The sequence below is a fragment of the Salipiger sp. CCB-MM3 genome (assembly GCF_001687105.1).
In the GTDB taxonomy this organism is placed as follows: Bacteria; Pseudomonadota; Alphaproteobacteria; order Rhodobacterales; family Rhodobacteraceae; genus Salipiger.
Window position 1 is genome coordinate 114,703 of record NZ_CP014600.1, and the last position, 57,671, is coordinate 172,373.

44 protein-coding genes (2 of these 44 only partly in view) are annotated in these 57,671 nt (G+C 64.0%); 15 read left to right on the top strand and 29 right to left on the bottom strand.

The annotated features are described in order from the left end of the window. From AYJ57_RS24795 to AYJ57_RS24810, 4 genes are all read left to right on the top strand, one after another. Positions 1–54: the 3' end of an ABC transporter substrate-binding protein gene (locus AYJ57_RS24795; RefSeq protein WP_066112213.1), read on the top strand. 1,557 nt of this gene lie to the left of the window's left edge; only the last 54 of its 1,611 coding nucleotides appear in the window; its start codon lies off the left edge, out of view; it ends in the stop codon at positions 52–54. 84 nt (positions 55–138) lie between these two features. Beyond that, positions 139–1,098 (top strand): ABC transporter permease, encoded by a 960-nt coding sequence (locus tag AYJ57_RS24800; protein ID WP_066112216.1) that lies wholly within the window; start codon positions 139–141, stop codon positions 1,096–1,098. Then, complete coding sequence (locus AYJ57_RS24805) at positions 1,098–1,961, top strand: ABC transporter permease (RefSeq protein WP_157374411.1); 864 nt, start codon at positions 1,098–1,100, stop codon at positions 1,959–1,961. Before AYJ57_RS24800 ends, AYJ57_RS24805 begins: the two co-directional genes overlap by 1 nt. After that, entirely contained in the window at positions 1,961–3,625 is a 1,665-nt protein-coding gene (locus AYJ57_RS24810; RefSeq protein ID WP_066112221.1) for an ABC transporter ATP-binding protein, read from the top strand. The genes AYJ57_RS24805 and AYJ57_RS24810 overlap by 1 nt, the downstream gene beginning before the upstream one ends. Before the next feature lie 42 nt (positions 3,626–3,667). Here the strand turns inward: AYJ57_RS24810 and AYJ57_RS24815 are convergent, their stop codons facing one another. Then, entirely contained in the window at positions 3,668–4,162 is a 495-nt protein-coding gene (locus AYJ57_RS24815; protein ID WP_066112224.1) for an Lrp/AsnC family transcriptional regulator, read from the bottom strand. Positions 4,163–4,324: 162 nt separating this feature from the next. Here AYJ57_RS24815 and AYJ57_RS24820 point away from each other — a divergent pair, with 162 nt between their 5' ends. After that, entirely contained in the window at positions 4,325–5,650 is a 1,326-nt protein-coding gene (locus tag AYJ57_RS24820; RefSeq protein ID WP_066112227.1) for an NAD(P)/FAD-dependent oxidoreductase, read from the top strand. Between the two features lie 2 nt (positions 5,651–5,652). On the opposite strand, the gene AYJ57_RS24825 is transcribed toward AYJ57_RS24820, so the two are convergent. After that, positions 5,653–6,756 carry an NAD(P)/FAD-dependent oxidoreductase gene (locus tag AYJ57_RS24825; RefSeq protein ID WP_066112230.1) on the bottom strand — a complete coding sequence of 368 codons (1,104 nt, stop codon included), beginning with the start codon at positions 6,754–6,756 and terminating at the stop codon, positions 5,653–5,655. Positions 6,757–6,856: 100 nt separating this feature from the next. Here AYJ57_RS24825 and AYJ57_RS24830 point away from each other — a divergent pair, with 100 nt between their 5' ends. From AYJ57_RS24830 to AYJ57_RS24865, 8 genes are all read left to right on the top strand, one after another. Next, the gene (locus AYJ57_RS24830) at positions 6,857–7,750 is read left to right on the top strand and encodes a LysR family transcriptional regulator (RefSeq protein ID WP_066112474.1); all 894 of its coding nucleotides are present in this window, start codon (positions 6,857–6,859) and stop codon (positions 7,748–7,750) included. A gap of 90 nt (positions 7,751–7,840) precedes the next feature. Then, positions 7,841–9,883 (top strand): hydantoinase/oxoprolinase family protein, encoded by a 2,043-nt coding sequence (locus AYJ57_RS24835; protein WP_066112233.1) that lies wholly within the window; start codon positions 7,841–7,843, stop codon positions 9,881–9,883. Between the two features lie 3 nt (positions 9,884–9,886). Then, on the top strand, positions 9,887–11,875 hold the full coding sequence (locus AYJ57_RS24840) for a hydantoinase B/oxoprolinase family protein (protein ID WP_066112236.1): 1,989 nt from the start codon (positions 9,887–9,889) through the stop codon (positions 11,873–11,875). Continuing rightward, a complete protein-coding gene (locus AYJ57_RS24845; RefSeq protein ID WP_066112238.1) occupies positions 11,872–12,231 on the top strand; it encodes a (2Fe-2S)-binding protein in 360 nt (119 codons plus the stop codon). The genes AYJ57_RS24840 and AYJ57_RS24845 overlap by 4 nt, the downstream gene beginning before the upstream one ends. Further along, a complete protein-coding gene (locus tag AYJ57_RS24850) occupies positions 12,228–13,598 on the top strand; it encodes an NAD(P)/FAD-dependent oxidoreductase (RefSeq protein ID WP_066112241.1) in 1,371 nt (456 codons plus the stop codon). The genes AYJ57_RS24845 and AYJ57_RS24850 overlap by 4 nt, the downstream gene beginning before the upstream one ends. Before the next feature lie 108 nt (positions 13,599–13,706). Beyond that, positions 13,707–15,158 carry an aldehyde dehydrogenase family protein gene (locus AYJ57_RS24855; protein ID WP_066112244.1) on the top strand — a complete coding sequence of 484 codons (1,452 nt, stop codon included), beginning with the start codon at positions 13,707–13,709 and terminating at the stop codon, positions 15,156–15,158. A 15-nt stretch (positions 15,159–15,173) separates the two neighbouring features. After that, positions 15,174–16,217: a tartrate dehydrogenase gene (locus AYJ57_RS24860; RefSeq protein ID WP_066112247.1), complete on the top strand. Its 1,044-nt coding sequence runs from the start codon at positions 15,174–15,176 to the stop codon at positions 16,215–16,217. A gap of 3 nt (positions 16,218–16,220) precedes the next feature. Then, a complete protein-coding gene (locus AYJ57_RS24865) occupies positions 16,221–17,693 on the top strand; it encodes an NAD-dependent succinate-semialdehyde dehydrogenase (RefSeq protein WP_066112250.1) in 1,473 nt (490 codons plus the stop codon). 333 nt (positions 17,694–18,026) lie between these two features. Here the strand turns inward: AYJ57_RS24865 and AYJ57_RS24870 are convergent, their stop codons facing one another. From AYJ57_RS24870 to AYJ57_RS24905, 8 genes are read right to left on the bottom strand one after another with little or no spacing between them, the layout of a single operon-like run. Next, complete coding sequence (locus AYJ57_RS24870; protein ID WP_066112253.1) at positions 18,027–19,400, bottom strand: amidase; 1,374 nt, start codon at positions 19,398–19,400, stop codon at positions 18,027–18,029. Positions 19,401–19,442: 42 nt separating this feature from the next. Next, the gene (locus AYJ57_RS24875; RefSeq protein WP_083191541.1) at positions 19,443–20,516 is read right to left on the bottom strand and encodes an AbrB family transcriptional regulator; all 1,074 of its coding nucleotides are present in this window, start codon (positions 20,514–20,516) and stop codon (positions 19,443–19,445) included. A gap of 11 nt (positions 20,517–20,527) precedes the next feature. Continuing rightward, complete coding sequence (locus tag AYJ57_RS24880) at positions 20,528–21,940, bottom strand: amidase (protein ID WP_066112258.1); 1,413 nt, start codon at positions 21,938–21,940, stop codon at positions 20,528–20,530. Between the two features lie 30 nt (positions 21,941–21,970). After that, positions 21,971–22,858: an ABC transporter permease gene (locus AYJ57_RS24885; RefSeq protein ID WP_066112262.1), complete on the bottom strand. Its 888-nt coding sequence runs from the start codon at positions 22,856–22,858 to the stop codon at positions 21,971–21,973. 5 nt (positions 22,859–22,863) lie between these two features. Further along, complete coding sequence (locus tag AYJ57_RS24890; protein WP_066112265.1) at positions 22,864–23,781, bottom strand: ABC transporter permease; 918 nt, start codon at positions 23,779–23,781, stop codon at positions 22,864–22,866. 7 nt (positions 23,782–23,788) lie between these two features. Next, the gene (locus tag AYJ57_RS24895) at positions 23,789–25,330 is read right to left on the bottom strand and encodes an ABC transporter substrate-binding protein (RefSeq protein WP_083191542.1); all 1,542 of its coding nucleotides are present in this window, start codon (positions 25,328–25,330) and stop codon (positions 23,789–23,791) included. Positions 25,331–25,380: 50 nt separating this feature from the next. Further along, the gene (locus AYJ57_RS24900) at positions 25,381–26,190 is read right to left on the bottom strand and encodes an ABC transporter ATP-binding protein (RefSeq protein WP_066112267.1); all 810 of its coding nucleotides are present in this window, start codon (positions 26,188–26,190) and stop codon (positions 25,381–25,383) included. Then, complete coding sequence (locus AYJ57_RS24905; protein WP_066112270.1) at positions 26,183–27,172, bottom strand: ABC transporter ATP-binding protein; 990 nt, start codon at positions 27,170–27,172, stop codon at positions 26,183–26,185. The genes AYJ57_RS24900 and AYJ57_RS24905 overlap by 8 nt, the downstream gene beginning before the upstream one ends. Positions 27,173–27,312: 140 nt before the next feature. Here AYJ57_RS24905 and AYJ57_RS24910 point away from each other — a divergent pair, with 140 nt between their 5' ends. Next, on the top strand, positions 27,313–28,245 hold the full coding sequence (locus AYJ57_RS24910; RefSeq protein ID WP_066112273.1) for a LysR family transcriptional regulator: 933 nt from the start codon (positions 27,313–27,315) through the stop codon (positions 28,243–28,245). Positions 28,246–28,290: 45 nt separating this feature from the next. Here AYJ57_RS24910 and AYJ57_RS24915 read toward each other — a convergent pair whose 3' ends face one another. Both AYJ57_RS24915 and AYJ57_RS24920 read right to left on the bottom strand, forming a co-directional pair. Further along, positions 28,291–30,273, bottom strand: coding sequence for a TRAP transporter permease (locus AYJ57_RS24915; protein ID WP_083191544.1), 1,983 nt, complete (start codon positions 30,271–30,273; stop codon positions 28,291–28,293). Continuing rightward, positions 30,273–31,223 (bottom strand): TAXI family TRAP transporter solute-binding subunit, encoded by a 951-nt coding sequence (locus AYJ57_RS24920; RefSeq protein ID WP_193789576.1) that lies wholly within the window; start codon positions 31,221–31,223, stop codon positions 30,273–30,275. Before AYJ57_RS24920 ends, AYJ57_RS24915 begins: the two co-directional genes overlap by 1 nt. 389 nt (positions 31,224–31,612) lie before the next feature. On the opposite strand from AYJ57_RS24920, the gene AYJ57_RS24925 reads away from it, so the two are divergent. After that, positions 31,613–32,635 (top strand): IS30 family transposase, encoded by a 1,023-nt coding sequence (locus tag AYJ57_RS24925; protein ID WP_066112283.1) that lies wholly within the window; start codon positions 31,613–31,615, stop codon positions 32,633–32,635. A gap of 61 nt (positions 32,636–32,696) precedes the next feature. Here the strand turns inward: AYJ57_RS24925 and AYJ57_RS24930 are convergent, their stop codons facing one another. The 17 genes from AYJ57_RS24930 to AYJ57_RS26100 all read right to left on the bottom strand — a co-directional run. Continuing rightward, positions 32,697–33,806, bottom strand: coding sequence for an alginate lyase family protein (locus AYJ57_RS24930; protein WP_066112286.1), 1,110 nt, complete (start codon positions 33,804–33,806; stop codon positions 32,697–32,699). Next, positions 33,803–36,529, bottom strand: coding sequence for a tetratricopeptide repeat protein (locus AYJ57_RS24935; RefSeq protein ID WP_066112289.1), 2,727 nt, complete (start codon positions 36,527–36,529; stop codon positions 33,803–33,805). Before AYJ57_RS24935 ends, AYJ57_RS24930 begins: the two co-directional genes overlap by 4 nt. Before the next feature lie 18 nt (positions 36,530–36,547). Next, positions 36,548–37,192 (bottom strand): hypothetical protein, encoded by a 645-nt coding sequence (locus tag AYJ57_RS24940; RefSeq protein ID WP_066112293.1) that lies wholly within the window; start codon positions 37,190–37,192, stop codon positions 36,548–36,550. A 2-nt stretch (positions 37,193–37,194) separates the two neighbouring features. Beyond that, positions 37,195–38,562 (bottom strand): alginate O-acetyltransferase AlgX-related protein, encoded by a 1,368-nt coding sequence (locus AYJ57_RS24945; RefSeq protein WP_083191546.1) that lies wholly within the window; start codon positions 38,560–38,562, stop codon positions 37,195–37,197. Then, positions 38,559–39,377, bottom strand: a complete 819-nt coding sequence (locus tag AYJ57_RS24950) for a hypothetical protein (protein WP_157374401.1) — start codon at positions 39,375–39,377, stop codon at positions 38,559–38,561. Before AYJ57_RS24950 ends, AYJ57_RS24945 begins: the two co-directional genes overlap by 4 nt. Further along, positions 39,367–40,632, bottom strand: a complete 1,266-nt coding sequence (locus AYJ57_RS24955; RefSeq protein WP_083191547.1) for an alginate O-acetyltransferase AlgX-related protein — start codon at positions 40,630–40,632, stop codon at positions 39,367–39,369. Before AYJ57_RS24955 ends, AYJ57_RS24950 begins: the two co-directional genes overlap by 11 nt. 10 nt (positions 40,633–40,642) lie before the next feature. After that, complete coding sequence (locus AYJ57_RS24960) at positions 40,643–42,121, bottom strand: MBOAT family O-acyltransferase (protein ID WP_066112306.1); 1,479 nt, start codon at positions 42,119–42,121, stop codon at positions 40,643–40,645. Positions 42,122–42,123: 2 nt separating this feature from the next. Further along, positions 42,124–43,722 carry a right-handed parallel beta-helix repeat-containing protein gene (locus AYJ57_RS24965; protein ID WP_066112307.1) on the bottom strand — a complete coding sequence of 533 codons (1,599 nt, stop codon included), beginning with the start codon at positions 43,720–43,722 and terminating at the stop codon, positions 42,124–42,126. 99 nt (positions 43,723–43,821) lie between these two features. Then, positions 43,822–45,324 (bottom strand): mannose-1-phosphate guanylyltransferase, encoded by a 1,503-nt coding sequence (locus AYJ57_RS24970; RefSeq protein ID WP_083191549.1) that lies wholly within the window; start codon positions 45,322–45,324, stop codon positions 43,822–43,824. A gap of 3 nt (positions 45,325–45,327) precedes the next feature. Next, positions 45,328–46,362 carry a hypothetical protein gene (locus AYJ57_RS24975; RefSeq protein WP_066112313.1) on the bottom strand — a complete coding sequence of 345 codons (1,035 nt, stop codon included), beginning with the start codon at positions 46,360–46,362 and terminating at the stop codon, positions 45,328–45,330. A gap of 149 nt (positions 46,363–46,511) precedes the next feature. Next, positions 46,512–47,999: a glycosyltransferase gene (locus tag AYJ57_RS24980; RefSeq protein WP_066112315.1), complete on the bottom strand. Its 1,488-nt coding sequence runs from the start codon at positions 47,997–47,999 to the stop codon at positions 46,512–46,514. A gap of 1 nt (position 48,000) precedes the next feature. Continuing rightward, positions 48,001–49,320: a nucleotide sugar dehydrogenase gene (locus AYJ57_RS24985; RefSeq protein ID WP_066112317.1), complete on the bottom strand. Its 1,320-nt coding sequence runs from the start codon at positions 49,318–49,320 to the stop codon at positions 48,001–48,003. Between the two features lie 388 nt (positions 49,321–49,708). Beyond that, positions 49,709–50,386, bottom strand: a complete 678-nt coding sequence (locus AYJ57_RS24990) for a response regulator transcription factor (RefSeq protein WP_066112320.1) — start codon at positions 50,384–50,386, stop codon at positions 49,709–49,711. A gap of 460 nt (positions 50,387–50,846) precedes the next feature. After that, positions 50,847–53,615, bottom strand: a complete 2,769-nt coding sequence (locus tag AYJ57_RS24995; RefSeq protein WP_157374402.1) for a calcium-binding protein — start codon at positions 53,613–53,615, stop codon at positions 50,847–50,849. A gap of 1,223 nt (positions 53,616–54,838) precedes the next feature. Beyond that, positions 54,839–55,669: a class I SAM-dependent methyltransferase gene (locus AYJ57_RS25005; protein ID WP_066112324.1), complete on the bottom strand. Its 831-nt coding sequence runs from the start codon at positions 55,667–55,669 to the stop codon at positions 54,839–54,841. 237 nt (positions 55,670–55,906) lie between these two features. After that, on the bottom strand, positions 55,907–57,478 hold the full coding sequence (locus AYJ57_RS25010; protein WP_193789577.1) for a class III lanthionine synthetase LanKC N-terminal domain-containing protein: 1,572 nt from the start codon (positions 57,476–57,478) through the stop codon (positions 55,907–55,909). Positions 57,479–57,607: 129 nt separating this feature from the next. Next, a protein-coding gene (locus tag AYJ57_RS26100) for a hypothetical protein (RefSeq protein WP_157374403.1) crosses the window boundary here: on the bottom strand, positions 57,608–57,671 show its final stretch. Its footprint extends 212 nt past the window's final position; only the last 64 of its 276 coding nucleotides appear in the window; its start codon lies off the right edge, out of view; its stop codon occupies positions 57,608–57,610.

The window sequence follows — 57,671 nt, forward strand, 5'->3', positions numbered from 1 at the left end:
CTGGGTGGCATGATGGGCTATGCCTTCGCCGAATACGTCTGGCTCAACGCCTGATCTTCACGCACACTCCGGGCCCGCGCCAGACGCGGGCCCGGTCTTCGACTTTTCCGACACCCCCGGCCGAAAGAGGTGCCCCACTTGCCCCAATCGCTTCAGCCATGGTTCCTGGTGATACAGCGGCTTGGCATCGCCCTGCTGACGCTGGTCATCGTCTCCTTCGCCGTCTTCTTCGCCACCGAACTGCTGCCCGGTGACGTCGCCGAAATCCTGCTCGGGCAGGCCGCCACCCCCGAGGCCGTCGCCGGGCTGCGCGAGGCGATGGGCCTGAACGAGCCGGCGCTCAGCCGCTTCGTCGGATGGCTCTTAGGATTGGCAGGGGGCGATCTGGGGACGTCCTACGTGAACAACATGGAAGTAGCGGAGCTGATCTCGGGCCGGCTGGTGAATTCGCTGAAGCTCGCCGGGGTAACGACGCTGGTTTCGGTGCCGATCGCGCTGTCGCTGGGGATTGGCGCCGCCATGTGGCGTGGCTCGCTGTTCGATCGCATCGTGTCGATGCTGACCATCTCGGTGATCTCGGTGCCCGAGTTCATGGTGGCGACGCTGGCGGTGCTGATCTTTGCGGTCTGGCTTGGCTGGCTGCCAGCGCTGAGCTACGGCGCCGACGTCAGCTCGCTTTCCGCCATGCTCAAGGCCTACGCCATGCCGGTGATTACGCTGTCGTTCGTGGTCTCGGCGCAGATGATCCGCATGACCCGCGCCGCAGTGATCGAGACGATCAACACCCCCTACGTCGAGATGGCGCTCCTGAAGGGTGCCTCGCGCAAGCGCATGGTTCTGGGCCACGCGCTGCCCAATGCGCTGGGACCCATCGCCAACGCGGTGGCGCTGTCACTGAGCTACCTCGTCGGCGGGGTGATCATCGTCGAGACAATTTTCAACTACCCCGGTGTCGCCAAGCTGATGGTCGATGCGGTCAGCACCCGCGACCTGCCGCTGATCCAGTCCTGCGCGATGATCTTCTGCGTCAGCTACCTGTCGCTGATCACCCTGGCGGACATGCTTGCAATCCTTTCCAACCCGAGGCTGCGTCGATGATGGCTGACTATCCCACCACCACCGCCAAGGAAGCACCGAAACCCAAGGGCCCAAGCTGGAGCTTCAACTGGGTCGGCCGCATCGGTCTCGCGATCATTCTGTTCTGGGCGCTCGTCGCGCTGATCGGCCCTTGGCTGGCGCCGCACCCGCCGGGCGAGATCGTCGACTGGGACTACTTCGGCCCGGTGACCAAAGACTTCTGGATGGGCACCGACTACCTTGGGCGCGACATCTTCTCGCGCATCTTAATGGGCGCGCGCTACACCGTCGGCATCGCCCTCGCAGCGGTGACGCTGGCCTGCACACTAGGGGTGATCCTCGGCATGGTGGCGGCGGTCGCGGGCGGCTGGTTCGACATGATCCTGTCGCGGCTTCTGGACGCGTTCAACGGCATCCCTTCACTGCTCTTCGGTCTCGTCGTCGTGGCTGCCGTGGGCTCGTCGATCCCGGTGCTGATCCTCACCCTGACAGCGATCTACATGCCCGGCTCCTACCGTTTCGCACGGGCGCTGGCGGTCAACGTCAACACGATGGATTTCGTCACCGTCGCCCGCGCCCGCGGCGAGAGCACGCCCTACCTGATCCTGCGCGAGATTTTCCCCAATATCCTCGGCCCGGTGCTGGCCGATCTGGGCCTGCGCTTCGTGTTCATCGTGCTGGTGCTCTCGGGCCTGTCGTTCCTCGGCCTCGGGGTGCAGCCGCCCAATGCCGACTGGGGCGCGCTGGTGCGCGAGAACATCGAGGGGCTGAGCCTCGGCGCCCCGGCGGTGATCTTCCCCTCGGTGGCCATCGCCTCGCTGACCATCTCGGTGAACATGTTCATCGACAACCTGCCCACCAAGATCCGCGACAGGAGCGAATGATGTCCAACCCCCTCGTTTCCGTCGAAGACCTGCGCATCGGCGCGACCACAGATGCCGGCCGCAAAGTCGAAATCATCAAGGGCGTCAGTTTCGACATCGCCCCCGGCGAGATCGTCGCACTGATCGGCGAGAGCGGTTCGGGCAAGACCACCATCGCGCTCTCGCTGATGGGGCACACGCGCACCGGCTGCCGCATTGAGGGCGGGACGATCCGCCTGGACCAGTCCGAGATCACCGCCATGTCCGAGCGCGCCCGCGCAAAGGTGCGCGGTACCGAGGTCTCCTACGTGCCGCAATCGGCGGCGGCGGCCTTCAACCCCTCCAAGCGGATCATGGATCAGGTGATCGAGATCGCCGCGATCCATGAGCTGATGCCGCGCGCCGAGGCCGAGAAGAAGGCAGTCGAGCTCTTCCGCGCGCTCGCGCTGCCGGAGGCCGAGACCATCGGCGAGCGCTATCCGCACCAAGTGTCCGGCGGCCAGCTGCAGCGACTTTCGGCGGCGATGGCGCTGATCGGCGATCCCAAACTGGTGATCTTCGATGAGCCGACCACGGCGCTTGACGTGACCACCCAGATCGAGGTGCTGCGCGCCTTCAAGGGGGTCATGCAGAAGGGCGGTATGGCCGGCGTCTACGTCAGCCACGACCTCGCCGTGGTGGCGCAAATTGCAGACCGGATCATCGTGCTGAAAGGCGGCGAGATCCAAGAGGTGGGCGGCGCCGAGCAGATCCTGAACGCGCCGCGGCATCCCTACACCAAGCAGCTGCTCGCCGCCTTCGAGCCGGTGCCGCACGAACCGCTTGTGCAGCCGAAGCAAGTGGCCAAGCCCAAGCCGATCCTCGAGGTCTTCGACCTCTGCGCCGGCTACGGGCCAATGCGCGACGGTGTGCCCTTCGCTAAGATCCTCAAGAACGTGAACTTCAAGCTCGAGCGTGGCCGCAACCTCGGGGTGATCGGCGAATCCGGGTCGGGCAAGTCGACCTTGGCCCGGGCCATCGCGGGGATCCTGCCAGCCTATCGTGGCGGCGTGCTGCTCGACGGCACCGAGCTGCGTCCCGACCTGCGCAAGCGCTCGAAGGAAGAACTGCGCCGAGCGCAGATGGTGTTCCAGCTTGCCGACACCGCGCTCAATCCGGCGCATTCCATTGGTGCCATCCTTGCCCGCCCGCTGAGTTTCTACGACGGGCTCAGCGGCAAGGCACGCGAGACGCGGGTGATCGAGCTCTTGGATATGGTCAAGCTTCCCGCCGCACTGCGCCACCGGCTGCCGGGTGAGCTGTCGGGCGGGCAGAAACAGCGGGTGAACCTTGCCCGTGCGCTCGCGGCCAGCCCCGAGCTGATCCTCTGTGACGAAATCACCTCGGCGCTGGACACGGTGGTGGCGGCGGCGATCCTAGAGCTGCTCAAGGAGCTGCAGCGCGAGCTGGGGCTGAGCTATATGTTCATCAGCCACGACCTGTCGACGGTCGAGGCGATCTGTGACGACGTGCTGGTGATGTACAAGGGCGAGGTAGTCGAGGCGCTGCCCGCGGCGCGCATGTCGAGCGACGCGACACACCCCTATTCGCGGCTGCTGATCTCCTCGGTGCCGCAACTTGACACCGGCTGGCTGTCGGGGCTGGAGCAGGATCCCGAACTGGTGGCGCAATTCGCCAATCGCTGAGGGCAGCGCGGCGCGGGCGCCGGAGCGCCCGCGCCGCGTCCCTCAGACTTTGTCGGCGAAGAGGTGGGTCAGCGGCATCTGCGTCTTGGAGAACGGCGTCTTCATCACCACGAAGCTGAAGTACTTGTCGATCCCGACGTTGCGGTCGATCAGCCCCTCGATGATCGTCTGGTAATCCGAGATCGAGGCGGTCACGAATTTCGCCAGATAGTCGTAACCGCCCGACACGAGGTGGCATTCGACGCAGCATTCAACCTTCTCCAGCACTTCCTGAAAGCGGGCAAAGTCGATCTGGCGGTGGTTGCTGAGCGTGAACTCGGTGAAGACGGTCAGCGTCTCGCCGAGCTTTGCCATGTCGATCTGCGCCGCGTAGCCGGTGATGTAGCCGGCCTTCTGCAACTTCTTGACCCGCATCAGGCAGGGCGAGGGCGAGAGGTGAACGAGCTCGGCCAACTCGACATTGGTGATCCGACCGTTCCGCTGCAACTCGGCGAGAATCTTCAGGTCGATCCGGTCGAGCTTGTAACGGGTGGTCATGATGTTCTTTCCTCGGAGTCTGCGCGCCGTGCGCACCTTGTGAATGGCAGAGCCGTCCCCAAGTCAACAGCATTCGACATGAAATGCCGTGATGGGCCCATGATCCGGCAGATGCGTCTGGCTGCGCTGTCGTAGAAGATGCTGGGACTACAGGAGAAGATCATGACCGCCCCCTTGCTGCACATCGACACCCAGACCGAGCTGCCCGAAACCGCCGATTGCGTGGTGATCGGCGCGGGCATCGTCGGCACCAGCGCCGCCTATTGGCTGGCGCGTGCGGGGCAGAAAGTGGTGCTGCTGGAAAAGGGCCGCGTCGGCGCCGAGCAGTCGAGCCGCAACTGGGGCTGGTGCCGCCAGCAGAACCGCGACGCGCGCGAGCTGCCGCTTTCGACGAAGAGTCTCGGGCTCTGGGAAAACATGGCCGAAGACATCGGCGAGGACCTGGGCTTCCGCCGCTGCGGGCTGCTTTACCTGTCGGATGATCAGGCCGAGATCGATGGCTGGGCGCGCTGGGGCGCCTTTGCCCGTGGCGAGGGTGTGGACACCCGGATGCTCCCCCCAGCCGAGGCCACCGAGCGCGGAGCGGCGACCGGCAAGGCGTGGGAGGGTGGGGTTTGGTCGCCCACCGACGGCACCGCCGATCCCTCGCGCGCGGCGCCGCTCATTGCAAAGGGCATCGTCAAGCACGGCGGTTTGGTGATCCAGAGTTGCGCGGCACGGGGCATCGAGACGTCCGGCGGCGCGGTCTCGGCGGTGATCACCGAGAAGGGCACGATCCGCACGAAACAGGTAGTGCTCTCGGGCGGGGCCTGGGCGGCGAGCTTCCTGCACCAGTCGGGCATTTTCTTTCCGCAGGCCTCGGTGCGCAGCTCGATCCTGTCGGTGGCGCCCGGCGCCGAGGGGCTGCCGCCGGCGCTGCACACCGCCGCCGTCTCGATCACGCGGCGCGGCGACGGGGCGCATACGCTGGCGATCTCCGGGCGCAGCAACCTCGACCCTACGCCCGGGGCGATCCGCGGTGCCAAGCACTTCCTGCCGATGTTCGCCAAGCGCTGGCGCGCCCTCTCGCCGGGTGGTCTGCAGGCGTGGAAGGCGGGCTTTGAGACGCGAGAGATCTGGGCGCTGGACCGCGAGACCCCGATGGAGCGGATCCGCATCCTCGACCCCAAGCCCTCGGAAATCTTGATCAATGAAACCCTTGCCCGCGCTCGCCGCCTTCTGCCGTCGCTCGGAAACGTGCCGATGCAGGCCAAATGGGCGGGCTATATCGACAGCACTCCGGACGGCGTTCCGGTGATCGATAGCGACATCGGTATTCCGGGCCTGACACTTGCCGCGGGCCTCTCGGGCCATGGCTTCGGCATCGGACCGGGCGTCGGGCATCTGGTCGCGGACATGCTCACCGGGCGCGAACCGATCACCGAGACGGCGCAGTACAAGCTGAGCCGTTTCGAGACCTCGCAATGGGGAAAGGTGGCGAAATTCTGAGCTCACGCCGCGAACCTCTCGATCGACATCGCCGTGATGGGCGTCGTGCCGGTCCCGGTCGTGATGAGCTCGGCCATGGTATCGCCGACGCCGGGTCCGAGCTGGAAGCCGTGACCGCAGAAGCCGAAGGCATGGAAGAGCCCCGGCGTGCTGCCCGAGGCGCCCATGACCGGCAGCATGTCCGACAGATACCCCTCGCAGCCCGACCATTGCCGGAGGATCGCTACGTCAGCGAGGGCGGGGCAGAGCTGCACCAACTTGGCGAGCTGCACCGCCAGCCCAGAGGGATCGTATTGCGCAAAGCCCGTTTCCGGCACTGGCACGCGGGGCACGCCGCCGCCGAAGACCACATTGCCGCGCTCGACCTGCCGGAGGTAGGCGCCACTGTCCTGCGACCAGATGCCGACCACCGGCAGGATGCGGTGAGGCAGAGGCTCGGTCACCCCCATCTGCGGCCCGTGTGCGGCCAGCGGCACCGGCTCGCCGAAATGGCGGGCGATCTCGGCGCCCCATGCCCCGGCGCAATTGACCAGCACGTCGGCGCCAAAGGTGCCCTGCGCTGTGGTCACTTCGAAACCGGCCTCGGTCTTCGTGAGCTTCGGAACGCCGGCCTGGGCAGTGATATCGGCTCCAGCGCAGGCGGCGGCATCGGCAAAGGCCGGGCCGATCAGCCGTGGGTTGGCACTGCCGTCGCGGGGCGAGTAGCTGGCGCCGATCGCCGAGGGGCCGAGGCCGGGAAAGCGGCGGCGGATCTCGGAAGGCTCCAGATGCTCCAATTCCAGCCCCGACGGCCGCGCCGCCTCGGAGAAGCGCAGCATGTCGGCGCGCGAGGCCTCGTCGAAGATCAGCCGCAGGTGGCCGGTGGCGCGGAATTCGACGTCACGCCCCAGCAGTTCCTCGGCGCGGCTCCACAGGTCGAGCGAGCGCTGCGCCAACGGCAACTGCTCGAGCGCCCGCCCGGTGCGGCGGATATTGCCGAAGGAGGCGACGGTGGCTCCGGCGCCTATATGGCCGCGCTCGATCAGCCGCACGCGGACGCCGCGCCGCGCCAGAAAGAAGGCCGTCGCGCTGCCCATCAAGCCGCCGCCGAGTACGATCACCTGCATGACACATCCTTTCCGTCTCGCGGCAGGAAAGCCCGTCGCGGGGCTTGCGGTCAAAGACGGGATATGACGAGTGTCATAAGTCAGACCTATGGAGCGGCCCATGCGTGCACGTCAGCTTGAAGTCTTCACCGCGGTGATGCGGGCGGGCACGGTGACCGAGGCGGCGCGGATGCTAAACATCTCGCAGCCCGCGCTCAGCCAAGTGCTGCGCCACACCGAGGATGAGTTGGGCTTCGCGCTCTTCGACCGCGAGAAGGGGCGGCTGAAGCCCACGCCCGAAGCGCTCGAACTCTACCCCGAGGCCGAGCGGCTGTTCGGCGAATTGGAAGGGCTGCGCCGGATGACCGCGGATCTGCGGCAGGGTCGGGCCGGGCTGGTGCGGATCGGATGCTCGACCCCGCCGGCCATGTCGCTGCTGCCGAGGGTCATGGCGGCCTTCCGGACCCGGCACCCCGATATCGCGCTGCGCTGCAACGTGGCGCCGGTGCAATCGCTGCGCACTATGCTGCGCGAGGGCGACACGGCGCTTGCGCTAGCGCTCACCGACCGGATGCCCGAGGACATCGAGGTGGAGGTTCTGGGCCGCACAGGCTTCTGTTGTCTGCTGCCAAAAGGCCATTCGCTCGCCGCGCGGGAGGCCATCGCGCTCGGGGATCTCGGCGAGGAATTCGTTATCTCCTACCGCTCCGCAACGCGCCCCTTCGACGAGCTGGACAAGGCCGCGCGCCGCCTGGGCCATCGCTTCGAGCCGCGGCTGGAAATCGACACTTCCATTTCGGCGGTCGGATTCGTGCAGGCCGGGCTGGGGATTGCCGTGGTCGATTCCCTGCTGCCCTGGGAGCAGTTCGACGGCATCGAGATCCGCCCGCTGGATGGCGCCCCCGCGCTTCCGCTGTCACTGCTGACCCTGCGCGGCAAGTCCCTGTCGCGCGCCGAGGATCTCATGCGCGAACAGATCCGTGCGCTTCTGCCCGAGGGTCTCTCCAGCCCATAGGCTCGACTTATGGCATTTGGCCGTATCCGACTTGGACCGCCGCACCGTCCTCTGCTCGACTGGGGCAAACGGAACGAAAGGCGATGACCCATGGACGGCCAACTCCCCGCGGAAGACTGGAAAATCGGTGTCGATATCGGCGGCACCTTCATGGATTTCTGCGCGCTCGAAGCCCGCTCGGGGCGCATCGCCTCGCTCAAGGTGCTGACCACGCCCGATGATCCGGGCGCTGAGCTGCGCACCGGGCTCGATCTGCTGGCCGAGCGCGAGGGGCTGGACGTCGCGGCGGTCAGCCGCTTCGTGCATGGCACCACGGTGGGCATCAATACGATCATCCAGCGCAAGGGCGCGAAGCTCGCGATGTTCACCAATGCCGGATTCGAGGATGTGATCGAGCTGGCCCGACTGCGGATGCCTGACATGTACTCGCTGTTCTGCCAGCGCCCCGATCCGCTGGTGTCGCGCGACATGATCTTCGGCCTGCCGGTGCGGATGCGTGCCGACGGCCGCCGCACCGATGCCCCCGAGGACGCCGTGGCCGAGGCGGTCGCGAAGGCCAAGGCGGCGGGTGCCGAAGGGATCATCGTCGCGCTGCTGCATTCCTGGCGCGACAGCGCGCAGGAGGCCGATATTCGGCAGCAGATCGAAGCATTCGCGCCGGAACTTTTCGTCTTCACCTCCTCGGAGGTCTGGCCGGTGATCCGCGAATACGAACGCACCTCGACCGCGATCCTCAACGGTTACGTCCACCCGCGTGTTTCGGGCTACCTCGAGGCGCTGGAGGCGCGGCTGCAGGCGCAGGGCGTGCCCGCCCGCGCCATGCTGACCAAGTCGAACGGCGGCGTGATGAGCGCCGGCGAGGGGCGCCGCGACTGCGTGTCGATGCTGCTGTCGGGCACCGCCTCGGGGGTGATCGGCGCGGCTTGGCTGGCGCGGCAGGCAGGCGAGAGCCGCATCCTGACGCTCGACATCGGCGGCACCTCGGCCGACTTCGCGCTGATCATCGACGGCGAGGTGCAGTTCGGCTCGGATGAGCTGGTCGGGGAGTTTCCGCTGCATATCCCCTCGGTCTCGGTCAGCTCGATCGGCATCGGCGGCGGCTCGATCGCTTCGGTGGACGAGCACGGCGTGCTGCGCGTCGGACCGGAAAGCGCGGGCTCGGTGCCCGGTCCGGCCTGCTACGGGCGCGGGGGCTCCCGCGCCACGGTAACCGACGCCATGGCGGTCTGCGGTTGGCTGGGGCATTCGGAAATGGCCTACGGCCAGCTCGACATGAAGGTCGACCTGGCGCGCGAGGTCGTCGGCGCTCTGGCCGCGCAGCTGGGGCGCGGCGTCGAGGAGACCGCGCAGGCGATCCTCGACATTGCGATCTCGGAGATGTTCGTCGAGGTCGAGAAGCTCTCGTCCCGCGCCGGGGTCGACCTGCGTGCCTTCGCGCTGATGCCCTTCGGCGGTGGCGGCCCCATGCTAGGTGCCTTCCTCGCCAAGGAGCTGGGGATGCCCCGCGTCATGGCGCCGCGCCGTCCGGGCGTCGTCTCGGCGCTCGGCGGGCTGGTGGCCGACCTCAAGGGCGATTTCATCCGCACCGTCTTTGCCGATCTCGACGAGTCCCGCCTGCCGCTGCTGCGCGACCATTTCCAGGCGCTCGCCGCAGAGGGGCGTGACTGGCTCGCTGCGCAGGGCCATGACGGCGCCATAGATCTGAAGCTCTCGGCTGACATGCGCTACGCCGGGCAGAGCTACGAGATCGAGGTGGTGCTGGAGCCCGACTGGCTGTCGGACCTGCCGAAGATGACCCGCGCCTTCCACGCCACCCACCTCCGTATTTACGACTTCGACGATCCCGAGGGTCAGATCGAGATGGTCAACCTGCGCCTCTCGGCGATCGGCGCCGGGCCCAAGCCCGACCTCGCCGAGCTGGCGCATGTCGAGGCGGGCGAGACCCGCGACGTACAAGTGCATATCGGCGGTTGGCGCCCGGTACCGCTGCACAGCCGCGCGGCGCTGGCCGCCGGCACGGTCTTCGACGGCCCGGCCATCGTCGCGCAGGAAGACACCACCTTCGCCATCCCCGTGGGCGCCCGCGCCCGGGTCGACGGCAATCTCAACATCCACCTGCAGTTCGAGGACTGATCCATGTTCGACAAGATGACCCTCCAGGTGCTCGCCAACCATGCCCGCGCCGCGGCCGAGAACATGGCCCACACGCTGCACCGCACCGCGCATTCCGCCTTCGTCAAGGAGACGCAGGATTTCACGGTTATGCTGATGGACCAGAGCGGTGACACGTTTGCCGTGCCGATGGAGTTGGGCGCGACGTGGTATCCGGGGCTGACCTACGGCCGCGCCATCGACATGGTTGACGAGGAATACCGCCCCGGCGACGTCGCCTTCACCAACGATCCCTATTCGGGCCACGTAGCCACCCACGCCCCAGACACCCACCTGTGGAAGCCGGTCTTTTCCGAAGGCGAGATCGTCGCCTGGACCGGCGGGCACATCCATAACACCGACATGGGCGGCGCGGTACCCGCCTCGCTCTCGCGTTCGCTGACCGAGATCCACCAGGAGGGCCTTCGCTTTCCACCGATGAAGCTCGTCCGCGAAGGGGTCTTTGACGAGCAGATCATGAAGATCATGTCGACCAACGTGCGCAAGCCCGCGCTCAACATCGGTGACATCAAGGCCCTTGTGGGCGCGCTCGGAACCGGGGAGCGCAAGGTGCACGCGATGATCGAGCGTTTCGGCCATCGCGGCTTCCTGTCCGGCGTCGCGGCGCTGATGGAGCAGGCCGAGGCACAGGCCCGCGCGATCCTCTCGGAGATCCCCGACGGTGAATATGTCTTTGCCGACTATGCCGACGAGGACAGCGACGAGGCCAATCCCTGCCGCCTCAAGCTGACACTGACCATCCGCGGCGACGAGGCGATCCTCGATTTCACCGGCTCCGATCCGCAGCTGGCCTCTTCGCTCAATGTGCCCTCGGGGGGCGATCCCCGGCACACCATGCTGCTCGTGGGCGTCTACTACGTGCTCTATACGCTCAACCCGCGCATCCTGCTGAACACCGGGCTGACGCGCCCCTTCACCTGCATCACCCCCGAGGGCACGGTGCTGAATCCGGTCTCTCCGGCGGCGGTAGGCATGCGCTCGCTCACCTGTGCGCGCTTGCGCTCGGTGATCTTTGGCGCCTTCGTGCAGGCGATCCCTGAGAGGATGCCCGCCGCGCCCGCCGGCAACAACTGCATCGTCAATGTGATGACCCGCGACGAGCGTAGCCAAAAGACGGTGATCGCCGCGGTGAACCCGGTGGTGGGCGGTGGCGGCGGCATGCCGCATCGCGACGGCACAAACGGCTCGGGCGCCGATGCGGCCTATCTCAAGAACACGCCGATCGAGATCACCGAGACCGAGGTGCCGGTGGAATTCGTCAAATACGGGCTGGCGCAGGATACCGGTGGCGCCGGGCGCTGGCGCGGGGGGCTGGCCACCGAGATGGCCTTCCGAGTCTTTACCCCCGACAGCCGCATCACCGCGCGCAACCGAGACCGTTCGTTCTTCCGCCCCTGGGGCACAGGCGGCGGCAAGGCGGCGGGGCTCGCCGATATGGTGGTTAATCCCGGCACGCCCGAAGAGTGGCGCATGGGCTCGAAGGACACGGCGATCCTGCAGCCCGGAGATGTGCTCGAGGTCCGCTCGGCGGGTGGCGGCGGGCGTGGCAACCCGCTCGAGCGCGAGCCCTGGCGGGTCGCCCGCGACGTGGCGCGGGGCTATGTCTCGGCCGAGGCGGCCGCGCGCGACTACGGCGTGATCCTGAAGGATGCCGAGGTTGACGAGGCGGCCACCGCCAAGGCGCGCGCCGCGATGCCGACTCCCCCCGAGGCCTTCTTCCACTACGGTCCCGAACGCGAGGGCTACGAGGCGCGCTGGACCGCCGAGGCCTACGATCGCCTGACCGAGATCCTCGCTGCGCTGCCGATCCACTGGCGTTTCTTCACCAAGACCGAGATCTTCCGCCGGATCGAGGGCAGCGGCGCGGATGCCGTTGAGGCGGCCTTCGCGGCAACCTGCGCGCGCTTCCCCGAGCTGCCGCGCCCGACAACCTACGCCGAGGCGGCGGAATGAACGGCGGGCGGCTCGTCCGGCTGGCCGAGACCGCCCGCGCGCCGGTCGGCTTCAGCTTCGATGGCGAGGCGCTGACCGGGCTCGAAGGTGACACGGTGCTGACCGCGATCCTGCTGTCGCGACGCGCTCTCCGCGATGCCGAGTTCGGCCCCGAGGGGCGCGCGGGCTTCTGCTTGATGAGCGCCTGCCAGGACTGCTGGGTCTGGCAGGAAACGGGGCCACGGCTACGCGCCTGCTCGACCCCCTTGCGCGAGGGAATGCAGCTGCGCAGTGCCCCCGGTGCGGCGCAGTGGCCGGGTGTGGCCGGGGCACGCACCGAAAACCGGGCTGAAGTTCATCCCGGAGACTCCGCATGACCCGTGTGCTGATCGTCGGCGCCGGTCCGGCAGGCATCCGCGCGGCCGAGACCCTCGTTGCTGCGGGGCTGCACCCCATCGTGGTGGACGAGGCCGCCCGCGCTGGCGGGCAGATCTACCGCCGACCGCCCGAGGGCTTTACCCGCCCGCCGGAAAACCTCTACGGGTCCGAGGCCGCCAAGGCGCGTGCGGTTCACGCCACCTTCGATGCGCTGGTGGCCGGCAGCAAACTCACGCACCTGCCGCAGCGCTCGGTCATGGCGCTCCGCGCCGGGGTGGCGTATGTGCTGGGCGAGCTTCGGCAGGAAATTCCCTACGACCGGCTGATCCTCGCGACAGGCGCCACCGACCGGCTTGCCCCGGTACCGGGCTGGCAGATGGGCGGAGTCTATTCGCTTGGCGCTGCGCAGATCGCGCTGAAGGCGCAGGGTGTGGCGCTGGGGCGGAAGATCGTGCTGGCCGGTTCCGGGCCACTGTTGACGCTGCTCGCGACGCAGCTCGTCGCGGTGGGCGCGGACGTGGCTGCAGTACTCGACACCGCGCCGATGACGGCGCAGTTTCAGGGCGGCTTGCGCATGGCGCTTGCGCGTCCTGTGGTAACCCTGCGCGGCCTGCGGCTGCGCGCTGCACTGGGGCGGCGCTATCATGCGGGCGTCGCGCTGGAGCGGATCGAAAGCGATGAGACCGGCCCGACGGCGGTGATCTGGCGCGACGCCCGGGGCAGGGTGCAACATACCGGCTGCGACATGGTCGGCCTCGGCTGGCACCTGCGTTCGGACGGGACGCTCGCCGACCTTGCCGGGGCCCGCTTCGACTGGAGCGCCGCGTTTTCGCAATGGCTGCCTCGGGCCGATCCGCTGGGCCGTGCGGGCGACGGGCTCTATCTCGCCGGGGACGGGCTGCGCATTCTCGGCGCCGACGGTGCCGAGCTTGCGGGTCGCGCCGCCGCCATCGCCTGCCTTCAGGACCTTGGCCTGCCGCACCCCAATCCTGCCCCGATCCTGCGCTGTCTCGCGCGGATGCAGCGCTTTGCCCATGGCATGGCGCGGGCTTTCCCCTGGCCCTCCGACATGATCCGCGGTCTGCCAGACACAACCAATGTCTGCCGGTGCGAGGGCATCTCGGCTGGCGAGTTGCGCGCCACGCTGCCGCTCTCGGGGCCCGAGGCGAACCGGGCGAAGTCGCTGGCGCGGGTCGGCATGGGACGCTGCCAGGGGCGCTATTGCCAGCTGGCGGGCGCCGAGATCATCGCTGCGGCTTCGGGGCAGGCACCGGAGGATGTGGGCCGACTGCGCGCGCAAGCTCCGGCCCGGCCCGTGCCGATCGGCGCGTGGTTGGCGGCGGAGGAGCAGCGCGAGGCAGAATAATCTGCCAGCGTCGCGCATCCCGCAGAGAATTCTGCCGCAGCCCGGCTTTCGGCAGTTTTCGCCGGGCGCGGGCGCGCAGATTGCGGGCAAGGAAAGACAGGAGGCGCCATGCCCGGCTTCGACATCCCGCTGCCCTGCGGACATTTCATCGCGGGTCGCTACGTGCCCGGCGACGCTGCTATCGAGGTGATCTCTCCCTCGACGGGCCAGCGCATCGGGGCGATCCCGCGCGCCGACGCCGCGCTGGTGAACGAGGCGGTCGAGGCCGCGCGCGCGGCCCGCGCCGTGTCGAACTGGGGCGGCATCGCACCGCGCGAACGGCTGAAGGCGCTGCACGCCTGGGCCGACCTGATCGAAGCTGAGGCCGACAAGCTGGCCTATCTCGAGGCGGTCTGCTCCTCGCGCCCGCTGGCTCATGCAAGGGTCGGCGACGTCCTGGTCACCGCTGAGCAGATCCGCTTCTTTGCCGAGTTTGCCGACAAGGAAGGCGGCACCTTGGTTCCGACCTCGGACAGCGCCTTTGGCTTCATCTCGGACGAGCCCTACGGCGTTGTCGGCGCGATCACGCCATGGAACTTCCCGATCTCCATGGCGGGCTGGAAGCTCGGCCCTGCGCTGTCGGCCGGCAACGCCGTGGTGCTGAAACCCTCCGAGATGACGCCCTACAGCACGCTCTACCTTGCGGAGCTGTCGGTGCGGGCCGGCATCCCGGCGGGACTGATCAACATCGTTCTGGGCGACGGGCCGGTGACCGGCACCGCGATCACCGGCCATCCGGGCATCGACAAGGTGTCCTTCACCGGATCGACCCGCGCGGGCGCGGCGATCATGGAGAACATCGCCCGCTCCGGCATCAAGCCGATGACGCTGGAGCTGGGCGGCAAGAGCCCGATGGTGGTCTTTGCCGATGCCGACCTCGATCTCGCGGCGGACTGTCTCGAGCGCGGCATCCTGCCCAACGCCGGGCAGTTCTGCGTTGCGGGCTCACGCATCCTCGTCGAGCAGAGCATCGCCGAGCCGCTGGCCGAGCGGCTGAAGGAGCGCTTCGCCCGCCATGTCCCCGCCGACACTCTGGCCCCGGACGCCGGCTTCTCGCCGATCATTTCGGAGGGGCAGATGGCCCGGATCGACGGTATCGTACAGGCGGCTGCGGGGCAGGGAGGTGAGATCCTCTGCGGCGGCGCGCCCTTCGAGCGCGAGGGCAGTTACTACCAGCCGACGTTGATCAGCGGGGTGACCCAGGACAACCCGGCGGTGACCGAGGAGATTTTCGGCCCCGTGGCCACCCTTCAGACGTTCGAGGGCGAGGAAGAGGCCATGGCGCTGGCCGCCCACCCGACCTACGGGCTGGCCGCCGGCTTGTTCACCCGCGATGTCAGCCGGGCGCTGCGCCTGTCGCGGCGGCTCGAGGCCGGGACCGTCTGGATCAACCGCTATGGCCGCTCGCGCGACCACATCCTGCCGACGGGCGGCTGGAAGGCCTCGGGCCTTGGCAAGGACCTCGGGCGCGAGGCCTACCTTGCAAACCGGCGCAGCAAGTCCGTACTGATCGATCTATGAATTGGGGAGTTTTCCATGAAGACCTATAACCTTGCCCTGATCCCCGGTGACGGGATCGGCGTTGACGTGACCGATGCCGCGATGGAGGTGCTTGGCGCCGCTGCGACGGGGCGCTTTGCCTTCGAGACCACCTCCTTCCCGTGGTCGTGTGAGTATTACCTCGAGCACGGCACGATGATGCCCGAAGGCGGGATCGAGACGCTGCGCGGGTTTGATGCGATCTACCTCGGCGCCGTGGGCTGGCCGGCGACGGTGCCGGACTCGGTCTCGCTGCACGGGCTGCTGCTGCCGATCCGCAAGGCCTTCAACCAATATGCCAACATCCGCCCGCACCGGCTGCTGGCGGGGGTCGAGGGGCCGCTGAAGGCCGAGGGCTTCGACATCCTGTGCATCCGCGAGAACACCGAGGGCGAATACTCGGGCGCCGGCGGCCGCGTGCATGAGGGCAAGGACAACGAGGTGGCGGTCGAGACTTCGGTCTTCACCCGGGCCGGCGTCGAGCGCATCCTGCGCTTCGGCTTCGAGCAGGCGCGGGCGCGGCGGGGGCACCTGACCTCGGTGACCAAATCCAACGCGCAGAAATATTCGATGGTGTTCTGGGACGAGGTGACGCGCGAACTGTCCGCCGAATACTCCGATGTCACCGTCAGCCACATGCACATCGACGCCATGGCCGCCAAGATGGTCATGGCGCCGCAGGATCTGGACGTGGTGGTCGCCTCGAACCTCTTCGGCGACATCCTCACCGACCTCGGAGCGGCGATCCAGGGCGGGCTGGGCTTTGCCGCCTCGGCCAATATCAACCCGGACCGCTCGGCGCCCTCGATGTTCGAGCCGGTGCACGGCTCGGCGCCCGATATCGCCGGCAAGAACATCGCCAACCCGATCGCCGCGATCTGGTCGGTGGCGCAGATGCTCGAGCACCTCGGCGAGGCCGAGGCCTCCGCCGCCGTGCTCGCCGCCATCGAGGCCGCCACCGCCAGGGGCATCGGCATCCGCCCGGGGCTCAACACCACCCAAGAGATCACCGCGGCCGTCATCGCCGCTCTGGAGGCCTGAGCCATGACCCTGCACACCGCCTTCGCCGCCGACATCCGCGACAGCCTTTCCGATCCCGACCTCTTCCGCGAGGCGGCGCTGATTGACGGCCAGTGGATCGCCCGCGCTGACATGGAGGTCAGCAACCCCGCCACCGGCGGCACGCTTGGCCAGATGCCCGATTGCACCGCCGCAGAGACCGGCCGCGCCATCGCCGCCGCCGAAGCGGCGATGCTGGCCTGGAAGAAGAAGACCCACGCCGAGCGCGCCGATCTGCTGATGGTCTGGTACAACCTGATGCTCGAGCACGCCGACGATCTGGCGCTGATCCTCACCGCCGAGCAGGGCAAGCCGCTGGCGGAGGCCAAGGGCGAGATCCTCTATGGCGCCTCCTTCGTGCGCTGGTTCGCCGAAGAGGCGCGGCGGATCAACGGCCACATCATCCCCAGCCCGGTGCCGGGCAAGAAGATCTTCGCGATGAAGGAGCCGGTGGGCGTCTGCGCGATCATCACGCCGTGGAACTTCCCCAATGCGATGATCACCCGCAAGGTCGCGCCGGGTCTGGCGGCGGGCTGCACCATGGTGATCAAACCCTCGGACTTCACCCCCTATTCGGCGCTGGCGCTCTGCGTGCTGGCCGAGCGCGCGGGCATCCCGGCGGGCGTGCTCAACGTGCTGACCGGCCGCCCCGAGGAGATCGGCGCGACGCTCACCGCCTCGCCGGTGGTGCGCAAACTGTCGTTCACTGGCTCGACGCGGGTCGGGGCGCTGCTCGCCGAGCAATGCGCACCCACACTGAAGAAGATGTCGCTGGAGCTTGGCGGCAACGCGCCCTTCATCGTCTTTGACGACGCCGATCTCGACGCGGCGGTCGAGGGCGCCATGGCCAGCAAGTTCCGCAACGGCGGGCAGACCTGCGTCTGCGCCAACCGCATCCTCGTGCAGTCCGGCATCCACGACCGTTTCGTCGCGGCGCTGGCGGCGAAAGTCGACGCGCTGAAGGTCGCGCCGGGCACCGAGGAGGGGGCGCACATCGGCCCGATGATCAGCGCCGCCGCGATCACCAAGATCACTGCCCATGTCGAGGATGCGCTGTCAAAAGGCGCCACCCGCGCCACGGCCGCGCGTGACCTGCCGAGCCAGTTCGCCGATCCGGTGGTGCTGACCGGCGCGACGCAGGAGATGCGTCTGGCCGGCGAGGAAACCTTCGGCCCGGTCGCCCCGATCTTCAAATTCGAGACCGAGGCAGAGGCTCTGCAGATCGCCAACGGCACGCCCTTCGGGTTGGCGGCGTACTTCTACACCCGTGACATGGCCCGTGCCTTCCGCTTCGGCGAGGCGCTGGAGGCGGGGCTCGTGGGGCTCAACACCGGCGCGGTGAGCCACGCCGAGGCGCCCTTCGGCGGGGTGAAGGCCTCCGGCCTCGGCCGCGAGGGCGCGCAGGAGGGCATCGAGGAGTACCTCGAGACCAAGGCCTTCCACTTCGGCGGGCTTTGAGCGCGTCCCGGTGACACCTCGCAGGCGGGGCCATGGCAATGCCATAGCCCCGCTTTCTGTTCAGGCTGCCCGAGGTTACGGCCCGAGCGAATGGGCCCGTCGCGGCTCAAACTATGGTGGGAGTGAAATCCTCGCGTTTAGAGCGGGCAGGGCGGCGCGTTGGTAGATCATTCCCTGATTGAGTACTCACGAGAGGCTCTAGTGTAGGTCGCCCCACGAGGTCGGAAGTGCAAAGCATGTCTCTCGCGCGCTCGATCGGGAATCCTGGAGAGCCTACTGGGCAGCTGGCGACCAACTTCTCGGGTATTTTCGGCCCGGTGAAGGTCAGCTCACTCATCCGACGGAGGGTCTTCTCTGTGCCCAAGGATGCGCCTCTTCATAATGCTTGGCGAGGGTGACCAGATCCCAGTCCTGACCGAATGGGGCGATCATCTGGAAGCCGATCGGCATGCCGTCCGCTGCCGGATCGCAGGGGATCGCGATGGCGGGCAGGCCGCAGCCATTGACGAAGCCGGTGAAGGCGCGGTGATAGCCGGGGCCGAACTCATCGGCTTTCCAAGGCATCGCCCCCGCCGCAGGGGTCATGACGTAGTCATAGGTCTCGAAGGCGGTGGCCATTTGCTCATAGAGCGTGCGGAACCCTGCCAGTGCTTCGACGTAGTCCACCGCGCTCAGCGACTGGCCGGTCTTGATCATCGGCGGATAGGGCGCGCCCACCTTGCCCTCCCAGTCGATGTCCCGCAGCAGCCACGCAAGACCGGCGCCGCCGATCATCGGCCAGTATTTTTCGAAGATCGACACGTCGATGGGCGCCTCGCCCACGGTCACATCATAGCCGAGCGCCCGCAGGTTGTCGCAGGCGGCGGCGCAGCTTTCCGCAATGGGTGCCTCGACCGTCTGGCCGAGAAACTGCGGCACATAGAGGATGCGCGCACCGGGTTTCGGCGTGCCGATCTCGCCCTTCTCAAAGCCGAAGGACGCGCGATCAAGCGGGTGCGGTCCCTCGATTGCCGAGAGGGTCATGGCAAGATCGTCGACGGTGCGTGCAATGGGGCCGATGATCTCGAAATCATGCAGGATCTGCGGCAGGCCGTTGATCCGCGCGACCCGGCCCGTGGTCGGCTTCAGCCCTACAAGGTTGTTATAAGAGGCCGGACGCCGGATCGAGCCGCCGCCATCGGTACCAAGCGTCACCGGCCCCGCACCCGCAGCCACAGCCGCTGCGCCGCCGCCGGTAGAGGCGCCGGGCGTCAGTTCGGGGTTCCAGGGGTTGCGGGTGGTGCCGAAGGCAAGGGTGCTGACGTTGCCGCGGCCCATGGTGAATTCGGAGACGTTGGTCTTGCCCAGCAGCACCGCGCCCTGCGCACGCAGGCGGGCAACCGGGGTTTCGTCCTTCTCGGGGACCTGCCCCTCGAACAGCGTGCTGCCCCAAGCGCAGGGCATGCCCATTACGGTGATGTTGTCCTTGACCGACACTGGCACGCCATCGAAGGCCCCAAGCGGCGTGCCATTGGCAAAGCGCGCGTCGGCTTCGGCGGCGCTGGCCTTGGCGCCTTCAACGTCGAGATGGGCAAAGAGATTGAGGACCGGGTTCACCGCCTCGATGCGGCTCAGCACAGAGGCAAGCGCCTCGCTTGGCGTGAGCGTGCCATTACGGAAGGCGCTGGCAAGCTCGGATGCGGTGAGTGTCCAGGGGTCGGCAGTCATGATCGTTCCATTGCTAGGAGGAAGGGCGGCGCGCATGTTGCGTCACGCCCTGCGGGAGGAGGGGCTTTCAGGGTCTTTTTCGGTGCGGCGCAACCACAAGGGCGCAAGCAGCATCAGGCCGAGAAGGCGCAACACATGATGGACGCTGACGAAACTGGGGTCCAGATTGAGCGTATAGGCCATGACCGTCATTGCCTCGATTCCGCCTGGTGCATAGGCAAGCCAGACCTCGACGAAGGGCAGGCCAAGCATCAGGTGGGTGACGGCGGCGAATCCGGCGGCGACCAGCACGGCAATCAGCACGGCGCCAAGGGCAGGGAGGATGGCGCGGGACAGCATCGAGAGGTCGACCATCGACACCCGCGCACCGATCAGGACCCCCACGAGCACCAGCGCCAAGATCTGCAGCACCGGCGGCAGCGCACCGCTGGCCAGCCCCGCGCCATGCATCAGCGTAGAGACCACCATCGGCCCGATCAGTGCGCCGCCCGGCACCTTGAGCTTGGTGCAGATCTGCCCGGCGGCAAAGCCGAGCACAAAAAGCAGCCCGAGGTCCAGCGGCGCGGCCACGGTGCGGGCAGACTGGTCGCCGGTGACCGGGGTGATGACCATCAGCAGCGGCACACAGGCGACCAGCACGATCTGCCGCACGATCTGCGCCACCGCCACATCCGGGAAGCGCCCGTTGCGCTGCTCGGAGGCCATCAGCAGTACCGCCGTCAGCGCTCCGGGCACCGAGCTCAGCCGCGCGGTCGTCGAGTCCCACCCGTGCATTTTTCGCAGGTAAAGGCTTGAGGCCCCCATGGTGGCGATGACCGAAACCGCAAGCAAAGCAAGGCTGAGCGGCCATGCGCTTGCGTTGGCCAGCACCGCCGGAGAAATGCCGCTGCCCATTGAGATGCCGAGCGCCACAAAGATGAAGCTGCGCAGCAGCGGCGGGATCTTCGCGCCGTGGCCGGTAAGGCTGAGCGCGACAGAGACCGCCATCGCGCCGCACATCCAGCCCGCCGGGAAATTCGCCAGTTCCAGCGCAAGCCCCGCCAGCGCGGCCAGCGCCGCTTTGGGCGCGAGCGCGGCGTAGGGGCGCATCTGCGCCGCGAGAGTGTCTTTTCGCATCGGTCCGGACGTCACGACATGCAGCCGGGGCGCTTGCCGCCAAGCGGGTCCGTCGCCTCGAGGGCGGCACCCAGCGTCAGCAGCATATCTTCCGACCCGAGGTCGCCGACAAGCTGGATGCCCACGGGCATGCCGGATGCAGAGAGCCCCGCAGCGATGGCCAGACCCGGCGCGCCGCAGGCGTTGACCCACCCGGTGTAGGCGGCATGGCCGCGCGGGCCCGCCTCGATGCCGTCGATGAGCTTGGGGAAAACCTCGTCACGGGGCCACGGGTTGGCGGCAGAAGCAGGCGTGACGATCACGTCCCACTGTTTGAATGCCACGCCCACGTCAGCGCGCAGCTGTGCGATCGCGCCGAGCAGGCCAAGGTAATCGCTTGCCACGATGCCCGCTCCGGCCTCGGCCTGCTGCACGAAGGGGGCAGAGACCTTTGCGGCAAACTCCGGCTCGCGCGCGGCAATCATGGCAAGGCCGACATTGCCGATCATGCCCCAGCGCGACAGCACGGGGCCGGTGTCGAAGGGCAGGTCATCTGCAACGCTCACCGAATGGCCGAGGGTCTCCATCTGCTGCACCAGCTTGTCGCAGGCGGCAAGGATGTCGGGTTCGACCGGCGCGCCGGGCAGGCGCGGCACATAGAGGATGCGCAGGCCGCGCTGTTCGGCACCGAGAGCGTCCGGTATCATGGGGAACCCGCGCGAGGCCGGGTCACGCGGATCGGCACCGGCCAGCACCGACATCGCAAGGTGCAGGTCGTCGGCGCTGCGCGCGAGCGGGCCGACCACCTCGGCGTCGAGCAGGATGGCGGGGAAGCCTTCGCCGCGCGCGATCCGCCCTATGGAGGGTTTGATCCCGGCGATTCCGGCAAAGCCCGCAGGCCGCCGGATCGAGCCGCCGCCGTCGGTTCCCAGCGCCAGCGGCGCAAGGCCCGCTGAGACCGCCGTCACTGCGCCGCCGCTCGACCCGCCCGGGGTCAGCGCGGGGTTCCATGGGTTGCCGGTGCTGCCATAGACGCTGTTCGCGGTGTAGCCGCGCAGGGTGAACTCGGGCACGTTGGTCTTGCCCAACAGCACCGCCCCGGCGGCGCGCAGCCGCGCCACGGGCAACTCGTCATGCGGGGCAACGTGATCGCGGTACAGCTCCGAGCCCCAGACTGCAGGCATGCCCTTGGCAAAGAGGTTGTCCTTCAGCGCCACTGGGATGCCGTCGAGCGCCGACAGCGGTGCGCCTTGGGTAAAGCGGACGTCGGATGCGGCAGCCGCCGCGCGCGCCTCGTCGGTTGCGACAAAGGTAAAGGCGTTGAGCTCGGGGTCGATGCGGGCGATGCGCTCGAGATGATGCTCAAGCAGGGCGGTCGCGGTGAAGGTGCCGTCGCGCAGGCCCTTGGCCATATCGCGCAGGCTCAGAAGGTGAAGGTCGGTCATGTGGGTGCCTCTTTCAGTCGTAGTGCGGCATCAGCGGCGGTTGCCCGCTTCGAAGCGGGCCCGGAGCCCTTCGCCCAGCAGGGCGATGCCCGCGACGAGGATGAAGATCGCGGCGCCCGGGAAGTTCACGAGCCATGGTTCGAAGAAGACGAAGTCCTTGGATTCCGCGATCATCAGTCCCCAAGACGTCGCTGGCGGACGGATGCCGAGGCCAAGGAAGGACAGCGCCGCCTCAAGCATGATGGCATGGGCCATCTCCAGCGTGGCGACGATGACAAGCGGGGCGGGCAGGTTGGGCAGGATCTCGGATATGAGGATCCGTCCGTCAGAGAACCCAGCCGCCTGCGCTGCCTGCACGAACTCCGCCTGCCGCAGCCGCATGGTTAGGGCTCGCGTCACCACAAGGAACTGATCCCACAGGAAAAAGGCGAGGATCAGCATCATCAGCCCCAGCGAGTTGCCCAGCAGCCCCACCAGCGCCACGGCGGCGAGCATGATCGGCAGACTGAGCCGGACGTTGAGCAAGAACATCACCGCCGCATCCACCCGGCCGCCAAAGAACCCGGCGGCGAGGCCGAGCGAGATGCCGATGGTCGCCGAGATGGCGATGGTGCCAAAGCCCACGACCAGCGACATGCGCGCACCATAGAGCAGGCGGCTGAGCACGTCGCGCCCAAGGTGGTCGGTGCCCAGCGGGTGCTCCCATGTGCCGCCCATGAAAGCGGGGCGGATCATCCGATCGGCCAGCGATTGCGTATAGGGTGAATGCGGTGCCAGCACCGGTGCAAAGATGGCGACGGCCAGCACAAGCAGCAGGATGGCGGCGCCGATCCACAGCCCAAGGTTGCCAGCGAGGGGGCGCAGGCGCAGCCGGAACAGGCCCGCTGGGGCGGTCTGCGCAGGTACAGTGTTGGGCATCAAGGTCACTCCAGCCGAATTCGCGGATCGATGGCGCGGTTGAGAAGATCGGCCAGAAGGGTCAGCAGGACATAGGCCGCCGACACGGTGAGCACTGCCGATTGCACCACCGGGTAGTCGTTTTGATTGATGGCTTCCCATGTCAGGTAGCCGATGCCGTTGATGGCAAAGATGGTCTCGATCACCACCGATCCGCCCAGCAAAAAGCCGAACTGCACCGAAGCCACGGCGACCACAGGCACCAGCGTGTTGCGCAGTGCGTGGCCAAGATAGACCTGCCACCGCCGCAGCCCCTTGGCGCGGGCGGTGCGGATATAGTCAGAACCCATGACCTCGATCATCCCCGCTCGGGTGATACGGATCAGCGCGGGCATGGCGTAAAAGCCAAGCGCAAGCGCAGGCATCAGCAGGTGCTGAAGGTCGGTGCCGCCGGTGATCGGCAGCCAGCGCAGGGTCAGCCCGAACAGCAGGATCAGCAGGAAGGCGAGCCAGAAGATCGGCGTGGCACCCCCGATCAGCGCCACCAGCAGCACCGCGCGGTCGAGCGTGCCGCCCGGTCGGAGCCCGGCGGCCATGCCCATGGGGATCGCCAGCGCCAGTGCAAAGCCGATGGCCATGGCACCAAGCGCCAGCGTCACCGGCATCCGCTCGAGGATAAGGCGGGTGACGTCCTGCCCGTAGTAGAACGACCGGCCCATATCGCCGCGCAGCAGGTCTCCGAGCCAGCTTAGATATTGGATCGCGATAGGCCGGTCCCAACCATATTGGGCGCGCAGGAACTCGACGTAATCCGCGCCCGAGCCCTCACCCGCCAGCGAGATCGCCAAGTCGCCCGACAGTTTCAGCATGGTGAAGCTGAGCGCCGAAATGGTCAGCAGGACCAGCACGGCCAGCAGGCAGCGGCGGATGAGGAAGCGTTTCATGGTGCGATCACTTCCAGGTGGCGCGCCAGAACTCGACGTTCTCGTCGTCGGGGACGGGCACATCGACATCCGAGGACATCACGTAGTTGATCGGCACGGTGAAGAGCGGCGCCCAATAGGCCTTGTCGGCGATCTGTTTGAGCGCGGTCGAGAAGAGCTCGGCCCGGCGGTCCTGATCGGCGATGCGCCCGGCTTCCTGAATGGCTTCGGTCACCACGGGGTCGCGGGACTGATCGTCGGGACTTTCGCCAAAGAAGAAGGTGGTGATCGCACCGGCATCGGCCACGCCAGCCGAGCCGAAGTCGTCAATGACCAACGGCGTCTGGTGGTCGCGGCGCGACTGGATCACCGCCGAATACTGCTGCCACACGAGGTTGCCGCGGATGCCGATCTCGGACAGGTAGCCAAGGATCGCCTCTGCCACGGGGCGAGAGCGATAGCCGTAGATGTCGATGTCGAAGCCGTCGGCGTACCCTGCCTCGGCCATCAACGCGCGGGCCGCCTCGGGGTCGTAGTCATATTCGGTCACATCCTGCTCGCAACCGTATTGCGCCGGGTTGCAGGCCGAGGGGATGGTTTCCGACGAGCCGCCGATCAGCGACTTGGCAATCGCCTCACGGTCGATGGCATGGGCGATCGCTTTGCGCACACGCACATCGGTCAGCGGGCCCTCGGCATCGGTGAGGCCAGCGGCATCCATGGTCAGGAACGCGACGCGGAAGGTCGGCGCGTTGATCACCTCGAGATTGGGCATCTGCGCCAGCTTCTGCGCCTGATCATCGGGGATGTACCATGCCCAGTCGATGCCGCCCGAGATCAGCTCGGCGACTTGGGTGTTCACGTCGGGAATGGCGCGGTAAATCAGCGTGCCGATCTCTGGCACGTTCTTGGGGCCGTCTTTCATGTAGCCGTCGAAGGCTTTGAAGACGATGTCGTTGCCGTCCTTGCCCTCGATCATATAGGGGCCCGAGCCGACGGGATGTTCGGCGAACTCCTGCAGGCCGACCTTCTCGCGATAGGCTTTCGGCAGGATGGGCAGCTGCACGATGTATTGCATCGCGAGCGGGGTCACTTCCTTGGCGATGACACGAACGGTGTAGTCGTCGACCACCTGCACGTCGTCGATCCAGCCGGGCGTGGTGCGGTTGAAGACGTTGTTTTCCGGGTTGGCGGCGTAGAGGAACGTATAGGCCACATCCTCGGCAGTGAGCGGATCGCCGTTGTGGAAGGTCACATCGTCGCGCAGCTTGAACTCATAGGTCAGGTCGTCGATCTGCGACCATTCCTTGGCGATCAGCGGCTCGAGCTCGAAAGTCTCGGTGTTGCGGTAGACCAGCGTGTCATAGGCAAGCAGCCCCAGCAAAAAGCCCTCGCGCCCCGGCGCATGGTAGCGGTCGAGGCTCGGCAGTTGCGCGCGGAAGGCGGCGACAAGCGTGTCGTTGGATTGATCCGCCAGCGCGGGGCCTGCGGGCAGGGCAGTCAGCGCGGTGCTGGCCGCAAGGGCGGCCATGGCAAGCCGCCGGGTGAGTTTCATGGAAAGGGAAGGCATGGGAGGTATCCGGTTCTATCTGTTGGGGTTTGTGGTTTCTTCTTGGTTATTCAGGGGCCCGCCGCGATGCGGTCGAGCGCGGCGCGGGCGCGGTCCGGGTCGATGGGCAGCACCGCCGCGAGCAAGCCGCGCGTGTAGGCGTCGGAGGGGTTTTGCAGGACGGTCTCTGCCGGGCCGGTCTCGACCAGCTGACCGCAGTTCATCACCGCCACCCTGTCGGCGAGATGCGCCACGACGCCGATGTTGTGGGTGACCATCAGCACCGTGAGGTTCAGGCTCTGCTTCAACTCATCCAGCAGGTTGAGGATCTGCGCCTGCACCGACACGTCCAGTGCCGAGGTCGGCTCGTCACAGACAAGGATGCGCGGCTCTGCGATGAGGGCGCGGGCGATGGCCACGCGCTGACGCTGCCCGCCCGACAGCGCCGAGGCACGGCGGTCTGCCCAGGATGGCGCAAGGCCCACTTGTTCGAGCATCGCAGCCGCCTTCGGTGCCCAGGTCTCGCGCGCGACACCGCGTGCGATCAACGGCGCGGCGACGATGCGGCCAAGGCTCTGGCGTGGATTCAGCGAAGAATAGGGGTCCTGAAAGACCGGCTGCATCAGCTCGGCACGCTTCATCCGCGACCAGTGGCGCAGGTCGGCGCCAAAGCAATGCACGCGGCCCTCGTCCGGCTGTTGCAATCCAAGAAGGATGCGCGCCAGCGTGGATTTTCCCGACCCGCTCTCGCCGACGAGCGCCAGCGTCTCGCCCGCGTGCAGTCGCAGGGACACATCGCGCAGCGCGTGGGTGACATGGCCGCCGCGACCGGGAAACCTGCGCGAGACGTTCACCGCTTCAAGGGCGATCTGCTCAGACATGGGCGCGCTCCGGGATGTCCATGGTGGGGCGCAGGCAGCGGCAGATCTCGCTCGAGCCTTCGGGGTGCGCGGGGATCTCGGTCGTTGCGCAATGCGGCAGTTCCTCGGCGCAGCGCCCGGCGAAGGCGCAGCCCCGCATAGAGCCGATCAGGGTCGGCACGCGGCCCGGAATGCTGCCAAGCGCGCTGCGCGCCCGCTTGCGCGGGTCCGGCACGCAGGACAACAGCGCGCGGGTGTAGGGGTGGCTCGGGCTGAGGAGAACCTCGCGCACGGTGCCGGTTTCCACCACCTCACCCGCATACATGACGTTCACCCGGTCGGCGATGGCGGCCACCACGCCGAGATCGTGGGTGATCAGGATCAGCCCCACGCCATAGCGTGTTTGCAGACGCCGCAGAACCGCCAGAACCTGCGCCTGCACCGTCACGTCGAGCGCGGTTGTCGGCTCGTCGGCAATGATGAGCTGCGGCTCGGCGATCAGCGCCATGGCGATCATCACCCGCTGGCGCAGACCTCCGGACAGCTCGTGCGGGTATTGGCTCAGCCGGGCAGCGGCATCGCGAATACCAACCTCTCCTAGCAGGGCAATGGCCCGCTCGCGCGCGGCGGCGGCAGAGCGCGAGACGTGGCGCAGGTAGGTCTCGGTCAGTTGCCGCCCGATGGTCAGCGTCGGGTTGAGGCCGGTCATCGGGTCCTGAAAGATCATCCCGATGCGCGCGCCGCGCAGGTCCTCCAGCGCGCGGGGCGACAGCGCGTCGATGTCCTTGCCCTCGAACCGCAGATAGTCGGCGCGGCGCTTTGCGGTGGCGGGCAGCAGGCCCAGCACCGCCATGGCGGTCATGGATTTGCCGCAGCCGCTCTCGCCGACGATGCACAGGGTCTCGCCGGGCTCGACGCTCAGGTCGACGCCGCGCACTGCGTGCAGCACGCCAGCGGGCGTATCGATGTCAACGCGCAGATCTTTGATGTCCAGTAACGCCATGTGGTCGGGTCCGGGATGCTGAAATGAGTGGCCTCGAAGACGAGGCAGGCCCCGGCAGGCCGCGCGGGGATGCCCTGTTATTGCACCTCCGGATCATCATAAATAATACTAATGATCTATGTCGTCATAAGGGGATGCTTATGAATATGAACCTGCGCCAGCTCGAGACCTTCCGGCTGTTCAGCCGCACCCAAAGCGTGACGGAAACCGCGCGGCTGATGCGGGTCTCGCAGCCGGCGGTCAGTCAAACATTGAAGGAGCTTGAAGGTCAGCTTGGCTTTTCGCTCTTCGTGCGCTCGCGCGGGCGCACCCGGCTGACGCAGGAAGCGCGCGATTTGCTGCCTTCGGTGGAGCGGATCTTTGTCGACATGACGGTGCTGCGCGGCAAGGCCGAAGAGCTGCGCGACCTGCGCGGCGGGTCACTGTCGATCGCCACGGTGACCACCTTCACCGCCGCCGGTCTGCCAAAGGCCATCTCGGCCTTCCGGCAGGAGCGCGAGCGGGTGCGCATGCGGCTCGAAGTGTTTTCGGCCAACGAAGTGGTGCGACAGGTGCGGCAGGAATACGCGGACATCGGCTTTGCCTTTCAGCCCTTCGACGAGGTGGGCGTGGCCTCCCATCCGCTGCTAGAGATGTCGATGATTTGCCTGATGCCCAAGGATCACCGGCTGGCGGGGCGTGCCAGCGTGTCGGCCGCCGATCTGGAGGGAGAGGTGATCGTGGCGCATGGCAATCAGTCGCCGCCCGGCGTCATGTTGCGCGAAAGCCTGCGCGACGAGGTCAACACGCTCGATATCATGCAGACCAACCAGTCGACGGCGGCGCTGCATTTGGTTCAGGCGGGGCTGGGGGTGGCGCTAACCCATCCGATGGTGCTGCCCTTCGATCCGGAAAGGCGGCTGCATGCGGCGATCTTCGAGCCGAAGGTGAAGTTGACGCTGGCGATGCTCTATTCCCGCGCAAGACCGGTGCCCCGGTTGGTGCAGCGCTTTGAGCGGCACCTGCGGCAATGCCTCGTGGATTACGCGGATGAGGTGACGGCACGCGGGCTCGATTGCCGGTTCGTCGCCTGAAACGTAACGCGCCGCGACCGTTTGGGGCCGCGGCGCACAGGTGTGTTAGCCGTGGGCGGGCGCGGCCTTTGGAGCGCGCAGGACGTAGCCTGCAAGGATCAGCAGGCAGAGCGCTCCAGTGAGGTCGGTCGTCCAGCCCGGAAAGACCAGCGCAAGCCCGCCGGCCACGGCCAGAGCGCGCACCAGCGCAGGCAGCGGGCGGCGCAGCCAGCCTACGACCGAAGCCGAGATCGCGCCGATCCCCAGCAGCGCCGTCGCCAGCGACAGCGCCACCTGCAGCGGCGTGCCATCGCCCAGAAGCGGCGGTCCGTAAACGAACATGAACGGGATGATGAAGCTCGAGATGCCCAGACGGAACGCCATTGTCGATGTCGTCCAAGGACTCGTGCCAGCCACCGCCGCCGCCGCATAGGCGGCGATGGCCACGGGAGGCGTGATCGTCGAGATCCCCGCGCAGTAGAGGATGAACAGATGCGCCGCGATCAGCGGGATGCCCGCTTTGACCAACGCTGGTGCTAGCAGCGCGGCCAAGATCACATAGGCCCCCGAGGTCGGCATGCCCATACCCAGCACAATGGCCATGACCATGGTCAGCGCCAGCAGCAGAAGGGTGCTGTCCCCGGCCAGCGTCAGCACGATGGTGCTCATCCGCAGGCCAAGGCCGGTCTGGCTGATGACGCCGACGAGAATGCCACCCAAAGCGCAGGCCACGGCGACCGATCCGATCATCCGCGGCGCCTCGATCATCGCCTCGAGGCAAACGTCGAGGAACCGGCGCCGGTTCGCGCCATCCAGTATCAGCACCATGCCCGCCAGCGAGGCAATCGCCCAGACCGCCGCGCGGGCGGGGGTAAAGCCCTCGACCAGCACCCAGATCATCACCCCGATCGAGATGAAGAGATACCCGCGCTGCGCGAGAATGCGCATCAACGGCGGCACGTCTTCGGCACCCGGGCGCAGCTGCAGTCGGCGTGCCTCGAGATCGACGACCACATAGACCGCGAAGAAATAAAGCAGCGCGGGTATGATCGACACGAGGATGATCGACACATAGGGCACGCCGATGAATTCGGCCATGATGAATGCAGCGGCCCCGAGGATCGGCGGGGTGATCTGCCCGCCCGAGGAGGCGACAGCCTCGACCGCGGCGGCAAACTCACCCTTGTAGCCCGCCTTGCGCATGGCCGGGATGGTGAAGGCACCGGTGGTGGCGGCGTTGGCGGCAGGGCTGCCCGAAAGCATGCCCATGAAGGCGCTGGACACCACGGCAACCTTGGCGGGCCCGCCCATGGCGCGGCCGGTCAGCGCCCGGGCGAAATCGGTAAAGAACGCCCCCGCGCCAGAGGCGTTGAGGAAGCAGCCGAACAGCACGAAGAGGAAGATATATCCGGCGGAGACGCCGATGGGCGTGCCCCAGATGCCTTCCTGCGTCAGATAGGCGCTTTCAAGCACGCGCTCGGGGGTAAAGCCCTTGTGCCAGAACGGGTAGGGCAGATGGTTGCCCCAAAAGGCATAGGCGATGAACGCCACCACCACGACCACCGGTGCCGCGCCCAGCACCCGCCGCGAGGCTTCGAGCAGGGCGAGCACAAGGCCCCATCCCGCGAGCTGCTGCAGGGTGGTGGGCGGCGAGAAATAGGGGATGCGCGCCTGCACCGCTTCGGCGTCGAGCATCAGATAGCCGCAGCCAAAGATCGTCAGCGCGAGGGCGATGGCGTTGCAGATCTGCCCGGCCCGGAGACTGCCGAACAGCGGCTTCGACGGGGAGCCGAGGAACAGCACCATCAGCGCAAGGCCGAGGTGCGCCGGGCGGAAAATTTCCGAGATCGGTTGCCCGCGTGCGCCCGCCCAGAGGTGGAACACCGACATGGTGATCGCCACCAGCATGGCGATCTTGGCAACGAAGCCCGCGTCGCGGAAGCGCGACAGCACGCTTTGCCCAGAATTGGGCGTAGAACTGGCAGAGGCTCCATGCGGAGCCTCGCCTGCCGCCCCTAGGGGCAGCGTTTCGACGGATGCGTCGGTCATCAGTTGATCAGGCCCGCTTCGGTGAAATAGCGCAGCGCGCCCGGGTGCGGCTCGGCACCGGAAAAGCTGCCCATGGTCTCGGGGGTGATCGACGCCAGCGAGTTATGCGAGGCCTGAAGGTCAGCGATATGCTCGACGAGGGTCTTGGCGATGAAATAGGCGTCTTCCTCAGGCATATCGGCGTTGACCACAATCATGGTCGAGGTCGATACCGAGGCCACGTCTTCGTCCTGACCTTCGTATGTGCCCGCCGGGATCACCGACGCCACATAGCCTGCGTTTGCTTCATTGAGCTTGGTGGCAAGCGCTTCGTCGACCGGCACCAGTTTCACGTCGTTGCTCGAGAAGAGGTCGATGAACGAGCCGGTGGGCGCTGCGGTCAGCACGAAAAGCCCGTCCGCCGAGCGGTCCTTGACCGCGTCGATGTCAAAGTTGACGTTGCCGCGCGACAGGGTGAGGTCGTCGTCGGACAGGCCAAGCGCGCCGCGGGTCAGGGCGAAGAGGTCCTCGGTGGAGGAGCCGACGGTCGAGGTGGCGATCGACTTACCGGCGATGTCCGCATAGCTGTCGATGCCGCTGTCTTCCGACACGATCAGCTGCATGGCCGAGGGGCTCAGCATGGCGATGGCGCGGATATTGTCCATGGGCGCGGGGAAGGGATCGACGCCTTTGGCGGCGGCGGGCGGCACCGAAGCGAAGGTGATCGCCACATCGGCCTCGCCTTGGCCGATGACCATAACGTTGGACAACCCGTTGCCCAGTTCCGCGTTCGCGGTAACGCCTTCGCTGGCGAAGATCTGGGTCATCGCCGCCGAGATCGTATACCACGAGCCGCCCTGCGAGCCGCCCTTGATGGTCAGCGTTTCGGGAGCCGTCTGGGCACTAGCGCCCGAGGCGATCGCGGCGGTGAGGCACAGGCTGGACAGGAGGCGGGAGGGGGTCATAATCATGTAGGTTTCCTTGTTGGAGGTCATCGCGACTTGGTTTGGGAGGGGCGCGATTTCCTTAACTGGAAACGAGATGGGTGACATAAAGTCAAATAGGCAATTTTCATTTATACATAAGATAATGCTTATGTCATATCATAACAATATGTTAATACTCAATTATTTTGACAGGCTCTTGGCCTTCGCCCGGTGCAAGGCAGCCATGTTCTATCGCTTCTTAGGCAGATACGCGAATTTGGCCTGACCGACGGGGCGACCACCCCCTCCCGCCGATGTTTAAATAAATACACATAATTTCCCTTACACGCGCCCTTAAGTGTGACCGGTGCGCGCTACCCTCAAGTGCGACTCCCATTAGAAAACAGATGGTTATCTAATGGAGAGAGTCTGCCATGGGAGCGGTTTACGCGCAACTGAGCGTCAAGGAACGTGTCCAGATCGAACGCTGGAAGCTGGCAAAGGTCCCTGTCCGGGAGATGGCCCGCGTGCTGCGGCGCTCGAAAGCCACCATTTACCGCGAAATCAAGCGGAACTGGTTCAGCGATGAGTGCCTGCCGGGCTATGATGGCTACTATGGCGCCGCTGCGCATCGGCAGGCCACCGATCGGCGCGCCCGCCAGCGCAAGCTGATCCGGCATCCGCAGCTTCGAAATCAGGTCGTTGAGCGCATCAAGAACGGCTGGACCCCCGAGCAGATCGGCAACCGCTTGATCCACGAAGGTGCGACGCTCCGGGTCTGCCAGGAGACGATCTACCGGTACATCTACTCGAAGGAAGGTATGGCGCAGGAGCTCTGGTGGTACCTGCCCGAGCACCGCAGGGCTCGCCGTCCGCGCCGAGCCCGCAAGCGCCGCGCGCCAAAATTCGACCGTGGTGTCAGTATCCTGTTCCGCCCGGACGACGTCGCACACCGCAGGGAATTCGGCCATTGGGAGGGAGATTTGATGCTGTTCAAACAATCGCTTGGCCAGACCAATGTCACCTCTCTTGTCGAACGCGTCAGCCACTTCACCGTACTGCTGAAGAACGCGAACAGGCGCACGAAACCGGTCATGACCAAGATCGTGAAGGCGGTGCGGGATCTGCCTGTGGCGGGTCGCAGGTCCATCACCTTCGACCGCGGCACGGAGTTCGTGTCGTGGCCGCACCTGCAGGCCCAGCTCGGAACCCAAACGTGGTTCTGCGACCCCTCCTCGCCCTGGCAGAAAGGCACTGCCCTGAACACCAACCGGCGGCTCCGCCGCTGGCTTCCAAGGCAGCGTGACGTCGCTGCCATGACAGAGCTCGAGTTGAAGAAACTCTGCGACCAGCTCAACAACACGCCCCGCAAATGCCTCGGATGGAGGACCCCGGCCGAAGTCTTCCGCGAAAAGATGATGGAGGAAATCGGCAGGTGCCCTTACCGTCGCAGGTAATGGGAGTCGCGCTTCAAGTAGCGCACACACCCCACAACCGGCTGCTTGCTACGCCTCGCGGTTACCAGATCAGACGTTGGTCCCCTCCGAGCTTGGAATTCGACAGATTGTCGATATCTGCGATTTGCTTCTCCAGCTCCGGATCACTGCGGTACCGAAGATAGGCGACCGCCCAAGCCAGTTCGAAGTTCTCTGGAGCGTCGTCGATCTTTTGTTCGCGACCGGTCCGCGCTTCGATCCGTTCCGGGTTTTCAAAACCGTCCAGCGTATAGTCGACCGCACGCACGATGGCATCATCGCAGGTGTCGAAGATCGTGGGGTCATCCTCGGCAAGCAAGGCAGCGGTGACCACCAAGGCCTGAACGGCGTGCATCTGGTAGTGCAGAGCAAGATCGCCACGCTCCATCTCCAAGGGCAGCGCCCCGTCGTCTTCCACCATGCAGGCGGTATATTCGACGGTTTCACGGCCCCATTCGACCAAGCTCTCGTCGCCAGTGGTCAGGCCGATCCGCGTGACCCCCATCGCAGCCCACTGCCGAAGATTATTCCGCGAGGCACGAGGCGGCGCTTCTTCGTCGAAATACGCCATGGTGGCTTTTGCTCGGTCTTCGAGCCAGCCTTCAATAACGGTTTTCTGGTCCTCGGTCGGCTCGGACACTGTCAGCGCATTGCTGTACGCGAAAGCGATCCCGCCCAAACGGCTGGGGGCAGAGATATTCGCGTTCATCGTGCCCAAGTCCGACAGTGCATTGGCTTCGGCCCAAGGCGTGAGGCGTTCGTAGAGGCATTCAGCCGCCGCGACGCCACGGTCGCCCGATCGGGTCAACGCGCGATTGCTTTCGCGCGTCAGGTCCGAAATGAAGTCATCCACGGGTTCGAGCGCTGCATTTACGGCGGCATTCGCTTCTTCATCGAAATCGGAGCGGGTCTCGCTGTCTTCGGTGTAGCGGCTGCCATAGCTCAGCGACACGACAGGTTCGACCGGCTCCATACAATCCGACTCGTCATCAGCCTCTGCGGTTTCTTCCGGAGCCTCGGCATCGGTCGTGTCCGTGACGGAGAGTTGGACCGGATCAATGCCGGGAGCCTGATCATCCTGCTGCGCAAACGCGGGGTTCATCGGCGTGAGAGCAGTCAGAACCGCCAGCGTTGTGAGTGCAGTTCCTTTCATTGTGTCGGTACCTCCGCGATTTGCATGGAGTTCATCATTGATACGGCGTCTTGATTGCCCAAAGCGGCAGCTTTCTGCAGCCACGTGCGCGCCGCCTCAGGGTCGGGAGACGCGCCGATCCCGAAAGCCAGACTGCGTGCAAGATCGACCATTGCAGCGTCGCTGCCTGCGTCGGCGGCGCGGCGCAGCCACTCGCCGCTTTCGTTGATGTCGGCTTGAGTGCTGGCAGACGCACGCAGTTCACGCGCGTGATGCAGCATGGCTTCCGAGGACCCGGCATTTGCAGCAGCCAGCCACAGAGCGCTGGTGTCGACCTGCGTCTCGACTTTCTGCCGGACGTCGTCTTGTGCATCCGCAAGCTTGTCCAAGACGGAAGGCAGTTGCTCGGGGTCAGAACGTTCGGTCAAGGCCACATAATATTCGACAGCCTTCTCGGGATCGTAGCCGGGAGTATCGGGCTCTTCCACCGCAGACATCAGGCGGAAGACCGCAGGGCGGTCACCTTTTTCATATCCGGCCTGCCAGAGGTTGCGGGCCTCATCAGCCGCGCCTTCGTTGAGCATCGCAGTATGCGCCATGATGAGATCACCGAGGTTCGTGTGCGACCACGCGCTTTCGGTTTTCACCAGATCCTTCGAGATCCGCACCCATTGCGAGAACTGGTCCGCCGAGCCCTGTTCTGCAAGCGCCTCGGCCATCTGCATACCTTCGCTGAAAGTGCAGGTGGTGGCCGCGCGCGCATGCCGGATGAGCTTGGCTTTTTCGCTTTCGGAGGCGCCATCCGAATTCCGCAACGCCAGAAGACTTGCTTCGAAATCCCCCCGTGCATCGATCACCGGGGCGAAGGTTTTGGCCAGTGTTGCCTCATCGGGATAGGACTCGGGCGCGATTTTTGTCAGCAGCACCATGGCCCGACCGTAACCCTGCTGTGCCAGTTGCAGCGCAATCGCTTCGGCATCCTTGCCCTGCGGGAACCGGTCCACGAAGCGAAGGGCCAAGTTGCTGCCAAGCGCATCGACCCATCCTTTGCCGTCCGAGGGCGACACGGTTTCGGCGCGATCGGCGATCAAGGACCAATAGGTTTGCTCTTCGGCAGAGATGTTTTGGTTCGACGCCAGAGCGATCAAGTCGCTCGCAGAGGCATCCAGCGGCAGGACGGCCTGCGCGTGATCGAGGACCTTGCTCATGGTGTGATAAGGCAAGGTCGGTGCAGCGCCGTCTTTGACCTGCGCGATCATTTCCTTCAGCGTCGGCTCCGGCGCTTGGGTTTCTGCGCCAGCGATAGACTGCCAATATGCGACGCGATCCACCAGAGGCGCGTCCGGCGCCTTGCACAGATTGGCTTGGATCAGGTCATTCACTGGACCCGACCGCCCAATTTGCTCCACAGAGAAAATCAGATCGTCAATGCCTGCGTAAAAGGACCCGGTGTCACCAAGACCGATGTTGAGCAGCGCGCGTTGGCGGATGGCTTCGGGATCGCCGAGAGCCACGCCCTTGGCATAGTAGTCCATCGCCGTCTTTTCGCCCGCCCAGCGGCCCTCACGCGTAAGGACGCGATCGGCGGCTTTGGAGTAGGCCCAGCCCGGCGCATCCTCTAGGTCCAGCAGAGCGGTGAGCGCCTTGTCGTAGTCATCGGTGCGCGCCGGGTTCGCTTGACGAAGACCGTCGAGAAATAGGGCGAGCCGGCCCATTGCCGTACGATCGCCCGAGGCCGCCGCACGCTGATAGAGATCTTCGGCTTCCCCTAGGTCGCGCTCGACCAATGCGCCCTCTTCATAGAGGCGTCCGAGCTGAATGAGCACTTTGGGATCGCCCCCGGTCGCAGCAATGCCGAGGTAGTGCAGCATCACGTCATTGTTCTTGGCGATCTCTTCCGAGCGCAGATGCATCTCCGCTACGCTCCATGCGGCGTCGGGGCTGCCGAGGTCTGCGGCAAAACGGAACCAGCGTTCGGACAATTGATTGTCCACTTGCACGATTTCGCCGTTCCGATAGGCGCGCGCAATATTCACGACACGGTCGCAGATCGTCTTGTCGAGCCGTCCGACTTGCGAAGCAAAGCCCATCATAACCGTCATCTTCGGCTCGACATTCCAATTCGGTACAGCGATGCCGCGTTGTTGGAAACTCGCGATGCTCAGCAAGCTGTTGGCGTCGCCTCCGCGCGCGGCGGTCACGATCAACTCCAGCCCGCGATCCCTGTCGGGCGCGACACCCTTGCCCTGCATGAGCCATTCGCCCAGACGACGTTGGTTCTGCGGTTGTTCGGCGGCGGTCGAGGCAAGAGCCTTTTCGATCAGACCATCAGCACGCACCTCTGATGCCTTGCCCGCTTCGAGGCGCATTTCGATGGTTTCCATCAGGCGCTTGTCGGCATCGTAGGTCGCGTCGATCGTCGGCAAAAGCGCGACAACCTTTTCACCCACTGGCAGCCATTGCACCGGGTCAATCGCCATAAGACGGCGCATGTCTCGGCGAACGAGCGTCGAGTCCATGCCTGCGAGTGACTGCCCATTCCAGCCTTCCCAACGGGCCGTGATCTCGCTGTCGGGAGCCCGGATTTCACACACGGGCTGCGCGTCGATCTGCGGCGGCTCGAAATCGACCTTCGCCGGTGTTGCAGCCACCGCCGGGGCGGCGATCGCCAGAAATGTACCTGCCAAAAGAGCAGAGCGCGCGCTATTCAGAAGCGGCGTGATACGTATCGGGGTATTGATCATGGATCGTCCTCCCTAGGCTCAGTTGGCCTGCGACGCTTTCAGCGCCACCAGCTCGTAATTGCCGTTCTTCCCGCTGAACACCAAAGTGGTGCCTTCGCGGCGTGCCAAGGCCACGGCGGACGCCGAGGCGAGTGTCTCGTCCCCGCTACGGGCCTCGAAATCCAGCGACAGCGGGGCCTTCAGAGCAACCCAGTCGCCGCTGCCTTCTTCGACGCCTTCCAAGGCGACCCGCTTGGCCGCCGGCACGTAAAGATCGACGGACGGCTTGTCCGAGATGTTGTAGAACGTGAGATCAGCCTGAGCGGGGCTGTGACCCAACGGATCGGTCACCAGCACGCCCTCGCCGTCTGCGGTGACCAGCCAGCTATTCCAGCTGCCTTTGCCGATATCGGCGGTTCCATCGACGCCCGCTGCGGACACGTCGACCGTGCCCGGCTCGTCGATCGTCACATATGGAGAAACTCCGCTTCCCAGATCCGAGAAGTTTTCACCGGCGATGATCGCGGATGCGTCCCTCACGGCAACGACCCGCAGGTAACCTGCATCGGGGTTTGCCACATTGTCATACAGTTGAGAGTCTTGAGCCACCGCGACCTGACCGAACATGGTCATGGCAATGGAAAAAACAACAGTACTAATTTTGGTCGAGGTGAAGTCGCTCATCTTCATTCTCCAAAGTTGGGGCAAAGGCTCAGGCTTGCACCGGTTGAAATGGGCCGATCAAAAGCAACCTTGATGGTCTCGATCGGAAGATCGACGTAGGGCCCAAGCCCCAGCCAGAAATTGCCGGTCGCCCGCAGGCGGTCGTCACGATTTGAGAAGTAGCGTCGAGACACGCCATCTGTAGTCACCAGCGTGAATTCCGCATTCCGCGGACCCTCCGACCCAAAGCGCGCCAAGATCGCGTCGTCGGTATCGAACTTTTCACCGCCGAGATCTGCTTCGAGAGTTTCACCGGTGGTGGTGACTTTGAGGGGATCGGAGCAGGCCGCAGCAGCGGCTGCCGTCAGCTCTTCGATCGGGCCCGTACCAAACTGCAGAAGGTCGGTGTAGATCGGGTTTTCCCAGACGATGAAGCGGGGGCGCTGCTCAAGATAGTCCTGCGACGTCAGATAAGAGATCAAGGCACCGTACTGCCCGCCACCCGTCACTGCATAGTTCAGCACCTCAAGGCCCGAATACTGCGAGATCCAACCCGCGAAGTTGTTGGTCGGGTTATCGGAAAAAGACGTTCCAAGCAGCACGACCTGACTTTGCTCCTCGGCATCCGCAAAGATGTCCAGCGGGCCGGTGTCGTCCTGCGCGGGCGTGGTGTCCGCGTTGGTTTCAAACCCCATGGTCTCCACTTCGGGCAGGGGTTCGCGGCACCGACGCTGCATTGCCCGGCGCATGTTGGAAAAGCCTTCGAGCTCGCCGACCTGCCGTGTTTGATAGCTGGTCGGGGTGAGATCACCATAGCCCGGCTGCGCGACGATCTGGTCGGCGACGGCCCGTGCTGCGCGGCGCGCGCCTTCGGACGTCCAGTGATAGTCCGAGCGGAAGAACAAGGGCGTTTGGTCCGTTCCGTATTTGGCAACCTCCGCCGGATCGAATGTATCCAGCATCCGGGTCAGGAGGTCGGCCGTGACCACACCGCTCTGACGCAGGTTCTCGATCGACAGCGCATATTCGGCGCGGGCCTTTTTGACATCATATCCCGTCGTCACGAAATTGGACGGGAGATCTTGGGGCATGGCCTGCCCTTTCGTCGGCACCGGGGCGAAAATCAGAGTCGTCCCCTGCTCTTCCAATGCGCGGGCGATACGGGCCACGGCACTTGCCGCGCGGGAGTTGATGATTTGTCCCATCGTCAGATCGGTGGCGACACGGTAGAACACGCCGTCCTTGCCTTCTTCAGCACGCACGAGATTGGATTGCTCCAATCCGGCGCAGCCAAAGCTGGACTCTTGCGCAGCAGACACCGAACCGGCGCCGCACAGGCCAAGGGCGAACATAGCGAAAACCGGTAGATTGGCGCGACGTGTGAAAGTCATTCGCTTTCCTCTTCCTGATCAGACTGCATCTGGCGAAGCAGGTTTTGTCCCAGTGCAACCATGCCAAGGTCGTTCACCGACCCTGCGAGATTGATGGCTTCTTTGGTGCCCTCGACGTCGCGCGCCGCGATTTTCTGGCGCACGATCAGTTCGATGGCATCGTTTTGCCCGGCTGCTGCCGCCATGCGAGCGTAGCGCTCGCTCTTCTCGGCATCGGCGGTCCCAAAGACGTCGCCCTCTTGCCATGCGCGTGCAAGGCGCGCCGCCGCTACGGCCTCTCCGTTTGTGGCCGCAAATTCGAGCGCGTTTCCGATGCTGCGCAAACGCGTCGGCTGGTTGGTGAACGCGTCGGCCTCGAGACCCGCATCAAGTGCGTCGACAAGCCGAGGGGTCGCGAAGAGGCGTCCGCTGATCACTGCCGTGGCGTAGTAATGCGCAACGTCGGAGGCCAGATCAGGCCGGTTCATGGCCTCGAGCTTCTGACCAATCGCCCATGCGGCCAGACCATCCCCCGCATCGGCAAGGGCGCGCAGCCGGCCGTAGCTGACGTTCCGATCCGCAAGCATGTCGCGGCGGGTTTGCTGCAACCGATAGGTCGGCAGTTCGCGTGTCGCGTTCACACCGAAGGGTGATGAAATGCTCTCCCCGCTGGCCGGGCTGACCATCAGGCCGAAGCCCAAACCAACGAGGAGAAGCACCACACCCGACCTTGAGCGAAGACCGATCGGATTTCTCCGAAAAGTAGACCGGGTGTGTTCGGGAAAGGAGGACCATGCCGCGACGGTCCGGTGGTTCGGGATTGTCTCAGTCGACATGGGTTTCTCCTTTGTTGTTCAGATTGAGCGCGGCCAAATGGCCTGTCAGACGTTCGCTCTCCAGCGATGCGGCCTGCAAAATGCCGTTCGCTTCCAAGGTCACCGGCACGTCTGCTTCGATCCGGGCCAAGTCATCGGTCAGCATGCCGCCCGCAAGGATCGGCTGATCCTTTTGCGCCTCTTCCGGCTCCCAGATCGTGGGATCGGACAAGTAGCGGACCGGAATTTCCCAGATGACCGTCTTCGGAGGCGTGTCGCGGAATGCGGGGTCTGCCAGCATCTTGAGGAAGGGTTTGACCGGCCCGCGGCCCTCTTGCGCGTAGTTCACGATGTCGCTCTGCAGGGCGATCTTCAGGCTTTCCTGAAACGACCAGTCCGGGTTCGCCGAATAGGAAGTCCCAACCAGCACCGTCGGCATCGCAGCCGCCGCAAAAAGATCGTCTCCGGAGCCGAAGATATCCGCCCCATCGGCACCCCCAGCGGCCTCGGCCTTGAACAGATGTGCCGTTTCCTCGCGAAGTCCGACCGCGTCGGCGTAGTCGGCGGTGGTGATGAACTTGGTCAGGTCACCATGAAACGCGATCGTTTCGGTTTCGACCGGTGTGAATTCAGTCTCGCCTTGGGGAAGATCAGCGGCGATCGCGCGCGCCACGGCGGCCGCACCTTCACGCGTCCAATGGGTGTCGGACGCATAGAAGACCTGCTCGACCTTGGCTTCGTGCACAAGCGCGGTCCGGCTGTCGACAGTGTCGATCCCCATCGCGCGCAGCGAGGCCAGCACGTCGTCGTACCGGGCTTTCAGGTCGTCCGCCATCGGCAGATTGCCGGTCTCGTCTCGGTAAATGTCAGCCTTGCCCGCCAATGGGACGATCGTCAGAGCGACGCCCATTTCGTTCAGCGTATCCTTCAGCACCGCAATCCGGGCGAGGCTTGCAGACAGCGGCTCGGGCATGGACCGGGCCTCTTCAGCGGTGAACAGCCAGCCATCACGGCCGGGCACGACACCTTCCTTGCCCTCGCCCAAGGCCAGCCAGCGGCCAGCCCCGACAATTCCGGAGGCAAAATCTCGGTGCGGCAACGTATCGCTCCACGTCGAGTCGATGGCGGCGGTCGCTTCCCCATCGAGCCAAGATTTGGCTGTCCAATGCGCCTGCTCGATGCGCGACCCGACGTCTGGGAGCGCCTGCGCGGCACTCCACGCCGAGTAGGCGACGAGGGCTGCGGGTATGGCCATGCGTGCTATCGTTACGATCATTGGTCTCGCCTCAGAACTGGAAGTAGAGGAAGGGGGTGGAGGAGGCCTCGGCGATGCGCAGGACGCAGGCGACCAGCAGAAGTGCGATCACGAAGCTGGACAGAACCGCCCCAAGCGTATTGGTCGAGGCAACCGTCGCCGCGCCTCCCGATCCGGAGACCGTGGGGGTGCCACCGCCCATCGTGCCGCCCGGCGCGTTCGCCCAGACCGAGCGGACCCAGAGGTTTAGTTTCGGTTCGAAAGCCGCGATCACAAGGGCGACACAAAGGAAGATCAGCTGTTCGGAGCGGATCTGCACCGCGATGTCGAAGGGCATCACCATGCCGTGCATCCCAATCATGCCCGCCAGCACATCGAGGGCTTGCCCCATGTCTGCGGCTCGGAAGAACACCCAGCCGATCAGCACCACCAGAAGGGTCCGCGCCAAGGACAGGGGGCCATCACCGCGCGGAACGAACCGGGCGCGTTCGAGGGCCAGCCAAGTCCCGTGCCACACGCCCCAGATCACAAAGGTCCAGTTTGCGCCGTGCCACATGCCACCCAGCACCATCACGATCCACAGATTGAAGTAGGTGCGCGCGATGCCGTGGCGGTTGCCGCCGAGCGGAATATAGAGATAGTCGCGCAGCCAGACCGACAGAGAGATGTGCCAACGGCGCCAGAACTCGGTGATCGAACGTGAGATATAGGGCGTCGCGAAGTTCTCGGTGAAGCGGAAGCCCATCATCATTCCGAGGCCGATCGCCATGTCGGAATAGCCCGAGAAGTCGAAATAAAGCTGCAGCATATAGGCCACGGCTCCGAGCCAAGCGAGGGGCGAGGCCGGATCGGGGTTGTTGAAGGCCAAGTCTGCAAGCGGAGCCACGGCATCCGCCAAAAGCACCTTCTTGGACAGGCCGATCACGAAACGCGCCATGCCATCGGTGAACATCTCGGTTGTATGGCGACGGTCGCGGAATTGGTCGGCGAGATCTTTGAAGCGCAGGATGGGGCCGGCGATCAGCTGCGGGAACAGCGCGATGAAGGCCGCGAAGTCGATCAGGCCGGTATCCGCCGGAGCGTCTTCGCGCCACACGTCGACGAGGTAGGAAATCGACTGAAAGACGTAAAAGCTCACACCGATCGGCAGGATGATCTGCCAGTGAAAGCCGATCTGATCCGGCGTCGTTCCGAACGCTCCGGTCAGGCTGTCCATGAAGAAGCCAAGGTATTTGAAGATGCCCAGCACACCGAGGTTTCCGACCAGCCCCAGCACCAGCCAAGGCTTTGCCCGACCCTCTTCCCGGCGCTTGTCGATCATGCGACCGCAGATCCATGTGAAAACGGTGGTGGCGATCAGCAGGAACAGGAAATCGATGCGCCACCAGCCATAGAAGGCATAGCTGCCCAGAAGGATCGTCAGGTTACGGCCCTTGGACGGGGTCAGGTAATAGGCCCCCAAGAACAGGGGCAGAAAGAGGAAGAGGAAGGTTTCGGAAGCGAAGACCATTGTCAGATCCCTTCACACGCAGTTGCTGCCGCCTGCTGTGTGCCGTTAGAGAAGTTGAAAGGTTGGTTGTCTTTGCGCGCCGTCAGCCATGCGGTCTGCTTCAGACCAAGCTCTCCCCCGAGAAGGCGCGGCATTTGGTTCGGCAGCCTGTTGTCCTTCAGCGTGAGGTCCGTCAAACCCGCACCGCGCAGACCATCGCGGTTGCGCCCGACCAGATTGGTCTCGACAAGCAGCTTGCTGCCAACCGCTTGCTGCGACATCGAAATGCCCGCCGCGCCATTGAACAGCGAGACGTTGCGACGCGCCTCGATATCGCCGCTTCGGCTCAGTTCGATGCCATTGCCGCCGGAGGCCAGAACGAGGTTCGAGGACAGGTCGGTACAGGTGGCATCGCGCAGTTCGATGCCGGACCCGGCTGCGCTGGCGACGACGTTACCGTCGATGGTCAGAGATCGGCTGAAACCGTCGACCAAAACGCCCTTGCCCTTGGCGGAAGCGATGGTGTTCTTTTCGACGCGCGCGTTGGACAGGTTCCGCAGATGCATCGCGGCATAGCGACCGGGCGCCGTCATACGGTTGCCGGAGATCAGCGCCCTCGGACTGTTTTCGACGCTCAGGCCACCCGCGTACTGACCCGAAAAATCATTGCCGCTTACGATGGCGTCCTGAACACCGCTAATCGCGACAAGATGGACGTCGTCGAACCGGCTGTTGAGAATGCTGGAAGGCTGGTCGGGTTGGTACAGCAGGCCCGCAGAAATTGAGAGGCCCGACATGCTGTCGGGCTGTCCGGCGCCTTGATCCGAAGCCGCGCCCAAGCCGACGAAGCGGCCATGGTTTGCGCGAAAGACACCCTGTCCCGCGACCGCGACAAAAGGAGAGAATTGCGGCACACGCGCGTTGCGCGACGTGGTGGCCGTGACCGTTCCGCCATCGACAGACATTTCTCCGAAAGAGATCAGATATGCACCGTCTTCTCGCGACAGGTAGAGCGTCTCTTCCTCGCCGAGCTGCAAGCTTGCACCGGGCCAGATCACCATTGGCCGTGTGAGAATGAGCCCACCTTCGACGCGCGCAATCCCCGGCACCTGGCTCTCGATCAGGCGGTCGATCGTCGCCGCCCCCTTTTCGAGATATATGGCATCGTCCCCCTCGGACGCGGACTCGATTGCCCCGGTCGTGACCGGGCCCGACAGCGATGTGAACCGCGTCAGCGCCAGCGCGGCGGACCCGTTCGAGAATTCAGGCATTCCCGACACCGTCGGGAATGCTGTGTCGCCCGTCACATCAGTCGACGCGACATCTGTCGTATCGCTGCCGGTCCCATCGAGCCCGAGATCGCCCCACAGAATGCGGGCGCGTTCCCGCAGACTGTTTGCGTCGGACGGAAAAGACAGCGCGGACAAATCCTCGGTAGACACCCCCGCGAGCGTGAGGCCCGTCAGGCGCTCACGAGTCCGAGGGCCAAGAGATGCAGCCGCCGGTTTACGCGCCTCCAGTTGCAGGCTCGGCTTGGGCATGGTCTCGATCGGCACCAACCTCTCGGCGGCCTGAACAGCGGTGCTGCCAAGGACCATCGCGGTTCCGATCATCAAGCCCATGAGGACCCCACACTTGCCCTGTCGGGCGTGGGCCGAGCCTGTCACGGGAGATTGCGTATGGGACAAACGGTGCTGCATCACTCTTTTCCTTCCTGACGATCAGGCCGCCCCGAGCGATCCGCGGGGCGCGTTGGTCACCAGGTCGTCGAGCTTCGCTTCGATTTGGCCGAGCTCCTCGATCGCCGCTTCGCTCTTCGCGACGTCGGCCGCCTCTGCAGCAAGCGCCTTCAGCTCGGGAACGGTGACGTGAAGCAGGAGGAAGGGTTCATCACCGTCATTAACCAGCGGCATCGAGTAGTCCGGATCAATGACAACAGAGACACCGGCATTCAGGCGCTTGAGGCCCGAGGGCAGTTCGCATTCAGCGTTGCCCGAAACCGCCGTGAGGATCGAAATCCCGTGGCCGGTCCCGTTGACCATCAGCTTGCCGCCCTTTTCGACGCTCAGCATGTCCATTTCGCAGCTGCCGGTGTCGCGCAGACGCTCGATCTGCCCCCAAGGCATGTCACGCCGGCGGTGGCTGGACACCTCGACCCGCTTGCGTTCCTTGAGCTGCTCGACGATCTTTTTGACGTCTTGGCTATGGTCGCGGCTTGCCAGAAGCAGTGCGTCCGCCGTGTCGACCACGATCACATCATCAAGACCAATCACCGCAACCAGACGGTCTTCGGAACGGATCAGCGAGTTGGAGGTCTCATGGGTGATAACGTCACCTTGGGTGACATTGCCGTCACCTGCCTTCTCGGAAATCGAATGCACAGAGTTCCAAGCGCCAACGTCGTCCCATTTGATCCCAGGCAGCGGTGCCAGCGAAATGCGGTCGGACCGCTCAAAGATCAGACGTTCCGTCGGCTCGTTCGACGACCGGACGAAGGCCAGTTCCTCTAGGATCGACGCACCAAGCTCGTCAAAATGCGCCTTGGCAACCGCCTCGGACACGGCCGCAAGCGTGCCTTGATCGTAGCGGGCGAATTCGCTGACCAGAAGATCGGCGCGCAGCATGGAAATGCCAGAAGCCCAATACGACCCGCCCGCATCCAGCAGCGCTGTCGCGTCTTCGAGAGGCGGCTTTTCGATGAACTTCGAAACGTGGTGCAGGCCGGCATAATTTCCGAAGGCACCGCCGTCGGTGATATAGCCGTAGCCGGTTTCCGGATAGCTGGGCTCAACGCCAAAGGTGATGATGCGGCCATTATCGGCGGCATCTGCCATCGACATGATGATGCGGTTGATGTCGCCGGTGATGATGTGATCGGAGGGCAGCACCAGAAGCAGCGCATCCGGATCATTGCGCAGAGCAAAGAGCGCCGCGGCCAGAACCGCCGGGCCCGTGTTCCGACCGATCGGCTCGCCGACGATTGTCGCATCCATGCCAATGCTGCGCATCTGACGGGCCACGATGGCCGTCTGTTTGGCATTGGTCACGACGATCGGATCACCGAACCCATCGACTTGGTGGCGGAGCATCGTTTCTTGGAAAAACGTCTTGGAGCCAGTTCCGTTGACGGACTGAAACTGCTTGGGCTGGTCGATACGGGACATCGGCCACAGGCGTGAGCCCATTCCCCCGCACAGGATCGTCGGAATGATACGATGAGTCATTTGTTACTCCACGCTTGAAATCTTGGTTGCGACTGCGCCACGGATCTCGGCGAGATCGTTGGCGAACGGGTAATCGTGTTCGATGGTCAGACGGGCCAGCTGTCCGGCGCGGTCTTGGTCGAGGCTGCCCTCGGGAATGAGATCGACGAACATCGGGCGACCGGAGGTGTCTGCCGCCGCGGCCGACAAGGAGGCCTCGTCCGCATGAGTGGTGACCGACGAGCCATCTGCAAAGCGGGCCTTGATGCCGCGCGCTTCGGCGAGTGTGTAAAGCTGGTCGGGCTCGACGCGCACCTTGAGGATCAAAGGCGCATCCGCCGGGGAAATCTGAAGGACGGGTTGACCGGCCTGCACCGTTGCGCCGAGTTCCGGACCGGCAGAGACAGCGGTGCAGTCATCGCAAGGCATCGCGACAGAAAGCGTCTCGCCAGAGGTTGCGCGGATCGAAAAGGCGACCTCGCCCATCGCGGCTTCGGTATCGAGATAATCAATCTGGCCAGCATCAATCGCCGTCAGCGCGCGGCCCGCCGTTTCGACCCGCGCCGGGGCGGTGATATGATCGACAAGGAAGCGATCGTGCACCAGCCATGCCGCCCCACCGACCAGCGCAACGGTCGCCGCAGTGACCAGCAGGCCGTTTGCAATGGTCCGGAACACGCTGCCGCCGCTGCTGTTGGCCTGCTTGCCCCCCTTCCCCGCTTTCGGCGGCTGAAGAGCGACCCCCAGAACACGCCCCATCGAGATCACGTCGCCCGCGATGTAGGAGTTCAGCACGTGCCGCAGCTGCGGCAGATGGGGCCCGGTCGGATCGGTAAACGTCACCTCGATCTCACCGTTGCCCGGCGCGATATCCGTGATGCGCCCTTCGACCGCGATGGCCAACTGGAAAGCTTCGAAGGGAAACGAGAGGCGCAGCAGCCGTTCGTGACCCACAAGGTTCGGATCCGCCAGTCCGCTCAGCTTGACCCCGGCCAGCGAGACGCCTTCACCTTGGTACTGCCGTCCATCGATCTCTGCCGTGAAGGGAAGCTCCATCATCGGATGATCCCCGGGCAGGCTCGTTGCTGGCATATCCTTCGGGCGACCGGTGCCCCCGTCGATATGGTTGGCTTCTGCGTGTGTTATGGACATGGTGGGTTCTCCCTTTGCGGGCTACGACAATTGGATTTCTGAGATTTATGGGGCGCTCAGCGTATGACGCCGGAGAGGTACAGGGTGGCGAGGGCGAGCCAGCCCAGAGCCAGAGAGTGAACGAAGGTCGAAGAGTGGACCCTGATCCGCTGTCCGAGGGGAAGACGGGCCGCTTTCGCCGCGGCGCCTCCCGGCTGGCGGGTCCATTTCTGGCGGTCGAGCCTGAACAAGATGTAGCTCTTGACGGTCGCTCCGAAGACTTGGCTGAACCAGAGCAGGAAGGGATAGGTGATGGGGAACCCGGGTTCGCGGACCAGCGAGAGGATCCAGCAGAACACGTAGCGGGTGAACAAGACCCAAGCGATGTAAGCGGGCAGGACCATCACGTCGACAAAGAGCGTTCCCCAGATCACGGAGAGCGGTCCCGCGATCGTCGTCCAGATGCCCAAGCGCTGATCCAGAAGCGCCCATTTCGTGTAGTACCCGATGGTCGAGGTGCTCAGAGCCAAGGCCCGGCCATTCGTCCGCAGCATATTTCCGAACCAGCGCACCATCAGGGTTATCGCGCTATCCATAAAGCCGGGCTTGGGCTGGCTTTCCATCGAGACCGAGGCGACATCCGGCAGGTAGCGCATCAGATATCCGTTCGAGAGCAGCCAGAACCACGTGGATTTGTCATCACCGGTCAGGAACTTAACTGTGCCAAGGCGCCAATGCTCGATGCTGTCCGACTGCACTTGGGCGATGAAGCCGGGATCGGTCAGCAGATCGGCGCGGAACACCGACATACGCCCGGTCAAGGTCAGCACCCGCCCCGAAAGACCCTGAGACGACATCATCATCTGCCGTTGCGAGAAGCGGAGATTGTACCAGTCGCGGAAGAGGCCAGGCTCCGGCGTCTCTGCGATCTCGTCGGTCGTCAGGGCACCGACACGGGGATCGGTGAAGAACGGGGCCGAGGTTTCGACGATATCGACCGGAACACAAGTGTCACCATCTGCCACCACCACGATGTCGTGACGGGTCGGGCTCATCCGGGAGATAAGACGATAGGAGCGCGCGAGAGCATCGCGTTTGCCGGTCCCCGGGATCCGGTCGAGGTGCAGTTGGACGCGCGACAGATCGACGTCCTGCGGCATCAGATCCCAGATCTTCCTGATCAGGGTCTCATCGGCCAGATCGACAATCGAAACCACGATCGTTGCGCCACCTCGCGACGCAGCCGCCGCCCGGAAGATTGATCTGTAGACGCGTGCCGTCACATCTGCTTCGATCTTGAAGGACGTCACCAGAAAATAGGCATGCGCCGGTGCCGGCAGCGCGGCGTAGTTTCGCTCCGCCCGCGCCCGGAGGCGCGGGAAGGCGTAGTTCAGATAGATCGCTGCGCGAGTGAAATTCACCGCCGCCCAGCTGTAGCGCCAAATGCCGATCAGACCGACCACCACGAGGCCTTTTGAAACGGAACTGATATCGGCACTAAGCACAAGAAGGCTCAACCAAACCAAAACCGCGAGGTAGGTTAAATGCGCAGCGATCCGGGCCATCTTACCAGCAGATCCCCTCGTAGGTGCCATTGGACCGGGCCTTGGCCGAGATCCGGGTCAGATCGACCATCGGACGCGTTCCCATCGCCGTTTCCAGAGGGACAATCGTTTCGGCATATTTGTTGCCGACAAGGATGATATCGCTGCTCGCGATCAGATCATCGATGCTGCCGACCATCTTGTCTTTCAGGTCCAGACCGTAGTCATTGCCGCGGCCGGCTGCCGAGTGATTGTTCTGATAGGCTTCGTTGACGAACGGGTCGTAGACCGCGATCTCTTTGCCCTCTCCCAGAAGCTTGGACGCCAGCGTGGCCAGCGGGCTTTCGCGAAGGTCGTCGGTACCCGGCTTGAAGCTGATCCCGACCATGCCGACCTTTTTGGCCCCGCTTTTCTCGATCATCTGCTCGGCGCGTTTGATCTGAGCCTCGTTCGCCTCCAGAACGGCGTCGAGGATCGGCGTTTCGAGCCCTTTGGCATCGCCCAGTGCACGCAGCGCACGGACGTCCTTCGGCAGGCAGGAGCCGCCAAAAGCAAAGCCGGGGCGCATGAAATAGGGGCTCATCGCAGCTTTGTTGTCGGAGCACAGGATTTTCATCACCAATTGCCCGTCGATATCGTTCGCTTTTGCGATATTCCCGATTTCGTTGGCGTAAGAGACTTTCACGGCACGCCAGGAATTCGAGGTGTATTTCACCATCTCAGCGGTGCGCAGATCGACAGAATTGATCGACCCTTTGATATCCTTGTTCAGGGCGGTCAGGAATGCACCCGTCACCTTGTCCAGAGATCCAAAGACGATCAGTCCGGGCTCTTTGTGATCTTCAATCGCGGTGGACTCACGCAGGAATTCTGGGTAGTAGCCGACACCGAAATCCACACCCGCCTTCATTCCTGATGCCGCCTCGAGGGTCGGAATGCAGGTGCCCTCCATCGAGCCCGGCACGATAGTCGAACGCATGATGACCGAGTACCATGTGTCTTGCGCTTTGATCGCTTCGCCCAGCTGGCTGCAGGCCGCTTTCACATAGTCCAGACCGACCGAACCATCGGAAGCCGACGGGGTTCCGACGCAAACGAAGCACGCTTCGGTCTTTGCGACAGCTTCGGCGATGGAGGTCGTGGCGACGAGTTTGCCAGCGGCCGCGACCTCGGCGATCAGTTCCGGCAGGCCCTCTTCAACGATCGGCGACATGCCGGCATTGATGGCGTCAACCTTGCCCGGATCGACGTCGACGGCGACAACATTGTGGCCGTCGCGTGCTAGACACGCGGCCGAGACTGCCCCGACATACCCAATTCCGATTACTGCGATGTTTGCCATTCGGCATTCCTTTCAGGGTTTGTGCAGGTCCGAATCGGCCGCGTCTTCTGGCTCTTCGAACACTGTTCCATCACGCTTTGGCGCCCCGAGAAGGTCAGCGGCATTTCGCCACACGCCTTCACGTTACAAGACCCAACTTATAATTGCTGCAGGTGCGAAACAGTCGGGATAACCCCTTTCGGTGTCAGGATTCTGCTGAATTTGCGTAGTGAAAAACCCCACAAATCTTCTATTTTCCTGACAGTTACACCTCCTCTTGTCAGGAAAAACCCTAGGCGGGAACTATCCCAGATCTCGCGCGTTAGTGTGATTTCTTCTGTCTTTCGGGCACAAAAAAAGGCGCCGATGGCGCCTCCCCGAAGTTTACGATTTTTGTTGACTTATAGCTCTACTGCTGGATCACCCAACCTGACTGAAGCGCGTAGCCCACGATATCTTTTCGCGTGCGCAAGCCAAGTTTCGAAGCGCCCCTGGCCTTGTAGGTCTCCACGGTCTTGGAAGACAGGTCCAGTTCGTGACCAATTTCCTTCATACTCTTGCCGAAGGCGACGGCGCGCAGCACAAACGCTTCTCTTTCGGTGAGCTCTGCCTCCAGCGGGATTTTTCGGACGCGGTCGATGAGGGTCTGTTCCTCGGTGGCTCCATGAGACGCATGGAGGAGCGCTTCCGCGAACCCTTGTTCGACGTGCACCAACCCATGGCGCACCGAGGCAACCGCGATCTTGACCACTTGCAGGTCGACCTGCTTCGACACGACGCCGCTAAAGCCCAGCGTCAGCAAAGACCGCACCATGTCTTGGTCATTCACATCGGTCGCGCTGCAATAGGCGATGTATCTTGGTTTTTTTGATAACCCCGCGTCAATTATCTCGAGCGCGGCTTCGAGTTGATCGCCGAACTGGCACGGATCAATAATAATGAGGTCCGTTTCAGGTGCGATGTCCGCCGCAACGAGATCAGCCAGCATAGACTGGCCTGTAGAAACTGTAAGCGCCTTCGCGGCGACGCTGCCGTCTTCTTGTAACAACATTGAGACCCCGGCAACCAATACCGGGTTTGTGTCCATAATGAGCACATTATGGACCGCACTATATCCGTTCATGTACAGAGTAACCTCTAACAAAAGGTGAAAATCGGTCAGAAATCGTCAAAAACTTGTCGTATACCGCAGGAGGCACGATCTGATCTCGCAGGTGCAGAAATCAAGCAACGAATTCAAGAAACCGCATCACACAAGTGTTAAACGAAGGTTAAAGCACCGAACTTGCTAAAAACTCTTCCTATGGTTGTTTTTCGATTATTTCGGAAATCATGGGCAGACGGTGGGCACACCCCCCAATTTTGCCTTTTATTTGCTCATTTCACACCCTCTTCGGGGACAGCCCCCCCCGCGTCACGGATGATTTTCGCTCTCCAAGTGGCACGCCCCACACAGCAGGACACCACAACGGTCAGCGCCGAAAGAAGCACAGGTCTTCCGGCACCGAGGTCAGGCGTACAGCAGAGCCGCTGTACGCCTGAGCCTGTTAGCCGAGGTCGTACCAGTCGGCGACATTTTCGAGGGTCACGTCCTCCAAGTAGAGGCTCCCGGCATCAGACGTGATTGCCAGGCCGTCGTTCGACACCTCGAACTGGAAAACATTGCTCTCTTCGCCGGTTTCATACCAATCGTGAAGACTGGAGAGGATCTGGCTATCTGTCTGACCTGAAAAGTAAAAAACGTCACCCTCACCTGCATCGAAGTCAGTGAGAACATTTTTTCCCTCAATCAGGACAAATTTGTCGGAACCATGTCCGCCGGTGAGCGTAGAGTTTCCAGAGCCGCCATTGAGCTTGTCGTCGCCGCCGCCCCCAACAACCGTATCGTTACCAGCGTTGCCGTAAATGGTGTCGTTTCCCGATCCGCCAAGAAGGTAATCGTCACCGTTATTGCCCCGCAGGTTGTCGGCACCCTCCCCACCAAGGAGGGTGTCGTCTCCATTTTTGCCCTGTCCACGGTCGTCACCAGCACCGAGATCAATCCACGAGGAGACACCGGACGAAGACACTTTGTCGTCGCCAGCAAGAGCCCGCACAACTGTCTGATCCTCGTTGGCGACCAGCTTGTCGGCTCCATCCGTACCCGTGAGCTCGAGTCCCGACACCGCGCCAGAGATGAGATCGAGGCTGTCTGCCGCGTCTTCGGACGGCGTATCAATGACATCTGCGACTTCGGGCTCGCTCGTCGTAGCCAGCTCATCCTCAGAAGACTTAGACGTCGCTTCGCTCTTCTCGGCACTCGCATTGATCAGCGCTGCCAAGTCACCCGACACGCGATACACGGTGCCGTCGACCTCAACGAATTCGACGCGATCCTTGAGCAGGACAGATCCAGTCTCGTACTCGATCAGGGTTCCGTCCGAGGTTTCGTCGACCAAAAGCGATCCCAAATCCGACGCGATGGACACCGTGTCGTTGCCATAACCGCCCAGCACCGTGTCGTTGCCAGCAGATGCCACGAAACGGTCGTGCCCGGAGCCAAGGTCGACATGGTCGTCGCCTGCCCCACCGATGACCGTATCGGGTCCGCTTTGCGCGTCGACCTCGGTCGCCGCACCGGAAAGCACCAAAGTATCTCGGCTCGAGGTTCCGTTGATGTAGGTGACAGCCCCCTCATCTGGCGCTGCGACTGACTCTTCTACCGCGGTGTCGTCGCTTTCGCTTTTGCCAGTTTCGACGTCGCCTGACTCGACCGGCTGCGTTTCGTGATCATCCTCTTCGGCGTTAGCATCCTCTGCTGCTGCGTCGTCGTTCGCCGCATCTTCGGTGACCGCGGCGCCACCTGTCGCGCCGTCCGACGACCACCCGCCATTTGCGATCAACCAATCAAGATCATCGGATAGCGAATAGGTCTTGCCGCCAAGCTGAAGCACCTCGATGCCATCGAGAAAGCTCGTGCCCCCCGCATGTGCGATCGCAACACCCGAGCCCGTGGAGGATACGGAAATGTCGGCAATGCTGGCGTCAAAGATCACCGTATCGGTGCCGGAATTGCCGATCAGCGTGTCGTCGCCGTCGGAGCCATAGATCACATCTGTGCCGGTCCCCATGTCGATCCAGTCGTCGCCAGCGCCGCCCGTGACCGTGTCCGCGCTGCCGTACATATACGCGACACCGCCGGCGTCGGTCAGTTCGATCTCTTCCGCGCGGACCGACCCCTCCACATTCGTGAAGAGCGCGGTATTCGCGTCACGATCGGTGGGCGCGCCATAGCTTTTCCCGCCGTCGTTGACGAAGTAGGTCAGACCGAGCGCGCGTTGTTCTGCTTCGGTATCCCGAATGGAGCTGTCCACGATCACGGTGTTGTCCGTGTCGAGGCCACCGTGAAAATTGATGTCGCGGTTGGTGTAGGAGACGTGAACCGTATTTCCCGATGCCGACGTATAGGACGCGAACAGCACCGCATGGCGCGTGTCAGTGATCGTCAGATCGCTGAACACACTGTCATAGACATCTCGGATCCACACGCCATAGCCGTTTCCGTCAGACCCTTTGTTATGGGAGCCCTCGATGGTCAGACCGTCAATGTCGGCCTCGACAGACTTGGCGATGACCAGACCACTCGATCCCGGCTCGGTCATGGAGACGTTGCTCAGCGAGAACCCCGAAGATGTGTTCACGAGGATCATCATCCCGTCATCTTCAGCCGAGATCGTATTCGAAAAATCGGTCGGGTCGGAGGTTCCATAGTCCCCCACCAAAGACAGGTTCTGGATCGTCACATCATCGACCGTATCGACGCGCTGAACCGTGGCTGAGCTGTCGAAGTCGAAATCAAGCGCGTTGTCGAAACCGACCTTCTTTCCGTCCACAGAGGTGATCGTCACCATCTGCGTCCGAAGGTCTTTGTTGTCCTTCTGCCAAGCGGTGTCACCGATTTCATCGTACAACGCGTCGTCATTGGGCATGGTAATCCAGATCACGTCCCCAACCTGAAGATCATGATCGGCTGTCGCCAGCGTAAGGGAGTTCGCCCCCTTCGACGCGGAAGACACCGACACCTCGGCGCCAAGGTCCTCATTGAACAGGTCATCTCCGACTTGAAACGCCGGGTCTCCCTCCATTGAGGCATCCAAAGTGATGACGGTGCCGCCAGCGGCATCGCCCTGAATCGTCACCCCATCAGTGGAGATCTCCACCGTCGACGTGAACCTGTACTCGCCAGCCGCAAGTTGGATCACCGTACCTTCAGACGCTGAGTCCACTGCTCGCTGGATTTCGGCGGAGGAAGCCCCCGCCTTAATTTTTATGACCATAGCCTCTATAATCCTTAGTCGTGAGGGTTCTAGGGGGTGGTCTTCGCTCGCCTCCGAGCTAGCACACAAAAAATGGGAAATTTATGTTCCAGCCGTGACAAATATCGTTGAAAGTATGGTTGACGGCGGATTTATGCCTTGATCGCGAGATACTGCGCCCTATCCGCGCCAAGCCAAAACTCACGCACATCCTAAATTTTCAGCAACTCATCTGCAGCTCGGGCGTCTTGATGAAGGTCATCTACTGGATGCGACGTTGCAGGCTCAGCACATGGGCTGGGCCCCGCGGATCTTGGGCCTGACGACTGGCTCTATCGGATTAGCAAATTCCGGGTCCAAACTGGCGGCCGAGCGGAGTGATGATACCTGGGAGAAGCTTCAACCGCCCGCCTGCTCGCTGCGCGCAAGAGGTCCCGGCGCAAAACCCAATTCGACGCAGCAAAAAAGCCGTCTGACAATACCCTACCCCGCCCTGGAGTCGCATAAGCGCCATTGAGTTGCTTGGGAAGCAGCGGGCATCTCAAGAATTGTTATTCTGGGCGCCCTCGCCCTTCATCGTTAGATAATCTTTACGCCGCCGCAAGGCCGCTTCTTGCGCCACTTGCTCTCGCTCGTTCGCGTGATTGCTACGAATGTTTCGGCGGGTGCAAGCCCGAAGTTGAAGCCGCTCGCGCGGCAATGGCGCGTGTGGCCTTACCTCGGGACTGATTGCCAACTACGTGCGGCGAGGTACACTTCAGGCGGATGCCTAGACCCCGAAGGGCCCAGTTCCGACGCGACTATGCCAGTCGAGGAGCTACACTGGAAGCGGCACTGCTGGGAGAGATCCCGATGTTGCACGCCAAGGACGACCACGACCCGCCCAGACTCCCGATAACTGTGTCTCTGCGCGCGATCCACCCCGAGGCCGAGCTTCCGCTGCAAGTGCCGCACCGCATCGGCCATCGACAGGCCCTGGCCATGCAGCACCTCGACCTGACGCAGCTTGGTGACAATGTCTTCCGGCTTCTCTCGCTTTCCAGCCATTGTGTAGTCCTCCTGTTCGCCGAAATCCTATTGGATTTCAGGCTTCGTGGGTGGACCACTTCAAAGGGGCTGACTCACGCTACGGGATCAGTCTTCCATGCCTGTTCACAGTCTATCCCCCTGCAGACCTCACGACCAGCATGGCAACACCTTACCTGCCCGGTGTTGGCAGGCATCACCCTATAGCGAGAATGACGCTAAACTGGGAGACGCGCATGCATTTCAATCGGCGCGATCAACCCGCCTTGGATGTTTCGAACCATATGCTGGACCTTGAGGGCGGTATCATCACCCATGACCAGATGCAGGCCCAAGGGTGGAGGGCCGCCCGCACGGGCTTGTGCAGCAGCAAGATCTGCAAAGAACTGTTTGGCGAATTCAGTGCGATCGATGCGGTCCGTGACCTCGAAACCAACGGTTTTCAAAGCAGCCTCATATGTCTCTGGTGATGCAAGCGCGCTCTGTGCCGCGGAAGACGCCCAAGGCGTTGGATAGTCCATGGTCCCCTCTCCGACTTGCATCACGTCATAGATCGCAAAGACGCCGCCGGGTTTGAGCACGCGCTTCGTCTCCCGCGCGAGCCCGACTTTGTCCGCGATGTTCATCCCCACATGGATCATATAAGCGGCATCCACCGAGCCGGCATCGAGCGGCAAGTCCAGGATGCTGCCTTCGATGAGGTGCACCCGATCAGAAAGGCCCGTCCATTCCGTGAGCGCACGCCCGGTTTCCACAAACTCAGCCGTCAGATCGATGCCGGTGACATGGGCGCCGGTGGTGGCGGCCACGAAGCGTGCCGGACCTCCAAGCCCACACCCGAGATCGACAACCCGACTGTCAGGGGACAGGTTCAAAGCCTGCACAAAAGGTGTCGTGGCGAGCCGCCCGCCAATATGAAACTCGTCTACCGGCGCCAAGGCGTCCCGAGACATCGGCGGCGCCAGATCGAGCGCTGTGCAAGCGTCAGAAATTCTCTTGAGCAGGTGTCCGGTTTGGTAATGGTCCGAGACGCTAGCTGGATCGGTCATCTTGAAGCCCTCTAAACAATACGGGCAGGTTACACATGGCGACCCGAAGTGTCAGCCTGTCTGAAACCCTAGCTGACCAAGGGTGTATGCTGATTGATGCACCTTGCGCCGCAGATGTTCGATCGCTCTCTACATCGTGCCGAGAACGCAATTTAAGAGCGCCTGAACGGCTTCCTCCGTTCAGGCGCTGGCTTGCGGCCCGGGCCGCTTCATCCGCTCGGGTCATGTCCGGAACAGTCAGGCGAGTTCTGGCTCACGCAGGATCATATCCTGCGCCTCTTTCCACAATTTTTCCCGGACTCGCCGCACAATCGCGGACTCGCGCTTCGGAAGCGTGGGCACCGGAAGAGTGACGCGCTCGTAATCCGAAAGCACGGCGTGCGCCTCTGCTGCCTCTGGCCGTTTGAGTGGATCGGCGTCCATCAACCGTAGCACGAGATCGCGCACGTGGAGAGGAACACCCTTGCGCAGCGTGCCGACGGGCGGCCGCGTGACCACCCGCTCGGGCGTGAGATCGGCGGGCTCGTCACGGTGCATGAGCCAAGAGGTCAGCAATTGATGGATCGTCGCACCGAGGCCGAACAAATCCTCCGGCACATGTGATCCGGTTACCGGGCCCTCGTGAATCTCGGGCGGCATGTAGCTGGGGGTCCCCCACGGGATCTGCGTCGTCGCGGTGCTGCGGATCGCCCCTTCGAAATCGACGGGGCGCAGTCGTCCGGTCTCCTCCACGAGAATGTTCGCCGGTTTCAGATCCCGCCAGACCCAGCCCGCGCTGTGTAATGCGGCCACCAAGCTCGCCGTGCCCGCGGCATAGGCTAGGGCGACATCGAGGGGCAATTTGCGCGTAGGGTCCGAGCAGGCCTGCAAAAGAGGCGCGCCCTTGATGTGCTCGATCACCAAGTAGCGGTGGCGGTCTATCACAAAGCTGTCGAGCACCGCGGGGCTCGCACAGTCGGACCCTTCTAGGTGGCGCAGAACCATCTCCTCGCGTTCGACGAGGGTCCGACCATCCGAGCCTGTCCAATCCGTTTCGCCATGCCGGCGCCCCTCCTTCACGACGCAGAGCCGAGCGGGCGCGCACTTGATGTCCACCGCGCGATAGACGCCACCCTTGCCGCGCTGCATCATGGCCTCGTAGCAAAGGTAGTCCGTTTGCAGTTTCGTACCGAGCGTGACCGCTCGCCTGTCGCCCGGGAATGGGTTCCGCGCCCAGTCTGGCGCGGCCTTTCCCGGTTCCCGCAGGTCTGGCACCAGAACGCCTTGCGGATCGCGGATCGCGCCAACCATAGAGCCGTCTTCCAGTTCCATTTCCTGCGCGCTGAAGGCGCCATAGCGGTAATGTACGGAACTTCCAGGCATGTAACATTCGTCGAACGGGACAGCGGGAGCCTCAAAGTCCTTGGTGAGATCATGCAGCAGCGCCGCAAGCTCAACCGCCTGCTCTGGCCCGCGCGGGTAGACAGTTATGAACTTTCCGATCTGGCTGAAGCCAAACGGGATCGCGCTGTTCAGCCGCGCGAGGATCCGCAGCGATTTCACGGATTTGAAATAGACGCCCCGCTCTGCCAGCACTGGCGCGCAACGCCGAAAGACCTCGATTGCCGTTGGCACTGTCGCCGAGACGTGAAGCTTCCAGCCCTGACTTGGGTAATCCGCGCGATCCACGCGTCTATAGCGCCATCCGCTTTCGCGGGGCACAACCGGCAGAAACTCCTCGACTAGGTCACGCCAGGCCGCTTCGCGCTCTTTCGCCAGGTCGTCCTTGGAAGCCAGAACGGGTGACACGGGGACATCGACCCTCTGCATAAGAGAATGCTCCATTGAAATTTGTCGGAGTGCGTTTCCCTCCCCGGTGCTGACCGGGGAGCTTAGTTGAATTTGGTAATTCGGAGGCGTCGATCCCCGTGGCAGGCACGGGAAGCGACGCCGTGCCGGTCACGCCGACGTTGTTGTCGTCGTCGTCGTACAGAGTGGCGTGCTTGTCGTAATCACCGTGCGG

Coding starts and splice junctions, on each gene's coding strand:
- AYJ57_RS24865 (WP_066112250.1), top strand. CDS start 16,221: ATGACCCTGCACACCGCCTTCGCCGCCGACATCCGCGACAGCCTTTCC.
- AYJ57_RS24805 (WP_157374411.1), top strand. CDS start 1,098: ATGGCTGACTATCCCACCACCACCGCCAAGGAAGCACCGAAACCCAAG.
- AYJ57_RS24930 (WP_066112286.1), bottom strand. CDS start 33,806: ATGAAAGGAACTGCACTCACAACGCTGGCGGTTCTGACTGCTCTCACG.
- AYJ57_RS24840 (WP_066112236.1), top strand. CDS start 9,887: ATGTTCGACAAGATGACCCTCCAGGTGCTCGCCAACCATGCCCGCGCC.
- AYJ57_RS24910 (WP_066112273.1), top strand. CDS start 27,313: ATGAATATGAACCTGCGCCAGCTCGAGACCTTCCGGCTGTTCAGCCGC.
- AYJ57_RS24825 (WP_066112230.1), bottom strand. CDS start 6,756: ATGCAGGTGATCGTACTCGGCGGCGGCTTGATGGGCAGCGCGACGGCC.
- AYJ57_RS24880 (WP_066112258.1), bottom strand. CDS start 21,940: ATGACCGACCTTCACCTTCTGAGCCTGCGCGATATGGCCAAGGGCCTG.
- AYJ57_RS24830 (WP_066112474.1), top strand. CDS start 6,857: ATGCGTGCACGTCAGCTTGAAGTCTTCACCGCGGTGATGCGGGCGGGC.
- AYJ57_RS24920 (WP_193789576.1), bottom strand. CDS start 31,223: ATGATTATGACCCCCTCCCGCCTCCTGTCCAGCCTGTGCCTCACCGCC.
- AYJ57_RS24820 (WP_066112227.1), top strand. CDS start 4,325: ATGACCGCCCCCTTGCTGCACATCGACACCCAGACCGAGCTGCCCGAA.
- AYJ57_RS24890 (WP_066112265.1), bottom strand. CDS start 23,781: ATGAAACGCTTCCTCATCCGCCGCTGCCTGCTGGCCGTGCTGGTCCTG.
- AYJ57_RS24950 (WP_157374401.1), bottom strand. CDS start 39,377: ATGTCGACTGAGACAATCCCGAACCACCGGACCGTCGCGGCATGGTCC.
- AYJ57_RS24855 (WP_066112244.1), top strand. CDS start 13,707: ATGCCCGGCTTCGACATCCCGCTGCCCTGCGGACATTTCATCGCGGGT.
- AYJ57_RS24860 (WP_066112247.1), top strand. CDS start 15,174: ATGAAGACCTATAACCTTGCCCTGATCCCCGGTGACGGGATCGGCGTT.
- AYJ57_RS24980 (WP_066112315.1), bottom strand. CDS start 47,999: ATGGCCCGGATCGCTGCGCATTTAACCTACCTCGCGGTTTTGGTTTGG.
- AYJ57_RS24960 (WP_066112306.1), bottom strand. CDS start 42,121: ATGGTCTTCGCTTCCGAAACCTTCCTCTTCCTCTTTCTGCCCCTGTTC.
- AYJ57_RS24875 (WP_083191541.1), bottom strand. CDS start 20,516: ATGCGAAAAGACACTCTCGCGGCGCAGATGCGCCCCTACGCCGCGCTC.
- AYJ57_RS24995 (WP_157374402.1), bottom strand. CDS start 53,615: ATGGTCATAAAAATTAAGGCGGGGGCTTCCTCCGCCGAAATCCAGCGA.
- AYJ57_RS24965 (WP_066112307.1), bottom strand. CDS start 43,722: ATGGGCTTGATGATCGGAACCGCGATGGTCCTTGGCAGCACCGCTGTT.
- AYJ57_RS24905 (WP_066112270.1), bottom strand. CDS start 27,172: ATGGCGTTACTGGACATCAAAGATCTGCGCGTTGACATCGATACGCCC.
- AYJ57_RS24975 (WP_066112313.1), bottom strand. CDS start 46,362: ATGATGGAGCTTCCCTTCACGGCAGAGATCGATGGACGGCAGTACCAA.
- AYJ57_RS24900 (WP_066112267.1), bottom strand. CDS start 26,190: ATGTCTGAGCAGATCGCCCTTGAAGCGGTGAACGTCTCGCGCAGGTTT.
- AYJ57_RS25005 (WP_066112324.1), bottom strand. CDS start 55,669: ATGACCGATCCAGCTAGCGTCTCGGACCATTACCAAACCGGACACCTG.
- AYJ57_RS24850 (WP_066112241.1), top strand. CDS start 12,228: ATGACCCGTGTGCTGATCGTCGGCGCCGGTCCGGCAGGCATCCGCGCG.
- AYJ57_RS24985 (WP_066112317.1), bottom strand. CDS start 49,320: ATGGCAAACATCGCAGTAATCGGAATTGGGTATGTCGGGGCAGTCTCG.
- AYJ57_RS24935 (WP_066112289.1), bottom strand. CDS start 36,529: ATGATCAATACCCCGATACGTATCACGCCGCTTCTGAATAGCGCGCGC.
- AYJ57_RS24885 (WP_066112262.1), bottom strand. CDS start 22,858: ATGCCCAACACTGTACCTGCGCAGACCGCCCCAGCGGGCCTGTTCCGG.
- AYJ57_RS24915 (WP_083191544.1), bottom strand. CDS start 30,273: ATGACCGACGCATCCGTCGAAACGCTGCCCCTAGGGGCGGCAGGCGAG.
- AYJ57_RS24845 (WP_066112238.1), top strand. CDS start 11,872: ATGAACGGCGGGCGGCTCGTCCGGCTGGCCGAGACCGCCCGCGCGCCG.
- AYJ57_RS24810 (WP_066112221.1), top strand. CDS start 1,961: ATGTCCAACCCCCTCGTTTCCGTCGAAGACCTGCGCATCGGCGCGACC.
- AYJ57_RS24970 (WP_083191549.1), bottom strand. CDS start 45,324: ATGACTCATCGTATCATTCCGACGATCCTGTGCGGGGGAATGGGCTCA.
- AYJ57_RS24945 (WP_083191546.1), bottom strand. CDS start 38,562: ATGACTTTCACACGTCGCGCCAATCTACCGGTTTTCGCTATGTTCGCC.
- AYJ57_RS25010 (WP_193789577.1), bottom strand. CDS start 57,478: ATGCAGAGGGTCGATGTCCCCGTGTCACCCGTTCTGGCTTCCAAGGAC.
- AYJ57_RS24990 (WP_066112320.1), bottom strand. CDS start 50,386: ATGGACACAAACCCGGTATTGGTTGCCGGGGTCTCAATGTTGTTACAA.
- AYJ57_RS24925 (WP_066112283.1), top strand. CDS start 31,613: ATGGGAGCGGTTTACGCGCAACTGAGCGTCAAGGAACGTGTCCAGATC.
- AYJ57_RS24895 (WP_083191542.1), bottom strand. CDS start 25,330: ATGCCTTCCCTTTCCATGAAACTCACCCGGCGGCTTGCCATGGCCGCC.
- AYJ57_RS24940 (WP_066112293.1), bottom strand. CDS start 37,192: ATGAGCGACTTCACCTCGACCAAAATTAGTACTGTTGTTTTTTCCATT.
- AYJ57_RS24870 (WP_066112253.1), bottom strand. CDS start 19,400: ATGACTGCCGACCCCTGGACACTCACCGCATCCGAGCTTGCCAGCGCC.
- AYJ57_RS24835 (WP_066112233.1), top strand. CDS start 7,841: ATGGACGGCCAACTCCCCGCGGAAGACTGGAAAATCGGTGTCGATATC.
- AYJ57_RS24955 (WP_083191547.1), bottom strand. CDS start 40,632: ATGATCGTAACGATAGCACGCATGGCCATACCCGCAGCCCTCGTCGCC.
- AYJ57_RS24815 (WP_066112224.1), bottom strand. CDS start 4,162: ATGACCACCCGTTACAAGCTCGACCGGATCGACCTGAAGATTCTCGCC.